This window comes from Nocardia caishijiensis NBRC 108228 (assembly GCF_001612825.1).
In the GTDB taxonomy this organism is placed as follows: domain Bacteria; phylum Actinomycetota; class Actinomycetes; order Mycobacteriales; family Mycobacteriaceae; genus Nocardia; species Nocardia caishijiensis.
This window is the reverse complement of sequence record NZ_BDBE01000041.1, coordinates 112,694-170,364: the sequence shown is the minus strand read 5'-3', so window position 1 is coordinate 170,364 and position 57,671 is coordinate 112,694. Positions and strand designations below refer to the sequence as shown.

The 57,671-nt window shown below is 69.9% G+C and carries 47 protein-coding genes (2 of these 47 running past the window's edge); 20 read left to right on the top strand and 27 right to left on the bottom strand.

Annotated elements, in window-relative coordinates; translation table 11 throughout:
- The 3 genes in view from NC7_RS24255 to NC7_RS24245 are tightly spaced (at most 41 nt apart) and all read left to right on the top strand, a layout consistent with a single transcriptional unit that may run on beyond the window.
- Window positions 1-11,795, top strand: the 3' portion of a protein-coding gene (locus NC7_RS24255; RefSeq protein WP_167352456.1) for a non-ribosomal peptide synthetase. The gene continues 1,849 nt to the left of window position 1, outside the view; 11,795 of the gene's 13,644 nt are visible here — the last part of the coding sequence; its start codon lies beyond the left edge, outside the window; the stop codon is at window positions 11,793-11,795.
- Window positions 11,792-12,778: an ATP-binding cassette domain-containing protein gene (locus NC7_RS24250; protein WP_067986975.1), complete on the top strand. Its 987-nt coding sequence runs from the start codon at window positions 11,792-11,794 to the stop codon at window positions 12,776-12,778. Before NC7_RS24255 ends, NC7_RS24250 begins: the two co-directional genes overlap by 4 nt.
- 41 nt (window positions 12,779-12,819) lie before the next feature.
- Window positions 12,820-13,665: an ABC transporter permease gene (locus NC7_RS24245; protein ID WP_373861270.1), complete on the top strand. Its 846-nt coding sequence runs from the start codon at window positions 12,820-12,822 to the stop codon at window positions 13,663-13,665.
- A gap of 67 nt (window positions 13,666-13,732) precedes the next feature.
- Here the strand turns inward: NC7_RS24245 and NC7_RS24240 are convergent, their stop codons facing one another.
- Entirely contained in the window at window positions 13,733-14,068 is a 336-nt protein-coding gene (locus NC7_RS24240) for an RNA polymerase-binding protein RbpA (protein WP_067492212.1), read from the bottom strand.
- 245 nt (window positions 14,069-14,313) lie between these two features.
- Here NC7_RS24240 and NC7_RS24235 point away from each other — a divergent pair, with 245 nt between their 5' ends.
- Window positions 14,314-14,640: a hypothetical protein gene (locus NC7_RS24235; protein WP_067492213.1), complete on the top strand. Its 327-nt coding sequence runs from the start codon at window positions 14,314-14,316 to the stop codon at window positions 14,638-14,640.
- Between the two features lie 33 nt (window positions 14,641-14,673).
- Here the strand turns inward: NC7_RS24235 and NC7_RS24230 are convergent, their stop codons facing one another.
- A complete protein-coding gene (locus tag NC7_RS24230) occupies window positions 14,674-15,687 on the bottom strand; it encodes a hypothetical protein (protein WP_067986972.1) in 1,014 nt (337 codons plus the stop codon).
- 193 nt (window positions 15,688-15,880) lie between these two features.
- Window positions 15,881-17,419 (bottom strand): malate dehydrogenase (quinone), encoded by a 1,539-nt coding sequence (gene mqo, locus NC7_RS24225; protein ID WP_084458758.1) that lies wholly within the window; start codon window positions 17,417-17,419, stop codon window positions 15,881-15,883.
- Window positions 17,420-17,508: 89 nt separating this feature from the next.
- On the opposite strand from mqo, the gene NC7_RS24220 reads away from it, so the two are divergent.
- A complete protein-coding gene (locus tag NC7_RS24220; protein ID WP_067986971.1) occupies window positions 17,509-18,405 on the top strand; it encodes a LysR family transcriptional regulator in 897 nt (298 codons plus the stop codon).
- A gap of 3 nt (window positions 18,406-18,408) precedes the next feature.
- On the opposite strand, the gene NC7_RS24215 is transcribed toward NC7_RS24220, so the two are convergent.
- Window positions 18,409-19,164 (bottom strand): M23 family metallopeptidase, encoded by a 756-nt coding sequence (locus NC7_RS24215; RefSeq protein ID WP_084458757.1) that lies wholly within the window; start codon window positions 19,162-19,164, stop codon window positions 18,409-18,411.
- 184 nt (window positions 19,165-19,348) lie between these two features.
- Here NC7_RS24215 and NC7_RS24210 point away from each other — a divergent pair, with 184 nt between their 5' ends.
- Complete coding sequence (locus NC7_RS24210) at window positions 19,349-19,699, top strand: ArsR/SmtB family transcription factor (protein WP_067986969.1); 351 nt, start codon at window positions 19,349-19,351, stop codon at window positions 19,697-19,699.
- Here the strand turns inward: NC7_RS24210 and NC7_RS24205 are convergent.
- The gene (locus NC7_RS24205; RefSeq protein WP_067986967.1) at window positions 19,681-20,661 is read right to left on the bottom strand and encodes a glycosyltransferase family 9 protein; all 981 of its coding nucleotides are present in this window, start codon (window positions 20,659-20,661) and stop codon (window positions 19,681-19,683) included. The genes NC7_RS24210 and NC7_RS24205 overlap by 19 nt on opposite strands.
- 166 nt (window positions 20,662-20,827) lie before the next feature.
- Here NC7_RS24205 and NC7_RS24200 point away from each other — a divergent pair, with 166 nt between their 5' ends.
- Together NC7_RS24200 and NC7_RS24195 are read left to right on the top strand one after the other, a co-directional pair.
- Complete coding sequence (locus tag NC7_RS24200) at window positions 20,828-21,412, top strand: HdeD family acid-resistance protein (RefSeq protein ID WP_067986965.1); 585 nt, start codon at window positions 20,828-20,830, stop codon at window positions 21,410-21,412.
- A gap of 69 nt (window positions 21,413-21,481) precedes the next feature.
- On the top strand, window positions 21,482-21,832 hold the full coding sequence (locus tag NC7_RS24195; RefSeq protein ID WP_067986962.1) for a hypothetical protein: 351 nt from the start codon (window positions 21,482-21,484) through the stop codon (window positions 21,830-21,832).
- 3 nt (window positions 21,833-21,835) lie between these two features.
- Here NC7_RS24195 and NC7_RS24190 read toward each other — a convergent pair whose 3' ends face one another.
- The 3 genes from NC7_RS24190 to NC7_RS24180 all read right to left on the bottom strand — a co-directional run bounded on the left by NC7_RS24190 (window position 21,836) and on the right by NC7_RS24180 (window position 24,824).
- The gene (locus NC7_RS24190) at window positions 21,836-22,648 is read right to left on the bottom strand and encodes a HugZ family pyridoxamine 5'-phosphate oxidase (RefSeq protein ID WP_067986960.1); all 813 of its coding nucleotides are present in this window, start codon (window positions 22,646-22,648) and stop codon (window positions 21,836-21,838) included.
- Window positions 22,645-23,901, bottom strand: coding sequence for a lipase family alpha/beta hydrolase (locus NC7_RS24185; protein ID WP_067986958.1), 1,257 nt, complete (start codon window positions 23,899-23,901; stop codon window positions 22,645-22,647). The genes NC7_RS24190 and NC7_RS24185 overlap by 4 nt, the downstream gene beginning before the upstream one ends.
- Before the next feature lie 206 nt (window positions 23,902-24,107).
- The gene (locus NC7_RS24180; protein WP_067986955.1) at window positions 24,108-24,824 is read right to left on the bottom strand and encodes a metal-dependent hydrolase; all 717 of its coding nucleotides are present in this window, start codon (window positions 24,822-24,824) and stop codon (window positions 24,108-24,110) included.
- A gap of 148 nt (window positions 24,825-24,972) precedes the next feature.
- Here NC7_RS24180 and NC7_RS24175 point away from each other — a divergent pair, with 148 nt between their 5' ends.
- Together NC7_RS24175 and NC7_RS24170 are read left to right on the top strand one after the other, a co-directional pair.
- A complete protein-coding gene (locus NC7_RS24175; RefSeq protein ID WP_067986953.1) occupies window positions 24,973-25,473 on the top strand; it encodes a hypothetical protein in 501 nt (166 codons plus the stop codon).
- A gap of 112 nt (window positions 25,474-25,585) precedes the next feature.
- Window positions 25,586-26,626 (top strand): fused (3R)-hydroxyacyl-ACP dehydratase subunits HadA/HadB, encoded by a 1,041-nt coding sequence (locus NC7_RS24170; protein ID WP_067986951.1) that lies wholly within the window; start codon window positions 25,586-25,588, stop codon window positions 26,624-26,626.
- Between the two features lie 19 nt (window positions 26,627-26,645).
- Here the strand turns inward: NC7_RS24170 and NC7_RS24165 are convergent, their stop codons facing one another.
- Together NC7_RS24165 and NC7_RS24160 are read right to left on the bottom strand one after the other, a co-directional pair.
- Window positions 26,646-28,832, bottom strand: a complete 2,187-nt coding sequence (locus NC7_RS24165) for a molybdopterin-dependent oxidoreductase (RefSeq protein WP_067986950.1) — start codon at window positions 28,830-28,832, stop codon at window positions 26,646-26,648.
- A 66-nt stretch (window positions 28,833-28,898) separates the two neighbouring features.
- On the bottom strand, window positions 28,899-29,516 hold the full coding sequence (locus NC7_RS24160; protein WP_067986948.1) for a TetR/AcrR family transcriptional regulator: 618 nt from the start codon (window positions 29,514-29,516) through the stop codon (window positions 28,899-28,901).
- Between the two features lie 112 nt (window positions 29,517-29,628).
- Between NC7_RS24160 and NC7_RS24155 the strand changes: the two genes are divergently transcribed.
- Window positions 29,629-30,477, top strand: coding sequence for an SDR family NAD(P)-dependent oxidoreductase (locus NC7_RS24155; protein WP_067986946.1), 849 nt, complete (start codon window positions 29,629-29,631; stop codon window positions 30,475-30,477).
- A gap of 43 nt (window positions 30,478-30,520) precedes the next feature.
- On the opposite strand, the gene NC7_RS24150 is transcribed toward NC7_RS24155, so the two are convergent.
- The 11 genes from NC7_RS24150 to NC7_RS24100 form a co-directional block, all read right to left on the bottom strand.
- Window positions 30,521-31,120, bottom strand: a complete 600-nt coding sequence (locus tag NC7_RS24150; protein ID WP_067492229.1) for a GTP-binding protein — start codon at window positions 31,118-31,120, stop codon at window positions 30,521-30,523.
- Window positions 31,101-31,475: a DUF742 domain-containing protein gene (locus NC7_RS24145; RefSeq protein WP_067492230.1), complete on the bottom strand. Its 375-nt coding sequence runs from the start codon at window positions 31,473-31,475 to the stop codon at window positions 31,101-31,103. The genes NC7_RS24150 and NC7_RS24145 overlap by 20 nt, the downstream gene beginning before the upstream one ends.
- 11 nt (window positions 31,476-31,486) lie before the next feature.
- Window positions 31,487-31,894, bottom strand: coding sequence for a roadblock/LC7 domain-containing protein (locus NC7_RS24140; RefSeq protein ID WP_067986944.1), 408 nt, complete (start codon window positions 31,892-31,894; stop codon window positions 31,487-31,489).
- Window position 31,895: 1 nt separating this feature from the next.
- The gene (locus NC7_RS24135; protein WP_067987033.1) at window positions 31,896-34,241 is read right to left on the bottom strand and encodes a sensor histidine kinase; all 2,346 of its coding nucleotides are present in this window, start codon (window positions 34,239-34,241) and stop codon (window positions 31,896-31,898) included.
- Window positions 34,242-34,425: 184 nt separating this feature from the next.
- On the bottom strand, window positions 34,426-34,833 hold the full coding sequence (locus tag NC7_RS24130) for a DUF779 domain-containing protein (RefSeq protein WP_067986942.1): 408 nt from the start codon (window positions 34,831-34,833) through the stop codon (window positions 34,426-34,428).
- Entirely contained in the window at window positions 34,833-36,320 is a 1,488-nt protein-coding gene (locus tag NC7_RS24125; protein ID WP_067986940.1) for an aldehyde dehydrogenase family protein, read from the bottom strand. Before NC7_RS24125 ends, NC7_RS24130 begins: the two co-directional genes overlap by 1 nt.
- 88 nt (window positions 36,321-36,408) lie before the next feature.
- The gene (locus NC7_RS24120; protein ID WP_307613820.1) at window positions 36,409-37,656 is read right to left on the bottom strand and encodes a transcriptional regulator; all 1,248 of its coding nucleotides are present in this window, start codon (window positions 37,654-37,656) and stop codon (window positions 36,409-36,411) included.
- A gap of 126 nt (window positions 37,657-37,782) precedes the next feature.
- Complete coding sequence (locus NC7_RS24115) at window positions 37,783-38,100, bottom strand: hypothetical protein (protein ID WP_067986937.1); 318 nt, start codon at window positions 38,098-38,100, stop codon at window positions 37,783-37,785.
- A 124-nt stretch (window positions 38,101-38,224) separates the two neighbouring features.
- Window positions 38,225-39,373: an alkaline phosphatase family protein gene (locus NC7_RS24110; protein WP_084458755.1), complete on the bottom strand. Its 1,149-nt coding sequence runs from the start codon at window positions 39,371-39,373 to the stop codon at window positions 38,225-38,227.
- Window positions 39,370-39,687: a nuclear transport factor 2 family protein gene (locus NC7_RS24105; protein ID WP_067986935.1), complete on the bottom strand. Its 318-nt coding sequence runs from the start codon at window positions 39,685-39,687 to the stop codon at window positions 39,370-39,372. Before NC7_RS24105 ends, NC7_RS24110 begins: the two co-directional genes overlap by 4 nt.
- Window positions 39,688-39,772: 85 nt before the next feature.
- The gene (locus NC7_RS24100) at window positions 39,773-40,387 is read right to left on the bottom strand and encodes a TetR/AcrR family transcriptional regulator (protein WP_067986932.1); all 615 of its coding nucleotides are present in this window, start codon (window positions 40,385-40,387) and stop codon (window positions 39,773-39,775) included.
- 122 nt (window positions 40,388-40,509) lie between these two features.
- Between NC7_RS24100 and NC7_RS24095 the strand changes: the two genes are divergently transcribed.
- Both NC7_RS24095 and NC7_RS24090 read left to right on the top strand, forming a co-directional pair.
- Complete coding sequence (locus NC7_RS24095) at window positions 40,510-41,577, top strand: NAD-dependent epimerase/dehydratase family protein (protein ID WP_067987030.1); 1,068 nt, start codon at window positions 40,510-40,512, stop codon at window positions 41,575-41,577.
- Window positions 41,578-41,594: 17 nt separating this feature from the next.
- Entirely contained in the window at window positions 41,595-41,849 is a 255-nt protein-coding gene (locus NC7_RS24090; RefSeq protein WP_067986929.1) for a hypothetical protein, read from the top strand.
- A gap of 97 nt (window positions 41,850-41,946) precedes the next feature.
- On the opposite strand, the gene NC7_RS24085 is transcribed toward NC7_RS24090, so the two are convergent.
- The 5 genes from NC7_RS24085 to NC7_RS24065 all read right to left on the bottom strand — a co-directional run bounded on the left by NC7_RS24085 (window position 41,947) and on the right by NC7_RS24065 (window position 45,982).
- A complete protein-coding gene (locus NC7_RS24085; protein ID WP_067986926.1) occupies window positions 41,947-43,476 on the bottom strand; it encodes a polyamine aminopropyltransferase in 1,530 nt (509 codons plus the stop codon).
- Window positions 43,476-43,901 carry a DUF350 domain-containing protein gene (locus tag NC7_RS24080; protein ID WP_067986924.1) on the bottom strand — a complete coding sequence of 142 codons (426 nt, stop codon included), beginning with the start codon at window positions 43,899-43,901 and terminating at the stop codon, window positions 43,476-43,478. The genes NC7_RS24085 and NC7_RS24080 overlap by 1 nt, the downstream gene beginning before the upstream one ends.
- A gap of 42 nt (window positions 43,902-43,943) precedes the next feature.
- Entirely contained in the window at window positions 43,944-44,384 is a 441-nt protein-coding gene (locus NC7_RS24075) for a DUF4247 domain-containing protein (RefSeq protein WP_067986922.1), read from the bottom strand.
- 342 nt (window positions 44,385-44,726) lie between these two features.
- On the bottom strand, window positions 44,727-45,308 hold the full coding sequence (locus NC7_RS24070) for a class I SAM-dependent methyltransferase (RefSeq protein WP_067986920.1): 582 nt from the start codon (window positions 45,306-45,308) through the stop codon (window positions 44,727-44,729).
- A 65-nt stretch (window positions 45,309-45,373) separates the two neighbouring features.
- A complete protein-coding gene (locus NC7_RS24065) occupies window positions 45,374-45,982 on the bottom strand; it encodes an HAD family hydrolase (RefSeq protein ID WP_067986918.1) in 609 nt (202 codons plus the stop codon).
- Window positions 45,983-46,597: 615 nt separating this feature from the next.
- Between NC7_RS24065 and rox the strand changes: the two genes are divergently transcribed.
- Entirely contained in the window at window positions 46,598-48,049 is a 1,452-nt protein-coding gene (gene rox / locus NC7_RS24060; protein ID WP_067986917.1) for a rifampin monooxygenase, read from the top strand.
- On the opposite strand, the gene NC7_RS24055 is transcribed toward rox, so the two are convergent.
- Entirely contained in the window at window positions 48,030-49,181 is a 1,152-nt protein-coding gene (locus NC7_RS24055) for an LLM class flavin-dependent oxidoreductase (protein WP_067986915.1), read from the bottom strand. The two genes, rox and NC7_RS24055, sit on opposite strands and share 20 nt — an antisense overlap.
- Window positions 49,182-49,351: 170 nt before the next feature.
- Between NC7_RS24055 and NC7_RS24050 the strand changes: the two genes are divergently transcribed.
- The 6 genes from NC7_RS24050 to NC7_RS24025 form a co-directional block, all read left to right on the top strand.
- Window positions 49,352-50,851 (top strand): flavin-containing monooxygenase, encoded by a 1,500-nt coding sequence (locus NC7_RS24050; RefSeq protein WP_067986913.1) that lies wholly within the window; start codon window positions 49,352-49,354, stop codon window positions 50,849-50,851.
- Window positions 50,852-51,020: 169 nt separating this feature from the next.
- Window positions 51,021-52,292, top strand: a complete 1,272-nt coding sequence (locus tag NC7_RS24045) for a GlnX family signal transduction membrane protein (protein WP_236573676.1) — start codon at window positions 51,021-51,023, stop codon at window positions 52,290-52,292.
- The gene (locus NC7_RS24040; protein WP_157102157.1) at window positions 52,289-53,263 is read left to right on the top strand and encodes a glutamate ABC transporter substrate-binding protein; all 975 of its coding nucleotides are present in this window, start codon (window positions 52,289-52,291) and stop codon (window positions 53,261-53,263) included. The genes NC7_RS24045 and NC7_RS24040 overlap by 4 nt, the downstream gene beginning before the upstream one ends.
- The gene (locus NC7_RS24035; RefSeq protein ID WP_067986911.1) at window positions 53,260-54,429 is read left to right on the top strand and encodes a hypothetical protein; all 1,170 of its coding nucleotides are present in this window, start codon (window positions 53,260-53,262) and stop codon (window positions 54,427-54,429) included. The genes NC7_RS24040 and NC7_RS24035 overlap by 4 nt, the downstream gene beginning before the upstream one ends.
- A complete protein-coding gene (locus NC7_RS24030; RefSeq protein ID WP_236573674.1) occupies window positions 54,426-56,819 on the top strand; it encodes a serine/threonine-protein kinase in 2,394 nt (797 codons plus the stop codon). Before NC7_RS24035 ends, NC7_RS24030 begins: the two co-directional genes overlap by 4 nt.
- Window positions 56,816-57,671: the 5' portion of a PP2C family protein-serine/threonine phosphatase gene (locus NC7_RS24025; protein WP_236573672.1), read on the top strand. It continues 158 nt past the right edge of the window; the window shows 856 of its 1,014 coding nt (coding positions 1-856); it begins with the start codon at window positions 56,816-56,818; its stop codon lies beyond the right edge, outside the window. Before NC7_RS24030 ends, NC7_RS24025 begins: the two co-directional genes overlap by 4 nt.

Here is a 57,671-nt window from a genome sequence, read left to right as displayed (position 1 = left end):
CCGAACACCCCGCCTACGTCATCTTCACCTCGGGGTCGACGGGCAAGCCCAAGGGTGTGGCGGTGACGCACGCCGCCATCGTCAACCGGCTGCGCTGGATGCAAGCCGAGTACCCGCTCGACCACAGCGACGCGGTACTGCAGAAGACCCCGGCCACCTTCGACGTGTCGGTGTGGGAGTTCTTCTGGCCGTTGCAGGTCGGGGCCCGGCTGGTCGTGGCCGCGCCCGGCGGGCATCGCGATCCGGCGTACCTGGCACGGATCATCACCGAGAAGTCCGTCACCACGGCGCATTTCGTGCCGTCGATGCTGTCGCTGTTCGTCACCGATCCGCGTGTGCGCGGCGGCGCGAACCTGCGACGGGTGTTCTGCAGCGGTGAGGCACTGCCCGGCGCCACCGTCGCCGACTTCCATGCCGCCCTGCGCGGGCCGGAGCTGCACAACCTGTACGGGCCCACCGAGGCCGCGGTCGATGTCACCTACTGGCCGTGCCCGGTCGGAGCGACCACGGTCCCGATCGGATCACCGGTGTGGAACACCAAGACCTATGTGCTCGACGCGCAGCTGCGCCCGGTCCCACCCGGTGTGGTCGGTGAGCTCTACCTGGCCGGGACGCAGTTGGCACGCGGCTACCTCGGCAGGCCGGATCTGACCGCCGACCGGTTCGTCGCCAACCCGTTCACCCCCGGCCAGCGCATGTACCGCACGGGCGACCTGGCCCGCTGGCAGCTGGACGGCGGCATCTTGGAATACCTGGGGCGCACCGACTTCCAGGTCAAGATCCGTGGGCTGCGCATCGAGCTCGGCGAGATCGAGTCCGCGCTGCTCGCCCAGGACGGAATCGCCCGCGCGGTGTGCGTGGCACGGACCGGCCGCACCGGTGACGACGAGCTCGTCGCCTATGTGGTCGCCGCGCCGGGCGCCGCCGCACCCGATGTGGCGGCCTCGATGTCGGCGCTGCGCCGCGCGCTGCCCTCCTACATGGTGCCCTCGGCGCTGGTCGTGCTCGACGAGCTGCCGCTGAGCGCCAACGGCAAGGTCGACCGCAAGGCACTGCCCGCCCCCGAGGCCGGTGTGCGGGTGACCACGGGCGCGGACGCACCGCAGACCGAACTGGAATGCGCGCTCGCCGAGATCTTCAGCGAGGTACTCGCGCTGGACGGCACCGGAATCGGTGTGCAGGACAACTTCTTCGACCTCGGCGGCAACTCCCTGATCGCCGCACGCGCCGTCGCCAGGATCAACACCACCCTCGACGCGGGCATCAGCATCCGACACCTGTTCGAAGCCTCGACCATCGCCTCGCTGGCCGACTACATCAGCACTCACCGGTCCGAGACCTCCACGCCCGAGCTGGTTCCCGTGACCCGGCCGGAACGGGTGCCGTTGTCGCTGGCCCAGCAGCGGCTGTGGATCCTCAACCGGTTCGCCGAACACGCCGCCGCCTACAACATGCCGCTGGCACTGCGGCTGACCGGGCAGCTGGACCTTTCCGCGCTGCGGACCGGCCTGCGCGACGTGCTCGACCGCCACGAAAGCCTGCGCACGAGCTTTCCCGACGGCCCCGACGGGCCGTACCAGCTGATCCATCCCGCCGCTGCCGTCGCGCCCGACCTGGTCGCCCGCGACGCCGACGGCCGGATCGATGACCTCGTCGCCGAGGTCGCGGGTCGTGGCTTCGACCTGCGCACGGAAACACCGTTGCGGGTGGAGCTGTATCGGCTGGCGCCGGACGAGCATCTGCTGGTGGTCGTGCTGCACCACATCTGTGGTGACGGCTGGTCGATCGCGCCGCTGGCCAGGGACCTGATGACCGCCGTCGCCGCCCGCGCCGAGGGCGACCTCCCGCGGTGGACACCCCTGCCGGTGCAGTACGCCGACTTCGCGCTGTGGCAACGGGAACTGCTGGGCGAGGAGACCGACCCGGAGGCACCGCTCGGGCGTCAGCTCGGGCACTGGCGCCGGGCCCTCGCCGGTCTGCCCGATCAGCTCGACCTGCCACTCGATCGCCCACGACCCCTGCGCCGCACCACCGGCGGCGACACCGTCGCCTTCACCATCGACGCCGAAACCCGCCGGGCGGCGAGCGAACTCGCCAGTGGGCGCGGGGTGAGCATGTTCATGGTGCTGCACGCGGCGCTGGCCACCGTGCTCGCGCGCGTGTGCGGCAGCGCCGACATCACCGTCGGCACCCCGATCGCGGGGCGCTCCGACCCGGCGCTCGACGACCTGGTCGGCATGTTCGTGAACACGCTCGTGCTGCGCACCGAGGTCGACCTCGGCGCCGGATTCGACAAGGTGCTCGACCTGGTCCGCGAAACCGACCTCGACGCCTTCGCCAACCCCGACGTGCCGTTCGAACGGCTCGTCGAACTGGTGAACCCGGACCGTTCGACCAACCGGCATCCGCTGTTCCAGGTGATGCTGTCCTACGACCGCACCCCTGAGCTGCGCGTCGAACTGCCGGGTGTGGCCGCCGAACTCGTCCCGGTACAGACCGGCATCGCCAAATTCGACCTGCAACTCGAGGTGCGCGACAACCACGGTGACGGGCCGCTGCATGCCGAATTCGGCTACGCCACCGATGTTTTCGATCGCGCGACCGTCGAGGCCATCGCCCGCCGGTTCGCCGTGGTGCTGCGGGCCGCGCTCGCCGCGCCGCAGGAGCCGATCGGTGACCTGCCCCTGCTCGACCGCCGCGAGATCGCCCGGCTCGTGCCCGTGGCGGGCGCACCGGCCGAGCCGTCCGACACCCTCGCCCGGCTGCTCGCCGATACCGCCCAGCGACTGCCCGACGCGGTCGCGGTCCGCTACCTCGGACTCGACACCAGCTACCGGGAACTCGACGAACGATCGAACCGGTTGGCGCGCAGCCTGATCGCGCACGGCGCGGGCCCGGAGTCGGTGGTCGCGGTGGCCTTGCCACGTGGCTTGGAATCGATCATCGCCATCTGGGCGGTCGCCAAGACCGGCGCCGCGTACGTCCCCGTCGACCCGGCGTACCCGACCGAGCGCATCGCGCACATGATCGGCGACTCCGGCGCGGTGCTCGGGCTCACCCTGCCCGAACACCTCGCGGCGCTGCCGACCACGGTCGGCAAGCATCGTCGGGCACCGGAATGGCTGGTGTTCGGGACGGCCGCGTTCGAAGCCGACTGCGCACACCGCTCGGCCGCGCCCGTGCGCGACATCGAACGCACCCATCCGATGCGGCCGAGCCAGCCCGCGTACCTCATCTACACCTCCGGATCCACCGGCCTGCCCAAGGCCGTGGTCGTCACCCACGCGGGCATCGCCTCGCTGGCCAGCGAGCAGACTCAGCTGTTCCGGGTGACCGATGCCGCGCGCACCCTGCACTTCTCCTCGCCCAGCTTCGACGCGTCGGTGCTCGAGCTGCTGCTCGGCTTCGCCGCGGGCGCGACCGTCGTGGTCGCCCCGGCCGACCTGTACGGCGGCGCCGAACTGGCGGGTTTCCTGCGCTCGGAACGGATCACGCACGCGTTCATCACCCCGGCGGCCCTGGCCACCGTGCCCGCCGGTGAGTTCCCCGAGTTGAACACCGTGATCGTCGGCGGCGAGGCCTGCTCCGACGAACTGGTCGACACCTGGGCGGGCCGGTACCGGATGCACAACATGTACGGCCCGTCGGAGGCGACCGTCGCGGTCACCGCCAGTGCCGCCATGGTGCCCGGCGAACCCGTACCACTCGGTGCGCCCGTGCGCGGCATGCGGCTGTTCGTCCTCGACTCCCGGCTGCAGCCGATGCCACCGGGGACGGCGGGCGAGCTGTACGTGTCCGGTCCCGGTGTGGCGCGCGGATACCTGGGCAAACTCGGGCTCACCGCGCAGCGGTTCGTCGCGAATCCGCACGGCCGCGTCGGGGAACGGATGTACCGGACCGGCGATCTCGTGGTAGCCGACGCCACCGGCCGCCTGCGCTTCCTCGGCCGCGCCGACGACCAGATCAAGATCCGTGGTTTCCGGATCGAGTTGCGCGAGATCGACCACGTGCTGCGCGAACACCCGGGTGTGCGTTCGGCGATGACCATCGTGCACGTCGACGAACACGGTCAGCAGCGGCTGGCGTCCTACGTCACCGCCGACGGGCCGATCGAACCGGCCGCCGTCCTCGACACCGCGCGCGGCAGATTGCCCGGGTACATGGTGCCCGCCGCGTTGGCGGTGCTCGACCGGATGCCGGTGACACCGGCGGGCAAACTCGACCGAAAGGCGCTGCCCGCACCGGAATTCGCGGCGGGCGGCGGCTCGCGCGCCCCGCGCACCCATCTCGAGATGCGGGTGGCGGCGGTGTTCACCGAGATCCTCGGCAGGCCGGTGCCCGGCGCGGAGGACAGCTTCTTCGACATCGGCGGCAACTCGCTGCTCGCCACCCGGCTGGCCGCGGCGCTGCACGCCGACTTCGAGGTGGACCTGCCGGTTCGCCAGATCTTCGAGGCACCGACGGTGGCGGGTATCGCCTGCCTGATCGCGGAAGCGCCCCGGACGCAACGGGTGGCGCTGGCCGTACACACCCCGCGCCCGGGACGCATACCACTGTCGCTGCCGCAGCAACGACTGTGGTTCCTCAACCGATTGTCGCCCGAATCGAGCGCCTACAACATCGCTTTCGTCTTGCGAATCGGCGGCGATCCGGACATCGACGCCCTGCGCGGCGCGATCACCGACCTGGTACAGCGGCACGAGGTGCTGCGCACGGTCTTCCCCGAGGACCTCTCCGGCGCGCAGCAGGTGGTTCTCCCGGCCGCCGGGGCGGTTCCGGTGATCGAGCCCGTCGACACCGAGCCCGGGCGGGCCGAGGAGGAACTGGCCGCGTTCGCCAGGCAGGGCTTCGATCTCACGCGCGAGACGCCGCTGCGGGTGTCGTTGTCGCGTACCGGGCCCCACGAGTACCTGCTCGGTGTGGTCGTCCACCACATCGCCGCCGACGGGTGGTCGCTCGGCCCGTTGACGAAGGATCTGGCGGTGTCCTACGTCGCGCGTGCCCGCGGCGACGTCCCGGTGCGTGAACCGCTGCCGGTGCAGTACGCCGACTTCAGCCTGTGGCAGCGGGCGGTACTCGGTGCCGAGGACGACCCGGACAGCATCGCCGCCACCCAGCTCGCGTTCTGGCGCGAGACGCTGGCCGAACTGCCCGACGAACTGCCGCTGCCGTTCGACCGGCCGCGGCCCGCCGAACCGGTCGGCACCGCGGACACCGTGGTGTGCCCGATCTCGGCGCCGTTGCGCGAGGCGATGGCGGAGCTGGCGGCCGACACCGGTGTCAGCCTGTTCATGGTCGTCCGATCGGCGCTCGCGGTGTTGCTGCGCGGGGTCACCGGCGGGCGCGACATCCCGATCGGCACCCCGGTCGCCGGACGTACCGACGTCCAGCTCGACGAACTGGTCGGCATGTTCGTCAACACCCTCGTGTTGCGTTCCGATGTGGATCCGGGGGCAAGCTTCACCGAACTGCTGCACGCCGACCGCGATTCGGAGCTGGCCGCGCTCGCCCATGCCGACCTGCCGTTCGAACGGGTCGTCGACGCGCTCGGCCGCGACAGCCGGGCCAACAACCGTCACCCGCTGTTCCAGGTGGCCTTGAGCATGCAGGACGACAGCGCACCGGAACTGGAACTGCCCGGTCTGCGGTTGCGCGCCGAGGAACTCGACATCGCCCGCGCCAAGTTCGACCTGGAACTGCGGGTGGCCCCCGACGGCGACGGGCAGCGCTTCGAATTCGTCTACTCCACCGAGCTTTTCGACCGGACAACGATCGAGACGCTCGCCACGAGGTTCGCGGCCGTCCTCACCCAGGTGACCGCCGACCCGAGGCTGTTGGTCGGCGATATCGATCAGCTGACCGTCGCCGAGCATCGCTCGCTCGTTCCGGCGCAGGGCCCGGCACTGGTCACCCCGGTCGTGCTGTCCGACATCATCGACCGGGCCGCCGACCGGTATCCGCGCCGACCCGCGCTGCGCTGGTTCGCCGGGGGCAGCGTGGCGGGCGAAGTCGGTGAACTCGACTACGACGAGGTGGCGCGTCGGGCCCACCGGCTCGGCCGAGCCCTCATCGCGCGCGGGATCGGCACCGGTGATCGGGTGGCGGTCGGCCTGACCCGGTCGCTGGACTGCGCGCTGGCCATCTTCGGTGTCGCCGCGAGCGGTGCCGCGTTCGTCCCCGTCGACCCGCGCTATCCGGCCGACCGGGTACGGCACATGCTCACCGACTCCGGTGCGCGGGCCGTACTCACGACCAGCGCCGACGCCCCCGCTCTGCGCGAGGCCGCCGGACCGCTCGACACCCGGTGGCTGCTGGTCGACGATCCCGAACTGCTCGCCGAACTGGCCGCCTACGACGACGCGCCGATCGGCGACGCGGAGCGCATCCGGCCCGTTCGCACCGCCGATCTGGCGTACCAGATCTACACCTCCGGGTCGACCGGTCTGCCCAAGGGCGTCACCGTCACCCACGGTGGTCTGGTGAGCCTGGCGCTCGACCTGCGCGAACGGATGGGCCTCGACCGGTTCGCCAGGACGTTCTTCTTCTCCACCCCGAGCTTCGACGTCTCCGTCCTCGACATGCTGCTCGCCGTGTATTCCGGCGCGGAGATGGTGATCGGGCCCATCGATGTCTACGGTGGCGACGAACTCGGCGCGCTGCTGGAACGCGAACAGGTCACCCACACCTTCCTCACCCCGGCCGTGCTCGCCTCCATCGACGCGAGCCGCTGGCCACTGCCCCGCCTGCGCGGGCTGATGGCCGGTGGTGAAGCGGTGCCGCCGGATCTGGTGGAGAACTGGGCGCCCGGGCGTCGATTCGTCAATGCCTACGGGCCGACGGAGTTCACGGTCATCGCGGCCATGTCCACATTGCGGGTGGGGGTGCCGGTGACCATCGGTACCCCCGTGCGCGGGTCGCGGGCGCTGGTGCTCGACGAGCGGTTGAAGCCGGTCGTCAGCGGCGTGCCCGGTGAGCTCTACATCGGCGGTGCGGGCATCGCCCAGGGCTACCACCAGCGATTCGGTCTCACCGCGTCGCGTTTCGTCGCCGATCCGTGTGGGCCCGCGGGCAGCCGGATGTACCGCACCGGCGACGTGGTGCGCTGGACCGCCTCGGGTGAACTGGACTATCTCGGCCGCAGCGACCACCAGGTGAAGGTGCGCGGGTTCCGCATCGAACTCGGCGAGATCAGCGCCGTGCTCGGCAGTCACCCCGAGGTGCGCTTCGCCCACACCGAGGTGCGCACCATCGCGGGCGACGACCGGATCGTCGCCTGGGTGCAGTTGGGTGACGACGCGGTCCCGGCCGACCTGGCCGACGTGCGCGACCACGCGGTCGCCCATCTGGCCGGACACATGGTTCCGGCCTCGCTGAACCTGATCCACGCCGTGCCGCTCACGCCCGTCGGCAAGCTCGACCGGACAGCGCTGCCCGAGCCCGAGTTCACCGTCGCGGCGGGTCGTGCGCCACGCACGGAGTCCGAATGCCTGGTGGCCCGGGTGTTCGGCGATCTGCTCGGGGTCGGGGAGGTGTCGGCCACCGACAGCTTCTTCGACATCGGCGGCAACTCGCTGCTGGCCACCCAGCTGGTCGCACGACTGGCGGCCGCGAGCAATGTGCGCCTCGAGGTGCGCACCGTGTTCGCCGCCCCAACCGTCGCCGAGCTCGCGGCGCTGGTGGAGACCGGGCCGTCGGGCGAGGAAGGTCGTCCCGACCTGGTGAAGCAGGATCGCCCGGAACGGATCCCGCTCTCGGCGGCCCAGCGCAGGCTGTTGTTCCTCAACCGGTTCAACGCCGGTGCGCAGGACCAGTCGGCGGGTGCCTACAACATCCCGGTCGTACTGCGGTTGCACGGCGCGATCGACCTCGACGCACTCATCGCCGCCCTGCACACGGTGCAACGACGGCACGAGACGCTGCGCACGGTGTTCCCCGAAACCTCGGGCGAACCAGAGCAGTTGGTGCTCGACCCGAGGATCGGGGCGGTCACGCTGTTCCACGCGAGTGCCACACCGCACGAGGTCGACGCCGCCGTCGCGCGCTTCGCCGCACCCGGTTTCGACCTGTCGGTGTCGGTACCGTTGCGGGCCGCGCTCATCACCGTCGACCGCACCGGGCTGCCGGTGCCCGCCCAGGCCAAACTGGCCGTCGCGGGGTCGAAGGAGCACGTGCTCGTCCTGGTGGTGCACCACATCGCGATGGACGGGTGGTCGCTGGAACCGCTCGCCGCCGAGGTGGCGGCCGCCTACCGTGGCATTCGCGCCGGTGAACCGTTCGGCGACCAGATCCCCGAGATCCAGTACGCCGACTACACGCTGTGGCAGCAGCAGCTGCTTGGCACCGAGGACGACGAGGACTCGCTGATCCGCAAGCAGCTCGACCACTGGCGCGACACCCTCGACGGGCTGCCCGAACTGCTCACCGTGCCCGCCGACCGGCCGCGGCCGCCGGTGCCCTCCTACCGGGGCGGCACCGTCGACTGCGCGGTCGACGCCGCCACCCATCGCGCCCTGCGCGGGATCGCCGCCGCCAACAACGTCAGCATGTTCATGGTGCTGCACGCCGCGCTGGCGGTGCTGCTGCACCGGGTGACCGGCACCGACGACATCGTCGTCGGCACCGCGAGCGCGGGGCGTGGTCATCCGGCGCTCGACGGGCTGATCGGCATGTTCGTCAACACCCTCGTGCTGCGCACCGAGGTGTCCGACGACCGCGCCTTCGTCGATCTGCTGCGCACTGTGCGCGACCGTGACCTGGATGCCTTCGCACACGCCGACCTCCCGTTCGAGCGGTTGGTCGAGGTGCTCAATCCTGCCCGCTCGCAGGCACATCACCCGCTGTTCCAGGTGATGCTCTCGGTGCGCAACAACCCGGTGCGCATGCTGGAACTGCCCGGCCTGCGGATCGAGGCGGTCGACGCCGACGCGGGCATCGCCAAGTTCGATCTGCAGTTCACCTTCATTGAGACCCAGACCGGCGATCGAGTCGGCGACGGCATCACCCTGTCGGTGAACTACGCCGCCGACCTGTTCGAGGAGGTCACCGCGCGCCGCCTCGGCGACCGCCTGGTTCGCCTGCTCACCGCTGTCGCCGCCGACCCGAACACCGCCGTCGGGGACCTGGCCCTGCTCGACGCGGTCGAGTGGACGGCGTTGGCGCCGGTCCACGGCGCCCGCCCCGACGCCCCGGTCACCCTGGCCGAGGTGTTCGACGCCGCGGCGGCGCGGGCCCGTGACGGCCTGGCGCTCAGCGCGGGTGACACCGTGGTCACCTACGACGCACTCGACCGGTGGACCAACCGGCTCGCCCGGGTGCTCATCGGCCACGGGATCGGACCGGAAAGCCTTGTCGCACTGGGAATTCCGCGATCGGTCGAATCGGTGGCGACCATGCTCGCGGTCGCCAAGGCGGGTGCGGCGTTCGTTCCGGTCGACCCGAACTACCCGCCGCAGCGGATCAGTCACATGCTCACCGACTCCGGAGCCGCGATCGGGTTGACCCTGCTCGCGCACCGGGATCAGCTGCCCGGTGACTGCCGGTGGCTGGTGCTCGACGACCCGCACACCCGGGCCACCGTGCTCGGCACCGATGACGCGCCGATCGCCGATGCCGAGCGGATCCGGCCGCTGCGGCTGGCCAACCCCGCTTACGTGGTCTACACGTCCGGGTCGACCGGCACGCCGAAGGGTGTGGTCGTCACCCACGGCGGCATCTCGAACTTCGCCGCCGAATGCGCCGACCGCTACGACGTGCGACCGGGCAGCCGGGTGCTGCACTTCGCCACCCCGAGCTTCGACGGGTCGATGCTCGACATCCTGTTCGCGCTCGGCGGCGCGGGCACGCTGGTCATCACCCCCGCGGGCATCGTCGGCGGCGAAGACCTGCGTCAGCTGTTCATCCGCGAGCGGATCACGCACGCCTTCATCACCACCGCGGCGCTCGGCACCGTCGATCCGGCGGGTGTGCATTCGCTCGCGCACATCCTCACCGGCGGTGAGGCGTTGCCGCCGGACCTGCTCGCCCGGTGGGCGCCGGGGCGCAACTTCTACAACGTGTACGGCCCGACCGAGACGACCATCGTCACGCTGATGCCGCAGCCGATGAGCCCGCAGGGCCCGATCACCATCGGTGGCCCCATCCGCGGCGTGTCCGCCACCGTGCTCGACCGGCGGTTGCACCCCGCGCCGATCGGTGTCACGGGTGAACTGCAACTGGCCGGTGCGGCGCTGGCCCGTGGCTACCACAACCGCCCGGGGCTCACCGCGCAACGGTTCGTCGCCAATCCCTACGGCGCGCCCGGCGAGCGCATGTACCGCACGGGCGACTTGGTCCGCTGGCGGGACGGCACGAAGTCGGGGCTCGACGTGGAGTACGTCGGCCGCACCGACCATCAGGTGAAGGTGCGCGGGTTCCGGATCGAACTCGGCGAGATCGACGTGGCGTTCGCCCGCCACCCCGAGGTGGAGCTGGCGCTCACCGTCGGACACACCACGCAGGCCGGAGTCACCGCACTGGTGTCGTACGTGAAGGCTCGCGCGGGGTCGTCGCCGACGGTGGCCGAACTGCTCGAGCACATCGGTGAGCACGTGCCCAATTACATGGTGCCGCAGGCGATCATGTTGCTCGACGAGGTACCGCTCAGCCCGGTCGGCAAGCTCGACCGTGCCCGGCTGCCCGAACCGGTGTTCACCGCCTCCGGCGGATACCGCGCACCGGTGACGCCCGCCGAGGTGGCTTTGTGTGCCGCCTTCGCCGAGGTGCTGGGCGTGGCGCGGGTAGGTGCCGACGACGGGTTCTTCGAACTGGGTGGCAACTCGTTGCTCGCCACCAAGGTCGTCGCCGCACTGCGGGACCAGGGCTACGAGATGCCGGTGCAGTTGATGTTCGGCGACGCGACTCCCGCCGCCATCGCCGCCCGGCTCGACGGCGCGGACCCGGCGGCCGTGATGGCCGCGGCCCTGGAACCGGTGCTGCCGATCCGCCCGTCGACCGGCCCGCACGACACCCCGCTGTTCTGTGTGCACCCGGCCATCGGCCTGGCCTGGTGCTACTCGGGACTGCTCGCACACCTGGCCCCCGACCGTCCCGTGTACGGGCTGCAGGCCCCGCACGTGTCGGGTCAGGACGGCTTCACCTCCATCCCGGAGGCCGCGGGTCACTACGTGGCCAGCATCCGGGCCGTCCAACCGCACGGGCCCTATCACCTGCTCGGTTGGTCGCTCGGTGGGCTCATCGCCCAGGAGATGGCGGTGCAGTTGCAGGAACTCGGCGAGGACGTGGCGCTGCTGGCGATGATGGACAGCTACCAGCTCGGCGACCGCTGGCTCGACACCGCGATGCCGAGCGTCGCCGACATCCTCGGCGAGTTCGGCGCCGACCTCGTCGACGGCGCACCCCTGCCCGCCGACCTCGACCTGCACGAAGCGGCGGATCTGCTGCGGGAGCGGCCGGGGCCGTTCGCGGCGCTGTCGGTGGACAACCTGCAACGTCTCTACACCGGTTACGCCGACGGGACGGTGATGGCCAACGCGTTCCGGCCCCGCACCTTCGATGGCGATCTGCTGTTCTTCACCGCGGTGGCGGACGAGATCAACGCCGCCGATCCCGCCAGGCGGGCCGGTGCCTGGCAACAGTTCGTCACCGGCACCATCCACAACCACGACCTGCCCTGCAGGCACGCGGCGATGACCACACCGGAGGCGCTGGCGGTGATCGGCCCCGTGCTGCACCGCCACCTCGACGGGGTGCCAGGAATCACCGTGTGCGGCGGCGCCGAGAAGGAGATGCGTCCGTGAGTCTGGCGGTAGAAGTGCACGGCCTCGCCAAGAGTTTCGGCAAGGTGCGCGTACTCAGAGAAATCGACCTCGAGATACCGGCGGGCACGGTGCTCGGCCTGCTCGGCCCCAACGGCGCGGGCAAGACCACCACCGTGCGGATCGTCACCACCCTGCTGCAACCCGACGCGGGCACGGTCCGCGTGGCCGGGGTCGATGTGCTGGCCGACCCGGCCGCGGCCCGCACCCGACTCGGGCTGTCCGGGCAATACGCGGCGGTCGACGCGAACCTGACCGGATACGAGAACCTGCGCATGGTGGCCCGCCTCTACGGCATGTCGAAGAAGCAGGCCACCGAACGCGCCGACGAACTGCTCACCGCGCTCGGGCTCGACCACGCGGCGAGCCGCCGCGCGGGCACCTACTCCGGCGGTATGGCCCGGCGTCTCGACCTGGCCGGTTCCCTCGTCGCGCGGCCGCCGGTGGTCGTGCTCGACGAACCCACCACCGGCCTCGACCCGCGCGGGCGCCTGGACATGTGGAAGGTGATCGGCGACCTCGTCGACGACGGCACCACCGTGCTGCTCACCACCCAGTACCTGGAGGAAGCCGACCTGCTCGCCGACCGGATCACCGTGATCGACAAGGGCACCGTCATCGCCCGCGGCTCGGCCGACGAACTCAAGACCTCCATCGGCGGCGACCGGCTCACGGTGACCCTGGCCGCCGGACAGAGTCCTGACCTCGCGGTCTCGGTCCTCGACCAGGTGGGTGTCGGTTCGCCGATCCACGAGCCGGGCAGCGACGAAGTATCGGTGGTGGTCGGCAACGGCTCACGCACCATGGTCGAGGCCCTGCGCAGGCTCGACGACGCGGGAGTGTGTGTACTCGACGCCGTCGTGGTCCGCCCCACCCTCGACGACGTGTTCCTGTCGCTCACCGGAACCCCGGCCGAACCGGCCACCGAACCCGAAACCCAAGTGCCAGAGGAGATCCTGTCGTGAGCGTGGCCCCCGACGTCGCGGCGGACAACGACACCCGCGAGATGCCCATCACCGAGGGCACCCCGCGCCCCGCCGCCCCCGACCAGACTCCGCCGCGCGCCCGGTTCCTGCGCGACAGCGCGATCGTGGCGTACCGCAACCTGCTCACCATCCTGCGGGTACCGACGCTGCTGGTCACCGCGACCATCCAGCCGTTGATGTTCGTGTTCCTGTTCGCCTACATCTTCGGCGCGTCCCTCGGCGGCGACCAGTACCGCGAATTCCTGCTCGCGGGCATCTTCACCCAGACCGTGGCGTTCAACGCCGCGTTCACCACCGTCGGTCTGGCCGGTGACCTGCAGAAGGGCATCATCGACCGGATGCGGACGCTGCCGATGTCGCGGCTGGCGGTGCTGATGGGACGCACCCTGTCCGACCTGGTGGTCAACGTGGCCAGCCTGGGGGTGATGGTGATCTGTGGATACATCGTCGGCTGGCGCATCCACGGCAGTGCGGCCGATGCCGCCCTCGCCTTCGCCATCATCCTGCTGTTTGCCTTCGCCATGTCCTGGGTGGGCGCGCTGACCGGGCTGATCTCACCGACCGTCGAGGTGGCGCAGAGCGCGGGCCTGATCTGGATGTTCCCCCTGTCGTTCATCTCCTCGGCGTTCATCTCCGCCGAAACCCTGCCCGGTCCGCTGCGCACCATCGCCGAATGGAATCCGATCACCGCCGTGTCGGCGGCCGGGCGCAAACTGTTCGACAACGACGCACCCCCGTCGTTCGCCCCGGCCACCGGCTGGGCGGCTGACAACTGCATCCTCTACGCGGTGATCTGCTCACTGGTCATCCTCGCGATCGCGATGCCCGCGGCGCTGCTGCAGTACCGGAAGGTCGCCAGCCACTGAGCTGAGTCGACAACGGCGAAGGCCGCCTTCCCCGTGGGGGAGGCGGCCTTCGCCGTGTCACTGGTCCTCAGCCGCGGCGGCGGGACTTGAGCAGGTCGAGGCGCTCCTTGAGCAGCTCCTCGAGTTCCTCCTTGCTGCGGCGTTCGAGCAGCATGTCCCAGTGGGTGCGCGGCGGCTTCACCTTCTTGGTCTCGACCGAGGTGCCCTCCATGAGCTGCCCCTCCTGGCCGTTGCGGCACAGCCAGGTCGGGGGGATCTCCGCGTCGTCGGCGAACGGGACGTCGAATTCCTCACCGTTGTCGGTGCGGTAGCGGGCGATCCGGCGCGGGGCCAGGTCATGGTCGCGATCGGTCTCGTAGCTCACCGCTCCGAGCCGACTGCCCCGGAGTACGCGATCTGCCATGTGTGCTCCTGTGTTTTTGGCGGCTGGCGCCGCGTGGTTGTCGGCCTGTTCCCCGCACCCTCTGGTCAGTCCAGATCGAGGCGGCCGACAACCGGTACGTGGTACTACCGTTCAACGCGCGGGAAGACTGAACTGTTCCATTGTAGTCGCTGGCGGCCGGGTGGCCGTCGGACCCACTCCGTGAGTGCCCGCTCAGCGAGACCTGAACCGCCGGATCGGCCGTCGGGCCGCTAGGGTTTCGCAGCATGTCGCGCAGTCGCCTGCTGTCCTGCTCGTGGTGCGGGCGGGAGATCGTCGATTCCGAATCGGGTCGGCGTCGCCGCTATTGCCGCCAGTCGTGCCGTCAACGTGCCTATGAACACCGCACCAGCCTCAAAGGAACCGGGATTCCGGAGGACGCCGTGGTGCTGACCGCCCAGGAGGCCGCCGATCTGGCCGACCGGTGGTTCGCGGCGCGGTGCGCGGCCGAGGACGTGGCGACGGCGGTCGCGGAGGGCGCGGATCAGGCCGAGCTGGCCCAGTTGAGTGCGACGCTCGTGCAGTTGACGAAGGAAGCCGAACGGCTGCGCTGAACCCGGTGGGCGCCATCGGGCGCCGCGTGGTGGCTAGGCCGATGTCTCGCGGGAACGCAGGTAGATCGCCGTGACACCGACGGTGACGAACCCGAGCAGCCCGAGCGCCGCCCCGCCGGTGGCCAGGTCGGGACCGGTGAGCGGCTGCCCGCGCAGGGCCTGCCAGAACACCAGCGTGAGCAGCCCGGCATACCCCATGACGGCCACGCCGACCAGGGCGGCGCGGGTGCGCTCGGTGCGCAGCCAGCGATAGCGGGCGGCGAGCGCGGTCAGCGCGACAGCGAGGACCAGCAACACCTGGATACCGTGCAGCCCCACGAAGTGCGGGATCCGCAGGTCACCCCCGGTGGTACTCCAATGGGTGATCGGCATCGCGCCGAGCCCGTCGCGGGCCGCGGCGGCGGGGGAGTCCGGCGCGACGGTGTGCCCCGCCGCCAACCCGACGACGGTGCCGTCCGCCTGGCGGACGAGCTGGGGACCGGTGAAGCCCATCAGATATCCGAGCATCATGCCGACCACCGCCAGCCACAGCCCAGCCTTCAAGGCGATCGCGGTCGGACGATCGGTGAGCTTTTGCCACGAGACGATCACCACCAGGACGAGATTCGCCAGGAACAGGCCGGGTACACCGGAGGCGAAGACCTGCTGACCGAGCTGATTGACCGGGTCGGCGGCGGTGTTGAAATGGCTGAAGGTCCCGCGTGCCGCCTGCACGGCGATGAATCCGACGTCGAGTACCCCGGTGACCGCGAAGACGGTGCCGAGCCACCAGGTGGCCCGTCGACCCCGATGCGGCAGCCGCAGTATCCAGGCCAGCGTCAGGCCGTAGACGGCGAACGCGAAACCGAACTTGGCCGGTTTGAGCCACACCGATTCACCGAGCAGCAGCCGGTCGTCGACGACCATGCCGATCATCGACACCAGGACCAGCGCGGTCATCAGCGCCGAATTGACCAACAGCGGCCCGTGCCAGGGTGCCTGCTCGTTCCTCGGCCTGGTCTGGAGCCCGAAGCGGGAAAGGGTCTGGGTGAGGTCGATCGTCGCCATGTCCCGACGGTAGAAATGCCATGCGCCACAGCACCTCCCGCTGCGGAACGGTCCGGGTACCCCTACCGTCGTACTAGGCCGACCTCACCCCTGGCTCACCCGTCTGACCACCCCTAGATCTCGGTGTGTGAGGTCTCACTCTCGAGTGCGCATCGGCCGCTGTGACGATTCCAGAGCCCGTGCCGCCGGAGCATCAGCTGTTGCCGGACATGTCATCCAGCGGAATCTGTTGGGCGACAAGAGAAAGCACGGTAGCCAACGGAATGCCCGCCGAATTCGCCGCCGGGGCGTCCGGTAGGAGCTCGGTGAGCACCGGAGCCCACTCGTGGCGTCGCGCGGGAAAGCAGCGATCGAGAAGATCGCGCATGATGTCGAGGGCGATGGAGGCGCCGGGGGAGGCGCCGAGCAAACCGGCGATGGTGCCGTCGGCCCCGGTGACGAGTTCGGTACCGAACTGGAGTTCCCCGCCGAAGCGCCCGTCGGGTTTCACCAGCTGCGCGCGTTGACCGGCCTGGATCAGCTCCCAGTCGGCGGCGTCGGCGGTGGGGTAGAACCGCTGCAGCTCGGCGAACTTGTCCCGACGCGAGGCGAACAGCTGACCGAGCAGATAGCGGCCGAGGTGCATATTTCGCACGCACGCCGAGAGGAGCGGCACCACATTGTGTGGGCGCACCGTCGTGAACAAATCGGTCAGGGACCCGCGGCGCAGCAGCCGGGTACTGAACGTGGCGTACGGGCCGAACATCAGTGCGGCCGACCCGTCGACCTCCCGCCGATCCAGATGCGGCACCGACATCGGCGGTGCGCCGAGCGCGGCCTGGCTGTACACCTTCACCGTGTGCTCGGCCACCACTTCGGGCTCGCGAGTCCGCAGGAACTGCGCGCCCATCGGCAGTACCGCGTACCCACGCACCTCGGGTAGCTGGGCCCGCTGCAACAACCGCAGCGCGTAACCGCCCGCGCCGACGAACACGAACCGGGTGCGTACCCGGAACCTCCGCCCGGAATCCAGGTCGCGCCCACGCACGGTCCACAGCCCGTCGGCGCCGCGCCGCAAGCCGGTGATTTCGCGATGCAGCCGCACCGGATTGCCCGCCTCGGTCATCGTCGCCAGCAACGCCCTGGTGAGGGCGCCGAAGTCGATATCGGTGCCGCCGGTGTGCCGGGTCGCCGCCATCGGTTCGTCGTCGGCCCGGCCACGTACCAGAAGCGGCGCCCACGCGCCGATCACCGCGCGATCCTCGGTGTACTCCATCGCGGCGAAGGCGGGCAGCTCGCGCAGGGTGGCCCAGCGACGCCGCAGGTAAGCGATATCGCGGTCGCCGAAGACCACGGTCACGTGCGGTGTCGACGTCTGGAAGGCCTCGAGGGGACTGTGCTCGGCCGACGGGTGGGCTGCGTCCGGGTCGGGGAACGCGCCGCGCGCGGCCAGTGCCGACCAGAACCGCCGGGACAGGGCGAACTGCTCGGCGATCCGCGCGGCCGTACTCGCGTCGTCCGGATCCGGCATGTAGTTGAGCTCGCACAGGCCCGAATGCCCGGTGCCCGCGTTGTTCCACGCACCGGAACTCTCACCCGCCGGTTCGCCGAGCCGCTCGAACAATGCGATCGACCAGTCCGGAGCGAGAGTGCTCAGCAGGGCGCCGAGGGTGGCCGACATGATGCCGCCGCCGATCAGTACCGCGTCGAGAATGTCTTCTCCGCAACCGGATTCGTGTGCCCTGGCATCCATGTCGAACCTCCCGATAGCCGTGTACCGCCATCGTCGGACCATCGATACTGATCCGTCCAACACGGAATCGACGGGCTTATGATCCGAATATGGATGAATACGGCGCACGCGTCGTCGCGCCCCTGCTCGCGGCCTTCGACGCCGCCGCCGAGGAGGGCAACTTCACCCGGGCGGCACACCGTCTCGAGGTGCCGCAGTCCTCGCTGAGCCGTCGGATCAAGACCTTGGAACAGCACCTCGGTGTGTCCCTGTTCCAGCCTTCGGGTCGCGGGGTGACGCTCACACCACAGGGTCGTGACCTGCACGAACGAACGCGAGGACTGCTGCGAGCACTCGACGACGCCGTGCGCCGGGTCCGGGCCGACGCCGACCCGGAGACCGGTCTCGTGCGGTTCGGATTCCCGCTCACCCTCGGGCCGATCAGCGTCCCCGCGCTGCTCGCGCAGTTCCACACCCGCGCGCCGGGCATCCGCCTACACCTGGTGCAGGCGCACGGCGAAGCGCTGGCCGAGCAGGTCCGCGACGGCAGGCTGGACCTGGCGGTGATGATCCCGCCGCCGTCCGACCTGCCGACGGTCGTGCTCGGTCGTCAGCGCGTCGACCTGCACGTGGCCAGGACCCACCCGCTGGCGGCGCGCTCACAGGTGGCGCTCGCGGAGCTCGCGGGCGAGGCGTTCATCGCCAACCCGCCGACCTACCAGCTGCGAGCTCTCCTCGACACCTGGTGTGCCGCAGCGGGTTTCGCTCCGCGAGTGCTGTTCGAGATCACCGAATTCGAGACGCTGCGCGCACTGGTCGCGCTCGGGCTCGGTGTGGCGCTGCTCCCGGTCGCCGAGACACCGCACCCCGATCTGGCCGTGGTGCGCATCGATGGCGAACGCGACCGCGAGATCGGCCTGGTCTCGGGAGACCATGGGCCGACGCTCGCGGTCGCGCGGCTTCGGGATTTCCTGATCGCCCGTCGGGCGGCGATCAGTGCGTGGTGAGGATCAGTCCTGCGGGACGCCGACGTCGATACCGCGCGCGGCGAGCCACGGGTGCGGGTCGATCGGGGCACCGTAGAGCGAGCCGTCCGGCACGTGCACTTCGTAGTGCAGGTGGGGGCCGGTGGACTGGCCACGGTTACCGACGGTGGCGATGACGTCGCCCGCGTTCACGTGCTGACCCGGCTGCACCAGGATCTCGTTGACGTGACCGAACACGCCGATGGTGCCGTCGTCCTGCTGGACGCGGACCCACAGGCCGAAGCCGGAGGCGGGACCAGTCTCGATGACGGTACCGTCGGTGACGGCGAAGACCGGTGCGCCGATCGGATCACCGAAGTCGATGCCGTTGTGCGCGGCACCCCAGCGGGGGCCGTAGTAGGAGGTCAGGCGGCCGTTGACCGGTCGAACGGTCTGCGGACGCGGCGGCGGGGGCGGGGCGATGAAGGGCAGCGGCGCGGGCAGCGGCGGCAGTGCGGCCTGGAGGGCCTCACGGTGCTCTTCCCAGGCCACCGGCGCGGCGGCGGGGGTCTCGGTCTGCACCACGGGCGCGGTGGCGGAGGTGAAGCGGGCCTGCGAGACGCCGAGGGCGTCCGCCGACGACGCCGCGACGGCGGTGGTGGTCGGGGTCTCGGGGCCGCTGAAGGCGGCGGCGGACGTTCCCACGAGTGCGGACAGGGCCACGGCACCCGCGACAACGCCTCCCAGACGACCGGCGAAGGCGTCGGAGATCCGGGCGGATAACGGGTTGGTCACGAACATGTCTCGAAGGTAGCTAATTCGTAACGGACGCGGCGAACTCTGTGGCTGCCATCACGAGCGGCTATAACCCCAGTTGATCTATAACAATTGCGACTCGAATCGGAAAATTCCAGGAAGCGACCGGCCGAAATACCGTGACCACAAGATCATTGCCGACCAGCGGTTCGCCGAGCACACTTGTTCAGTGGACGCTAACGGAGTTCGGGCAATCTCCGCGTTATCCGACGCCACCCGGCGCGCGATCTTCGAGTCGCTACCGCAGGGCCCGCGCTCGGTCGCCGAGCTGGCCGAGGCCACCGGCATCACCAGTTCGGCCGCGTCCCAGCACCTGCGCATCCTGCGCGAGGCGCACCTGGTGAGCATGCGTCGTGACGGCAACCGCCACCTGTACTCCCTCGATCCGCGCGGGCTCAACGACGCCCGCGACTACCTCGAGCAGTTCTGGCCGAGTGCGCTCGCCGCGCATGCCGCCGCGCTCCGCGCCGCCGGTGGACCCACCGCCGCCGTACCGCCCGCTCAGCCCACCCGGCGATAACGCGAGCGACTCGACTCCGCCCAGTCCTGCTTGTCGAGTTGCGCGTCCACCGCGGCGATAACCTCGGGTATCCCGATCCGCAACAGCCCGGGGTCGGGGGTGCGGGCGTCGGGGTCGCCGACCTGCCCGGCCCACAGCACCGCGTGCCTGCCCAGGAGATGCGCGGGCGGGCCACCGCGCCGCGGAGGGGTCGGCCCGAACAGCAACACGGTGCGAGTGCCGAAGGCGGTGGCCAGGTGCGCGACGCCGGTATCACCGCTGATCACGAGCGAGGCCCCGGCCACGGTTGCCGCGAGATCGGTGAGGTTCTGCCTGCCCGCGAGCACCCGGTCGTCGGGCAGCCCCGCCTGCGCGGCGACCTGGACGGCGATGTCACGTTCGAACGGGTCACCGGTGAGCACCACGTCGCGACCGAGGACCATCAGGTGCCGCACCACGGCGGCGAACCGGTCCGGCGGCCAACGGCGCGCGGGCGCCCCGGCGCCGACGTGCACCACCACACAGTCGCGACGGCTGATGGAGGCCACAGGCGGGACCAGGCCGAGGTTGCGCCGATCGGCGGCGATGCCCTCGCTCTCGAGCAACTGACACCACCGATCCGCGACGTGGGCCTCGGGGTCCCAGCGCGGCCCGGTGAGCCGGGGCAGGCCCGGGGTCCGGTGACCGATGATCCGCTTGGCGCCGGTATCGGCCAGCGCCCGCGCGCTCGCGCCGTCCGGGCCGTGCAGATTGACCGCCAGCTCGGGCGCGGGACCGTCCCAGATCAGGGCCGCCGGATCGGCGGTGGCGACGAGTTCGTCGACCGAGGAGATCAGGTCGACGATCTGTTCGAGGCGATGGGGCGCGGCCAGCACGATGCGGCTGCCTGGTTCGGCCCGGCGCAGGGCACGCAGAGCCGGGACCGCGGCGAGCAGATCACCGAGTCCACGAGCTTGCAGCACGAGTACAACCGACACTCCCATCACCTACCCGGGAGCGGAACGCGCCAAACGTTCGCCGGGGCAATGAGGTGTCGCGCGTCACCGCGCGTCGCGACGCGCCCGCTCGGGGGCGGGGTGTGCGCCGCGACACGATCACAGCTTCAGCAACTTTCCAGGTAATGAGAGCTGACGGGCATAACATCTCGTCATGACGACAAATACCGTGTTGGAGAACCCTTTTACCGCGCTTGCCAAGAAAACCTGGCAAACAATTCTGGTCACCGGTCTTCTCGCGGTGGTCCTCGGCATCATCGTGCTCGTGTGGCCCGGTCCGTCATTGCTCGTCGCCGGTGTCCTCTTCGGTATCTATATGGTCGCCAGCGGTATTTTCCAGCTGGTCGCCGCGTTCACGCATCTACCGAGTACGAGCCTGCGGGTGCTCTCGTTCATCAGCGGTGTGCTGTCGCTGATCATCGGTGTGTTCTGCTTCCGCGACGACCTCACCTCGATCGTGCTGCTCGCCTTGTGGATCGGCATCAGCTGGTTGTTCCGCGGCATCACCGTGCTGTTCGTGGCGATCTCGGAACCGAGCATTCCCGGCCGCGGCTGGCAGATCTTCTACGGCGTGCTGAGCGCGATCGCCGGTGTGATCCTGATCGTCTGGCCGATCAGCTCGCTCGCCACGCTGGTTCTCGTCGTCGGCATCTTCCTGATCGTCATCGGCATCATGGAGATCATCACCGCGTTCGGGATGCGCAAGGACGCGCACCTGCTCGACCAGTCCGTCCGGTAACCACATGGGTCCACGATGGCCGGTGCCGCGGGGTACCGGCCATCGTCGTGTGAACTACGCTCGGTAGTCATGGAATTCGTTTACGACCTGGCGGTCGTCACCCATCTGCTCGGGATGGCGGCCGTCGTCGGTGGCTATGTCGCCGCGCGCCCGGTGGTCTCGGAACTGATGGTGTGGGGCGCGCGGGCCCAGCTGATCACCGGCCTGATCCTCGCGGGTCTCGCCTCGGGTCTCGATTCGCTCGGCAAGGAACCCGACACGACGAAACTGGCCGTGAAACTCGTCATCGCGATCGCGGTGGCCGGATTCGCCGAAGTCGGTCGCGCCGATGCCAAGCGCGGCAAGAAGGTCGACTGGATGACCGATGCCGCGGGTGGTCTCGCCATCGTGAACGTGCTGGTCGCCGTGCTCTGGAACTGACGGCTAGGAGAGCTGCTCGGCCATCGACCGCGCCCGCCGCGTCAACTCCACTGTCGCGGCCCGCAACTGACCGATCTCGGTGAGCGGTTCGGCATAGCCGACGCGGGTGCGCGCCACCCCGCGCGGGGTCTCGACCCGTAGTTCGAGACCGTAGCGGTCGGCTCGTTCGCAGGTGGCGGCCGTGGCGTCGGGGAAGCCGCCGAGCTGGGTGGCCATGGCGAGCAGGGCGTCGGCATGATCGGCATTGAGGTGGGCGATGCCAGGCGCCGCCTGCGGCATGATCGGGTCCGGGCGTGCGGCGAGGTACTGCGCGGCGGTCGCGGAATCCATCCGCCCGTAACCACCGACCCAGCGCACCCGTTCGACCCGGAGCACCCACAGCGTGAAGTCGCTGTAATCGATGTAGTACTTCGCGGCGGGTACCGCCGCCAGGTGCGCGGCGCGGGCCGCCTCGGCCTCGGCGCCGCTCGGGCGCTCCACCACACCGGCCAGGGTGATCCGTGTGCCCGCGAGCGGATCGGCGGGCATGTCCGGCGTCACGATCGCGATGCTGGCGCGCGGATCGGTGGCCAGGTTGCGTCCGTGCTCGGCCAGCCGCGACACACTCAGTACGGGAGCGCCGTCGAGCAGTCCGTAGGTGATGAACGACGCCCACGGCGCGCCGTCGGCGGTGAGGCTGGCCAGGGTGCCCGTATTGGACGCGGCCGCAATGGTTCTGGCCTCCTCGGCGGCGGACGGTCGCGCGTCGTTGGCCAGGGGAGCGGTGGGCAGCGGAATGGCCGGTGCGTCGCCGGGATCGCCGTGGTCGAGAGTCATGACCCCAGCGTATCGAGCTGAACCGGATGGTGGGGCGTCCCGGACAACCATCCGTGCAGTGCGGTGTAGACGGCGTCGTGATTGAGCAGGCTGAAATGGTTGGCGCCCGGTACGTGCAGCCCGTTGCCGCTGTCGAAACCGATGCGCCTACCGCGGCCGACTCCGGAACCGCTGCCGCGCAACACCATGCCGTCGCCGATCACCGTCCCGAGCGGATGTCTCGGGCTGTGGGTGATCGACGCGGTGACGAAATAGTGGTCGGCACCGGGCAGCAGCGGTACCTCGCGGACCGCCTCGGCGCGCAGTGCGTCGACGTCGCGATCGCGCCAGTCCTCGTCGACCAGCGAGCCCTGGCGCAGATCGCGGATACCCGCGCTGCGCCTGCGCAGCAGCGTGCTCAGCGGGCGGGTCTCGGGTAGGCGGTCGAGCACCGCGGCGGCGTAGTGCACGAACTGTTCGAGCGGGGCGCCGAGATGCGGTGAACCGAGGCACACCACCTGGCGTACCGATCGTGCCCAGGGCTCGTCGGTCTGGTCGGCCAGATGGCAGGCGCCGCGTGCGACCAGCCCACCCATGGAGTGTCCGATCAGGCAGATCTCGTGGACCGGAAGCGGCCACTGCGCCACCAGCCGGGCGAGCAGGGCGGTGAGCTGTGCGGCGTTCTCGGAGATGTGCAGACCGGTGTTGTAGCGCACGAACACCGGGGTGTAGCCGAGATCGTCGTCGAGGCGTTCGCCGTAGGTCGGCCTGCCGCCCAGGCGCCAAGCGTGCTCGGTCTCGACCAATCCGTGCAGCAGGACGACCAACCGTGTCGTCGGCACCGGGACGTGGGCGGCGAGTTGTTCGGGCGGGACCGGGGTGCCGTCCACACGAATGGTCATGGGGGAGGCCAGAATCGGTGCGTCGTCCTCGAGGGCGTCGCCGATCAGTCCTTGGACGGCGGCGAGGAACCCGGCGCCCCAGACGGTGCGCGAGGGCGCGGGCAGGCCGGGCACCTGCACCGCGCCTGCCACCTCCCCGACCACGTACCCGGTACCGCCGACGACCGCGTACACGCTGTCGGTGATCGCGTCGTGCACGACCTTCACCGGGTCCGCCGCCGCCCCGACACCCGCGCGGACGGCGGTGAACACCCGATCGCTGATGGCGCGGTGGATGGCCGCGATCCCGTCGACCGCGCCGACGAACTCGTCACCGGCCAGGCGGGCGAGCGCCTGGACTTCGGCCTGGGACTGGGGGAGTTGCTCGGTCACACTTTTGAGAGTACAACTGTGCACTGAAACGCGGCGGGTTCGGGCATCCTTCGGGACATCTGACCGGACTGGCCGGTCGGATTCCGTGCCGCAGCACAAGGCATTAGACCAGCGCGATATGCGCATCCAACTATGTTGGTGCCAGCGGCCGGAAAGAAAGAAAGAGCAAGGACGGCGGGGCGAGGGGTTCCGCCGTCCTTGCGCGATCAGCCCTGCTGGGTGATCGCGTACCAGAGCGCGCCCATCGTGCCGAGTACGAACAGCGGCGAGATGATCCAGGTCTCCACCCGGTTGCCGGTGCGATCGATCAGTGGCACCCGGGTGCGCAGCGGGAACGGCCAGAACAGTCGGCAGCCGCGCTCGGTGAGGCAGTCGCCGAGCAGATGTGCCAGGCAGCCGAGACCGACACAGATCGGTAGCCAGGCGGGTCGGTCGACGATCCAGTGGTCCACCGCGAAGGTGCCCGCGCTGGCCAGCACGATCACCGTGCCGTAGGTACGCACGCTCTTGCCGGGCGGGCACAGGTGCAGCGACCGCACCGCCAGTGCGAGCAGGAAGAACACCAGGCTCAAGGTGAACGGTCTGCCGAGCCAGTGCTCCCCGGCCCAGGTGGCGCCAACCGCGCCCGCGACGAACAGCAGCGAATGCGTACCGTGCCGGTGCCCGCCCGACGCCCAGGAGATGAAGCGGCACAGGTGATGCGACACCGGGCCGAGTACGTGCGAGATCGTCCCGCTCGGGTGATCCGCGTCGGGCAGCAGGGCCGCGCCCGCGGTGAGGAAGGTGCCCATGATCAACTCGGCGACGCCGAATCGTGTTGTGTCGCTGTCGAACAGGGGGAATGCGGCGACGGTGAGCGGCAGCGCCGCGGCGGTGCCCGCCCAGGCCAGCGCCCCACTGGTCGCGTGTGAATGTCCTAGCACCCCGCAACGTTAGAGGACGTAAGGACCACCTCGCATTCGCCCGGCGACGAACCGGTCACGCCGACAGGCGATCTGACATTTCCGGCATTTCGCGCAATACTGTCCGCCGACACCGGTATCGAATTCCGGTCCTGAGTACGGGGGAAGAATGCTCCACCGCCGCTTGTTCGCCGTGATCGCCATCGCTACCGCGCTCGCCACGAGCGCCTGCCTGGACGACACGAAGTCCGCACCGACCGGCAAGGGGTCCACCTCGACCTCGAGCACCGTCGCCGCACCCCTGCAGAACCGCCGCGCCGACAACGGCGCCGTCGTCCAGCAGAACGGCCTCAACGGTTCGGGCGAGTTGAAGATCGTCAACGGCAACTCCTCCGACTGCGCGATCGTCGTCACCAGCGGCGACCCGAAGTCACCGCAGGCCACGATCTACGTGCAGGGCAACTCCGAGGCCACGCTGAGCGGCATCGCCGGGTCCTACTTCGTGTACATGAAGTACGGAACCGACTGGGACCAGGCCGCACTCGGCTTCACCCGGGACCAGGAGTTCTCGAAGTTCGACGACGTGTTCGACGCCGACACCGAGTGGGAGATCACCCTGCAGCCCTCGATCGGTGGCAACGCCTCGACGAGCGACGTCCCCTCGTTCTGATCGAGCCCATCGCACAGCGCGCGTGATTGTGAACTGTGCCATGGTGTGCCCGGGGGACGGGCGCTTCGGCTACCCTGCCGGGAGTCCGTTCCCCGAACGAAGGTGATCCATAGTGACTTCCGTGGCCGAAGCGCCCGATATCGCGTCGAAGGTAGGGCACTACTACCGGGTCGACGACGTCTACGCGGTAGGCCGCGAGAAGGTGCGTGAATACGCCCGTGCGGTGCAGGATTTCCACCCCGCGCACTGGGAGGACGAGGCGGCCGCCGCGCTCGGCTACGACGGTCTGGTCGCCCCGCTGACCTTCGTCTCCATTCCGGCGATGGCGGCCAACCGGCACCTGTTCGAATCGGTGGTCGTCGGCTACGACATGTTCGTGCAGACCGAGCAGGTCTTCGAGCAGCACAAGCCGATCGTCGCCGGTGACCGCCTGACCGTCGACGTGGAACTGTCGTCGGTGCGGCGGATCGCGGGCAAGGACCTCATCACCGTCACGAACACCTTCGCCGACGAGTCCGGCGAGACGGTCCACATCATGCACACCACCGTCGTCGGCATCACCGGCGACGACGGGGTCGACCCGGCGATCACCCGGGCCGTGGAGGACGTGATGGTCCACGGGGTGAAGGTGTTCAGCCAGGACAAGGACGCCGTGGCCGTCGACGCGGAGACCCCGCGCCGCCCCGAGGGCGACATCCACCTGTCCGCCGCCGGTGCCGCCCGGGTGCCCGGCACCACGCTCGCCTTCGAGGACCTGAGTGTCGGCGACGAACTGCCGCTGCGCGACGCGCGCCTGTCGCGTGGCGATCTGGTCAACTACGCCGGTGTGTCCGGTGACAGCAACCCGATCCACTGGGACGAGCGGATCGCCCAGCTGGCGGGTCTGCCCGACATCATCGCCCACGGCATGGTGACCATGGGCCTCGGTGCCGGTTTCCTGTCCGCGTGGTCGGGCGATCCGGGCGCGGTGACCCGCTACGGCGTCCGGTTGTCGAACTACACGATCGTGGGACGCGAGGGCGGCCAGGTCGAGTACACGGGTCGGGTGAAGTCTCTCGATCCCGTCACGCGCACGGCGGTGATCGCGGTGGTCGCGAAGTCGGCGGGTCGCAAGATCTTCGGACTCGCCACCGCCGACCTGCGCTTCCGCTGACCGCCGCGCCGCGGTGACCTCACCGCGGCGCCACGGCGGCCTCGGATCCCGTCGCACTGCCCACGTTCTCGACCGGGCCGACCCGAACCCAGGTGTTGTTCACCGCCGACGCGCCCGACAGCGGGTCGGTGCGGGCCGGGTCGTGCAGCAGGTTGACATTGGCGCCCGGCAGCGCGGCGGCCACCTGCCAGCCGACGCCGGGTTCGCGGTGACCGTATCCGTGCGGCACGGCCACCACCCCCGCGCGGATGTCCGTGCTCACCTCCACCGGGACCTCGATGGCGCCGATCGGGGACTCGACCCGGGCCCGGTCGCCGTCGGCCAGGCCACGGGCGCTGGCGTCGGCGGGATGCATCAGCACTGTGCAGCGGTCGCGGCCCTTGACCATCGGCTCGATGTTGTGCAGCCAGGAATTGTTGCTGCGCAGGTGCCGTCGGCCGATCAATTGCAGGTCGTACTCGGCGGTGGGGGATTCCGTGCCGTCGAGGACCGTGCGGACCGCGGCGAGGAAATCCTCGGGCGCCAGGTGCACCGCACGGTCGGGGGTGCCGATCAGTTCGGGCAGCCGCGGGCGCAGCGGCCCGAGGTCGACACCGCTCGGGGTGTCTCGAATCTTGCCGAGCGTCAACCCTTTTCGGCCGCGCCGCAGGACACCGTACGGTCCCGCGGCCACTGCGGCGGCGGTGAGCCGCAGCGGGCTTAGCTGCTCGAAGATCGTGTTGAGCACCCGGCCGGTGAGTCGGCGGGCGGGCAGCGGGGTCACCTCGGTGACGAGGCGGGCCAGGATCTGCCAGTCGTCGAGGCCGTCGGCGGGCGGATCGAACACCTTCGCGTCGTAGCGGGCGTTGTTGCGCACACTGAACATCGGGAAGAGCAGGTTGAGCTCCTCGCGTTCCAGTGCCGAGACCGGCGGCAGGATGAAGTCGGCGTGCCGGGTGGTCTCGGTGACATACATGTCGACGGCGACGAAGAAGTCGAGGGAGGCGAGGGCTTCGTCGAGTCTGCCTCCCTGCGGGGTCGAGAGCACCGGGTTGCCCGCGTAGGTGATCATCGCCCGGATCCGGTCGTCGCCCGGCTCGAGGATGTCGTTCGCCAGTGCGGCGACGGGCAATTCGCTGCGGAAGGAGCGATGGGCGCCGGTGCGGTCGGTCCACGCGCCGTGGCCCATGCGCAGGTATTTGGCGTACCGCGCGCCGTCGACCACCGGAGTGCCGAACATCTGTCCGCCCGGGCGGTCCAGGTTGCCGGTGACGGCGTTGATCGTGTTCACCAGCCAATGGGTGAGGGTGCCGGTGACCTGCTGACACACGCCGATGCGCGCGTAGAGCACCGCTGAGGGCGCGGACGCGTGGTCACGGGCGAGGCTGCGGATGATGTCGGCGGTGACCCCGGCGGGTCCGGCCATCCGCTCCGGGGTGGTGTCGGCGACCAGGGCGCCCAACTCCTCGAGTCCGACGCACTGCGCACGTACCAGGCGTTCGTCGAGCAGTCCCTCGGTGAGCAGGACGTGCAGCATGCCGAGCAGCAGGTATACGTCCCCGCCGGGCCGCACCGCGACGTGTTCGTCGGCCAGGCGGGCGGTTTCGGTGCGGCGCGGGTCGATCACGACCACCGTGCCGCCACGCTTGCGCACGTCCTTGATGCGCTGCTTGGCGCCGGGCATGGTGGTGACCGAGCCGTTCGACACCGCCGGGTTGGCCCCGAGGACCACGAGTCGGTGGGTGCGATCGATGTCGGCGATCGGCATCAGCACATTCGATCCGAACATCCGCCAGGCGGTGAACTCCTGTGGGAACTGGTCGATCGAGGACGCGGTGAAGAAGTTGCGGGTGAGCAGCGCCACCCGCAACAGCCCGCCGTAGAGCACCGATGCGCTGTGCGCGGCCGGGTTTCCCATGTACATGGCGACCGCGCTCGGCCCGTGCGCCGCGCGCACGGCCCGCAGCCTGGTGCCGATCTCACGGAACGCCTCGTCCCAGCTCACCGGCACGAACCCGGCCGAGGTGCGCCGCATCGGGGTGCGCAGCCGGTCGGGGTCGTGGTGCAGGCCGCCCATGGCGGTCGCCTTCGGGCAGATGTAGCCCTTGGACAGGACGTCGTCGGGGTTTCCCTCGATTCTGGTGACGCGATCCCCGCTGACTGTCACCAGGATTCCGCAATGTGCCTCACAGAGAGTGCATTGGCGCGCGATCGTCTTGCTGTCCACAGCTTCCCACCTTCCCCGAACTGCCTTGCTTTCACGCTAGCCGGTTCGGGACTTCCGCAGATCCGACTACGGTCGGATATCCCCGGGCTTTCGGGGACGCAGCCCGCGCAGCGCGGTGGTGACGACCCGGTCGGCGAAGTCGTGGGTGAGCGGGCCGGTGCGCAGCAGCCATCGGTCGAGTACCGGGCCCCAGACGGCGGCGACGGCGACATCGAGGTCGATGTCGTCGGCGATCTCCCCGGCGGTTCGCGCGGATTCGAGGCGGCGGCGTTTGAGGGCGTCGACGGGGGCTTGCAGCCGGTCGCGGTAGGCGACGGCCAGCTCGTCGTCGTCCAGGATGGCACTGGTGAGGCCGCGCAGTGCGAGATCGAAATGCGGATCGGTGAGCTCGTCGACGGTGGCGCGCAGCACGAGGGTGAGGTCGGCGGCGAGGTCGCCGGTGTCGGGCAGCCCGGGATTCTCCCCGCCCGCCTCGCTGAGCAGCAGGAACGAGTCGAGTAGTACCGCGCCCTTGGACGGCCACCAGCGGTAGATCGTCTGCTTTCCGACACCCGCGCGGGCGGCGACGGCCTCGATGGTGAGTTTGGCATAGCCGATCTCGCCCGCGAGCTCGAAAGCGGCGGTGAGGATGGCGCGGCGCGAGGCCTCGTTGCGGCGGGTGACATCGGGCGTGGACCGGCTCATGGGAACCAGGGTAACAAGAGACGAGACGTTGCGTCTTGACATGGCGCCCGGATGTTGGCATGGTGTTACTCGTTAGGCGAGACGCAACGTCTCGTCTGGATAGGAGACCGACATGACCACCGCCGTATCCCCCCGCACCTGGTTCATCACCGGCGCCAGCCGTGGTCTCGGCCGCGCCTTCGCCGAGGCCGCCCTCGCCGCGGGGGACCGAGTGGTCGCCGCCGCCCGCACCCGCTCGGCCCTCGACGAACTCGCCGCCGCCCACCCGGGCCGGGTTCTTCCCCTCACTCTCGATGTCACCGACCGCGCCGCCGTGATCACCGCTGTCGAGCAGGCCGTGGCGCACTTCGGCCACCTCGACATCGTGGTGAACAACGCGGGCACCCTGTCGATGGGCATGATCGAGGAATTCACCGAGGACGAGGCACGCGCCCAGTTCGAGGTGAACTTCTTCGGTGCGCTGTGGGTGAGTCAGGCCGTCCTGCCGCACCTGCGGGCACGGCGTTCGGGCCACATCGTCCAGGTCTCGAGCATCGGTGGCCTGGCCGGTTTCCCGCTGTCGGGAATGTACGCCGCGAGCAAGTTCGCGCTCGAGGGCATGAGCGAGGCGCTCGCGCTCGAGGCGGCCGATTTCGGTGTGCGGGTGAGTATTCTGCAACCCGGCGGTTACTGGACCGAGCTCTACACGGCGATGCACAACACCGAACCGATGGAGGTCTACGCCTCGCTGCGCGCCCAACTGCAAGCCCAATGGGCCGAGGGGTCCGTCGACAGCGAACCGGCGCTGGCGGCCGAGGCACTGCTGAAGCTCGTCGGCTCCGACAACCCGCCGCGGCGCCTGCTGCTCGGGGACATGGTGTACGACTTGGCCTTCGACCTCACCCGCGCCAAGCTCGACACCTGGGCCGGGTGGGAGGAAACGAGCCGGGCCGCCGAACGTGCCGTGTCGGCACCGTCCTGACAGCCCGGGCGACGCTCACCGGCGGCGGGCGTCGCCCGGGGGACTAGGTGGTGACCGGCGTGCGGGTCGCCCGGTCGATCAGGTACTCCACCAGGTGGGTGAGCACCGCCTTGGCCGACGGCCGGTCGCGGGCATCGCACAGGATCACCGGGGTGTTCGGGTCCAGATCGAGTGCGTCGCGGACCTCGTCCACGGTGTAGCGGGGGGCACCGTCGAAGCAGTTCACCGCGATCAGGAACGGCAGCCCCCGCCGTTCGAAGAAGTCGACGGCGGCAAAGGAATTGCTCAGCCTGCGGGTGTCGGCGAGCACGATCGCACCGAGGGCACCGCGGCACAGCTCGTCCCACAGGAACCAGAAGCGGTCCTGGCCGGGCGTGCCGAACAGGTACAGCACCAGATCGCGGTCGATGGTGATGCGGCCGAAGTCGAGCGCGACCGTGGTCGTCGACTTCTGCTCCACCCCCGACAGATCGTCGACACCGGTGCTCACCTCGGTGATCAGCTCCTCGGTGCGCAGCGGCGCGATCTCGCTGATCGAGGAGACCATCGTGGTCTTGCCGACGCCGAAGCCACCGGCGATGAGGATCTTGACCGAGGCGGCGAGGTGCCTGCTCATGGTCGGGTCAAAGTTTTCGGATGCCATCCAGAACCGCTCGCAATACGTTGAGGTCCCCGGCGCCTGCCTCGGCCGCTACCGGAGCCCGGAAGATGAGGTGGCCGTCGCCGATGAGATCACCGACGAGGATCTTGGTCACCGCAAGAGGAAGTTTCAGCACGGCCGACACTTCGGCCACCGACTGCGGACGTTTGCACAACTGTGCGATCGTGCCGTACTCGGGTTCGGGCCTGCGCAGGGTCGGCGCGGGATGCACCGCGACGACCACTGTCAACATGTCCAGGTCGTGCGCCGCACCCATGGTGCGGCCGCGGGTCACCGCGTACGGCCGGACCAGGGGTCCGGCCGCGTCGTCGAACCACGGATCGCCGAGTCGAGTCATGGTGTCGCGTCCTATATTTCGGCCAGTCCGTGACGCGGTTCCGCCGACAGGTAGCTGCCGACCCGCTGCACGGTGAGGTTCATCTCGTAGGCGACCATCCCGAGGTTGGCCGACTCGGTGGCCTGCAACGCCAGGCAGGCGTTGTCACCGGCGGAGGTCACGAACAGGACGGCCCGATCGAGTTCGATCACGGCCTGGCGTACGCCGCCGCCGTCGAACCGGTTGCCCGCGCTGCGCGCGAGCCCGTAGAGCGTGGACGACATCGCCGCGAAATGCTCGGCGTCCTCACGCTTCATCTGCGTGGAGCGCCCGAGCAGCAGCCCGTCGGTGGACAGCACGACCGCGTATCGGACCCCTGCCAGCCGGTCGACGAGATCGTCGAGCAGCCAGTTGAGATCACCTGGTTGGGGAGAGTTCACCTCAGCCTTCCTGTTCGTCCTGGTGAGAGTTCGACAGGGGCTTGCGGCCCTGTCGAGTGCCGATCTCGATCGCGGACATCAGGTCGCGGGCCTGCTCGGCGGAGCGGGGACGCGGCGCGGGCGCGGTCGGTTCGGCGGTGGTCGGTTCCTCGGTGAGTTCGGGTCGCAGATTCGTCTGCCGTTGACGGCGAGGCAGCAGCGGCCTGCCGTCGGGGCCGGTCTCCGGCTGTGGCGCAGCTTCGGCCTCGACCACGCGGGTGTCCACGATCGGCTCGGCGGGCCGAGGTGCGGGCGGTTCGGCGACGAGGGTGGCCACCGGTGCCTGCTCGAGCGCGGCGGCGGGCGCCTGCTCGTGCGGGCGGGGTAGACCGCGGCGCAGCGGACCGGTCGTCGCGGGTGAGCTCGGCATCGCCGCCGCCCCGGCGAGCAGGTTCTGCGGGATGAGCACGATGGCGCGGATCCCGCCGTAGTCGGATTCGCTGAGGCGCACCGAAACACCGTGCGCGGTGGACAGTCTCGCGACCACGAACAGGCCGAGCCGCGAATCCGAGGACAGCGTGCCGACGCCGAAGTCCGGCGGGTCGGCGAGCATGTCGTTGTAGCGGGCCAGATCCTCGGGACTCATCCCCATGCCCTGGTCGGTGATCTCCACGACCACACCCTTGCCGACGATGTTGCCGCCCGCCTCCACGCGCGACTGCGGCGGGGAGAAGGCGGTGGCGTTGTCGACGAGTTCGGCGAGCAGGTGCACGAGGTCGGCGACCACGGTGCCGACGACATCGACCTCGGGCAGCTTGGTGACCCGCACGCGCGCGTAGTCGAGGGTCTCACCGATGGCGCTGCGCACGATGTCCATCAGCGGAATCGGGTTGCGCCACTGGCGACCCGGGCGGCCACCGCCGAGGATGATGAGGTTCTCGGCGTTGCGGCGTTCGCGGGTGGCCAGGTGGTCGAGCCGGAACAGGGTTTCCAGCAGCGCCGGATCCTCTTGGCTGCGTTCGGCTTCGTCGAGGATCTCGAGCTGACGGTGCACCACGATCTGGCTGCGGTGGGCGATGTTGAGGAACACCGCGCGCACCCCTTCACGGGTACGCGCCTCGTCGACGGCGGCGCGCAACGCGGCCGCGGCGGCGTGCTCGAACGCGTCGGCGACCTGGCCGATCTCGTCGCGGCCGAAGTCGAGCTTGGGGGCGATGTCGGCGGGCTCGACGTCACCGCCGTCGCGCAGGGTGCGCATGGTGGCGGGCAGTTGCTCGTCGGCCAGGGCCAGGGTTTCGGTGCGCAACCTGCGCAGGCGCCGGATGATCCGGTTGGCCAGGATCACCGCGATCAGGAACGCCAGCAGACTGACCACGACGACGCCGCCGCCCGCCAGGGCCGCGTTCACCTGGGCGCGCTGGGCGGTCTGCTCGGCCAGCTTCTGGATGTGGCTGTTGTGGGCGCCGTACGCCTCGACCATCGCCCGGTTGACTTCGGCTGCGGCGGTGTGCCATTCGGGGATCGACATGGGCAGGGCGGCGACGGTCTGTGTCCGAGTCGAGGAGGTGCTCGGCTGCTGCGGCGCCGCGAACCGGCTCACGATCGCCGACTCCATCGCGGCGAGCTGGGCGAAATGCGGTGAGGACATCATCGCGGTGATCGGGCCGCGCTCGTCCTCGTCGAGCTCGGTGACGATGGTCGCCAATTCGGTGTGGTAGTAGCCGATCTGGTTGACGAGTTCCTCGATCGGGATGCCCGTCGGGCCGTCGGCGGTCACCAGCGACAGGGAGATCGCGTTGCTGCGCGACATCGCCTCGGCCGCGTGCAGGATGCGGACACCCTCGGCCACGCCGGAGGCGACGACCGCGTCGGGGGCGGCACGTTCGGCCACCTTGGTGCCCTGGGTGAGCACGTCGAGCAGTCGGCTGTAGAAGGTGTACGCGTCGTTCGCGGGCAGCATCCGGGCGTCGGCGCCCTGGCGCACGCCGGTCAGGTGCGTGCCGAGAGTGTTGAATCCGCCCTTGTCGTCGCCGATTTCGGAGTCGTCGACCGCGCGGATGTCGGTGGAGATCTCGATCAGGCCCTGGAAGGCCGCGTCGAGGCGGGTCCTGGCGGGGCCCAGCGCTTCGGCGGCGGTGTCGTCACCGGCCAGATAGGCCAGGGTGAGCTGACGTTCCGACTGCACCGCTTCGATGAGCGCGCGGGTATAGGGGACGGCCGCCTGCATCTCCGACGCCCAGGTCTTGGCCTTGTTGCTCTCTTCGACCAGGTAGCCCGCCGTGCCGACGCCGACCACCACCAGGGTCAGACTGGGGATGAGAGCGATCGCCAGAATCCGGGTGCGAACACCGAGTCTCGCTAAGAACATCGCCATAACGTAACGGAATTGTTGCAGTGTTGCCGCACGGGTCTCGCTGAGCGAGACGCGATTTGGCATTCGGGCGAACTCGAGCTCACCCCGCCGGCTGAGCCGCGATGGCCCAGTCGGCGGGGGCTCGCCGTGGCCCGGCCCACCCGTGACGGGTGGGCCGGGTCAGGTCTTCTCCCCGCGCCTACAGCGTGCGGTCGGCGCCGGTGCGTGGTGGCGGCGCGGCGGCCAGGGCCGCGTTCTCCGCCGGGGTCAGCTGCCGCGCGCGCAGCACGAACCGCAGGCCGTGTGACGCTTCGAGGGACGGCTCGGCGGCGGGCCCACGGGTCACATCGATGGTGAGGTGGGTGTCCTTCCAGCACTCGAATTGTTCCGGGCTGATCCAGAATTCGGTGTGCCAGCTCAATCGGCCGAGCAGGATGTCGCTCTTCTCGATCGGGAACTGTCTGGTGGGTAAGCACAGCGGTGCGGCCTCGGCGGCGCAGTTCTCGCCGGTCTGGCGGAACAGCACCGGGCCGTTGTCCTCGATGACGCGGCGCAGCAGGTCCTGGGCGCGTTCGGTGATGTCAACGCGGTGGATCGTGTTCTGCATCAGAACATCCCTGGTGTCGTCGTCGAATGGCGCACCAGCAGATTCTTGGTCCGCTGATAGCGCCCGAGTAGCAATGCGGTGTACTCACCCGAGGTGGGCGCGGGGTGAGCGTGGTGGCAATTGGCCCACACCCGTCGGGTGCCGACCGCTCCCGCGAACCGGTGCGCGGTGCCGAGATCGCGGGTCCACACGCCCGCACCGAGACGGTGTGCGGTGTCGTCGGCGACCCGTACCGCTTCGTCGAGCGTATCGAAGCGGGTCACCCCGAGCACCGGACCGAAGATCTCCTCCTGGAAGATCCGCATCGAGTTGTCGCCTTCGAAGACGGTCGGCTCGATGTAGTACCCACCCGGTAGGCCGTCGACCTTGCGTGCTTCCCCTCCAGTCAGCACGCGGGCGCCTTCGGCTCTGCCGATGTCGAAGTAGGACAGGATCTTCTCGTATTGATCGTTACCGGCCTGGGCGCCGATCATCGTCTCGGTGTCGAGGGGATGACCGGACACGACGGCCTCGGTGCGGGCGATGCAGCGGGCGAGGAACTCGTCGTAGATCGACGAGTGGATCAGCGCCCGCGACGGGCACGTGCCGACCTCACCCTGGTTGGAAACGAAGGTCACGAATCCCTCGACGGCGCTGTCGAGGAACGCGTCGTCGGCGGCGAGCACATCGGCGGTGAAGACGTCGGCGCACTTGCCACCCAGCCGCACCGACACCGGAACGATGTTCTCGGCGGCGTGGCGCAGGATCAGCCGCGCCGTGCCGGTCTCGCCGGTGAAGGTCAGCTTGTCCAGGTGCGGATCGCGCGCCAGCGCCACGCCCGCCTCCGCCCCGAAACCGTTGACCACGTTGAGCACACCGTCGGGCAGCAGGTCGGCGATCAGCTCGACGACGAGCAGCAGTGAGGCCGGGGTCTGCTCGGCCGGTTTGAGCACCACGCAGTTGCCCGCCGCGAGCGCGGGCGCGAGTTCCCATGCGGCGGTGCGGATCGGGTGGTTCCACGGCAAGATGTGCCCGACGACACCGAGCGGCGCGAACAGGTGGTAGGCCACGGTGTCGCGGTCGACCGTGGAGATCGTGCCCTCCTGTCCGCGCAGCATCCCGGCGAGATACCGGAAGTGGTCGACGGCCGAGGGCAGATCGGTGCGCAGGGTCTCGCGAACCGGTTTGCCGTTGTCCCAGGTCTCGGCCACCGCGAGTGGTTCGATGCTGTTCTCGATGCGGTCGGCGATGGCGAGCAGGATGCCCGCGCGGTCGGCCGGGGAGCAGGCGGCCCACCCCGGGGCGGCGCGACGGGCGGCGGTGACCGCCAGGTCGATGTCGGCGGCGGTGGAACGGGCGACGGCGCAAAAGGTCTCACCGTCGACGGGCGAGGTGTTGTCGAAGTAGCGGCCTTCGACGGGGGCGACCCATTCGCCTCCGATGAAGTTGTCGTATCGGGCGGCATAGCTGACTATGCCGGTATCCGATCCGGGCTTGCCGTAGATCATGCGTCTCGCTCCTCGCGACCTCGTGCGTGGTGGGACACACTATGGTCGGCGAAGGTTGGTGCGAGGTTGGTGCTGCTGTTCGCGCAGGTCAGCCCTGCCGTGCGGTGTACAGGCGGGCGGTGACCACGGCCCGGCGGACGTCGTCGCGTGGCAGCAGCCGCAGGGCGTGCTCGTGCACGGCGACGTCGGCGGGGCAGCGCTGCCCGAAGGCCACCGCGTGCTCGGGGCGGTCGCTGGCCAGCACCGCGTCCCGGAGACCGACGTCGAGGTGGTCGCGCCACTGGTGCACGCCCGGCAGGTCCGAGCCGGGCAGCAGTGGTCCGCGATACAGCCACAGCGCCGAGGTGAGATCGCCGCCCTCGATGGCCGCGAGCAGTTCCACCGCGTCACACGACACCGCGCCGGTGAGCATGTAGCGCCGGTTGGCGATCTCGCCCCTGGTCGCCCGGCGCAGATGGGAGACATCGGCTTTGAGCGTGTTCAACGATACCGCGCGGTCGCCGTAGACGGCGGCGTGCAGCTGCTCGGGTGTGTAGCCGTCGGGTTCGAGAGCGAGCAGAGCCATGATCTCGAGCTGACGCGGCGGCAGCGGGACGGGTCGACCGTCGCGCAGCAGCCTTGCGGCGCCGAGGCATTCGAGCCGAACACCGGGGATGGGGGTGGGTGCCTCGGCCCGCAGCATGGTCTCCACCGCCGTGACGAGGGCGCGCACCGAGGTCATCACCATGGGGTGTGAGCGTTCCCAGGTCGAGGACAGGTCGAGCACGCCGACGGTGCGACCGTCGGGTCCGTGGATGGGCGCGGAGTAACAGACCCACCCGTGCAGGGCGGCCACCAGGTGTTCGGCGGAGAACACGGTGCAGGCCTGGTCGTCGTGCAGGGCCAGCGACAGCCCGTTGGTGCCCATGTGGCTTTCGTCCCACACTCCGCCGGGCGCGAAGTTCACCTGCTCACCCTGGCGGCGCAGCGTGCGATCGCCCGCGGTCCACAGGATGGTCCCCGATTCGTCACTGACGACGGCGAGATAGCCGGAATCCTCGGCGATTCCACGCAATTGGCCCGCCAGCTCGGTGACCGGCCGACGCAGCGGCGACTCGCGCCAGCGGCCGCTGATGTCGTCGAGTCCGGGGGCCACGGTCTGGGCCGGGTCGACGGTGTGCAGCGAACGCTGCCAGGACCGGGCCACCTCCCGGCGCACAGCGCCGGTGTCGCGGGGCAGTCGCAGCGGGCGTGAGGGGGCGGCGAGGCGGTTCCACTGCTTCTCGATCGCGCCGCGATAGTCCGCGAGCCCGTCGGGCCTGGGCGATCCGGGGATCGGATCGTCGGGTGTGCCCACGTTCACTCCCTGCTCGTCGGTGGCTGTTCCTGTTTATCAGGTGTGCCACCGAGACGGGTCCGGATTGTCTGCGGACTACCGGGTCACCGGGGTGTGCCCTGTCGCGTCGGCTTGACGAGCGGTCGGCTATTTGTTCAGGAACAGCCCGGCGATATCGGCGTTCTTGATCGGGGTGTCGATATTGCGCTGGCCCGCGCACAGCAGATCGACCTGCACGATCATCGAGTCGACCACCGTGCCCGCCGGTTCGTTGTCGTTGCCGGTCTTCTCCTTGATCGCCTTGGTGATGGTGATCCGCTTCGTGTCCGGTTCCTGATCGATGTAGTCCCGGCAGGGGGTGTCGCCGCCCTGGTTGAGCAGGCGCTCCACGTCGGAGCAGCCGGTCGCCAGTGCCGCCAGCACCGCGAGTCCGACCGCGACGGCGCCGGTCCGGGTGGCGTGCATGGTTCCTCCTGAAAGGTCGCGCCCGGTACGGCTTGCCCGGGTCCGCTCCAGACTAGATGCCGATCGCGGCGGGCCAGGAGGAGGTGGCGGAGCGTGTCCACGGAGGACTCGTCGAAGGCAGCGGTCAACTGCGGTGGATGCGCAACGGCACGAGCAGTTCTGCGGCCGTGAGCGATCCGTGATGGCCGGGCATCTGTGATTGCAGTGGCTCGGCACCGCTGCGGATCACCCCGCTCGTTCCGGTCGCGACCACCACGAGATCACCGATCCGGGCGGCCACCTCCGGGTGCACGCGCGGGCCGAACCACCCCGCCTCGACGACCTGGGCGCGAGTGCGCACCACGAACTCCTCACCCAGCGTGTCCGCCCAGGTGTCGGCGACCGATTCGGCGGCCCCCGCCTCGGTGTACACGTGGCGGGCGCGCGGTTCACCACCGAGTGCGCGCACACCCTGGGACAGGTGCGGATGGGTGTCGAAGTCGATGCGGTGCACCAGCGGCACCATGCCGTGATCGGCGGTGACGATCAGCGCCGAGCGCGGTGGCAGGTTGTCTGCCAACGTTGCCGCGATCCGGTCCACATTGGCCAGCTCGAACCGCCACGCCCCGGTCTCGGGGCCGCGCGCGTGTCCGGTGGTGTCGAGATCCGAATGATAGGTGTAGACAAGGGTTTTCGGTGACAACCCGAGCGCGGTGCGGACACCGTCGACCAGATCGCCCACCGAGAAGGCCGTCCGGAACGCGCCACCGCGCCAGCCTGCCCGGGTGAGACCCGAACCGTCCTGGTAGCTCGGTGCCACCTGTACCGCCGTGATCCCGGCGGCCGTGGCGCGCTCGAAGGCGGTGCGGTGCGGCTGGATTCGCTCCGGGGGGAACTCGGCGAGCGCGTCGCCCTTCGGCCCGTCACCGGTGAGCTGCCAGCGCAGGCCGTTGAACAGGCGGTCCTGCCCCGGCAGCTGGAAGGTGTAGCCGACGGTGCCGTGTTCGCCCGGCGGCAGACCGGTGCCGAGCGTGGTCAGGCTGGTCGCCGTCGTACTCGGGAACCCGGCATCGAGCGTGGCTGCGGGCAGTCCCGAAAGGAACGGTGCCGCAGCGCTTTCGGCGGCCAGCGCGGTCGCGCCGAGGCCGTCGACGAGCAGCACGCACACGTGGTCGACATCCAGCTCGAGACCGAGGTGGTCGTGCTCGCCGGGCGCGCCGAGGCACGCCAGGATCGAGGGGAGCAGGTCGGCCAGTGACGCGTGGCCGTAACGCGGGAGGAGAAGTTCGTTCACGCCTGTCCGGTCTCGAAGCGGCTGATGAGGCCGTTGCGCACGTCGAACCGCCAGGTGGTGCGCATCGAACCCCAGCGGCTGTTGGTGTATTCGGCGGTGAACTCGAGACCGTCGGCTTCCACCGTGTCGACCTCGAGATGCCCGTTGGCACTGAAGATCTCGGCCTCGGTCCACTGCGTGAGATTGCGTTCCACGCCGTCGTCGGACATGGTGGCCTCTTCGGCGAGTACGCCGTAGAAGCGGTCGGTGTCCTGGGCGTTGAGCGCGTCGACGAACACCTCGACCGCGGGATCGAGTTTCACACTCTCAGCCATGGGGGCCTCCTGCTCGGGTTCGGGCGCACTGGGGTAGAACAGCCTTACCCACTCTAGGGCCGCTCCTACACCCGCACCGCGAAATTCAGGTGCGCGTGGCGACGATCGTCGCGAAGGCGCGCATGATCTCGTCGACGAGGTCGGGTGCGTTGGTTCCCAGCTGTTCACTGCGCTTTTCGAGATGGCCGTCGAGCCACAGCGAGGCCAGGCCGTGTCCGAGACTCCACCAGGCCACGGCCAGCGTGTCGGCCTGGTCCGCCGGAAGCTGTCCGGCGGCCACGCATTCGGTGACGGTGTCGACGAGCACGCCGAAGGCGGTGTCCCCGGCGTGGGCGGCATCGGGATGTTTGTCCGGTTGCGACAGTTCCGGCCGGAACATCAGCCGGAACAGTGCCGGATTCTCGCGCGAGAAGCGGACGTAGGCGGCGCCGAGTGCGGTGAGCGCGGCGCGGGGGCTGCTCGCCTGCGCTTTCGTCGCGATCATGTCCTCGGCCAGGCGCTGGAATCCGTCGACCGACAGCGCCGACAGCAGTGCGGCGCGGTCGGCGAAGTGGTGGTACGGCGCGCCACTGCTCACCCCGGCCTCGCGCGCGACCCGGCGCAGGCTCACCGCCGCGAGTCCCTCGCTCTCGATCAGGCGCAGGCAGGCCGCCATGAGGGTGGCTCGCAGGTCGCCGTGGTGGTAACTGGTGCGCTTCACTCTCCGAGCCTAAGCGACTGGTCGGACGAAATTGCCACTGGACAGCGCATCTATGCGGTGCTTAGATTATCTGAGCACCGCTCAGATGGGTGGGGCTTCTCCGAGTGAAACGGATGAACACCATGACCGCAAGGGTTCTCGTCACCGGCGCCACCGGCTTCGTCGCCGGGCACTGCGTCGCCGAACTGCTCGACCACGGATACGCGGTGCGTGGCACCGTGCGCGATCTGGACGCCACCGCCAAGCGCGCCCACCTGACCGAGCTGGCCCGGCGCACCGGTGCCGATCTCGAATTCGTCGCCGCGACGCTCGACGACGACGCGGGCTGGGCCGAGGCCGTGGTCGGCTGCGACACGGTGCTGCACGTCGCCTCCCCGTTCCCCGACAGCCCGCCCGAGGACGAACAGGACCTCATCCGGCCCGCCGTGCAGGGGACACTGCGGGTGTTGCGCGCGGCAGCGGCGGCCGGGGTGCGCCGGGTCGTGCTCACCTCGTCGGTGGCGGCGATCGCCTACGGCCACGACAACGAGAATGTGCGAACCGAGAACGACTGGTCGGTCGTCGACCGGATTCCGGCGTACCAGAAGAGCAAGACCCTCGCGGAGCGCGCGGCGTGGGACTACGTCGAATCGCTCGGGGACGCCAGCGATCTCGAATTGGTCGTGGTGAACCCCGGCATGATTCTCGGGCCATTGCTCGAGCCCCGGATCAGCACCTCCCACGTGGCGATCCAGCGTCTGCTCGCCCGCGATGTGCCTGGTTCGGTTCGCACGGGCTGGTCTCCGGTCGACGTGCGCGACCTCGCCGTCGCCCACCGGCTGGCCATGGAAGTGCCCGAGGCGGCGGGCAACCGCTACATCTGCGGCGGTGAGCCGCTGTGGATGGCGGAGCTGGCGAATCTGCTCGCCCGCGACTTCGGTGCCAAGGGATTCCGGGTACCGACGCGAGTCCTGCCCAACATTGTGGTCCGCCTGGTCGCGGTCTTCGACAAGACCGTCCGCCTGACCGTCCCCGTCCTGGATCGCGCCGAACGGGTGAGTGCCGAGAAGGCCCGCCGCGAACTCGGCTGGACCATGCGCCCCGTGCGGGAGACGATCCGCGACACCGCCGACAGCCTGATCGCCTTCGGTGTCGTCACCGCACCGGGCGCGCGACGATCAGCGCCCGGCGTCGCCGCCGGAACCCACTGAGCGGGCGGGGGATCACCATGCTCGTCACTGCGCTGTTCCTGACCGTCATCGGTATGTTCCGGCGGTTCAGACGCCGCCCGTCGCGTGACTCGCTTCCTGCGGTGCCCTTGGTCGCCGCACCGAGGTTCGGCACCGCCCGCTCCGTGGCGACCTGGATCCGTGGACGCGCCGAGGTGGCCACCCGCGGAATGCGCGAACACTGGCGCACGCTGTCGGCCTCGGCCGCGACGCTCGCCCTGGTCGTCCTGGGAACCCAATTGGCCTGCGTCTGAATCACAGTCCACGTGCCGGTCGGTCAGTGCCGGACCAGGTTCACCCTGCACCAGGGTCGGCCGTCGGAGCGAATTCGGCTCGGGCGGGGGTGGAGGGTCAGCGCCATTCCTGGCGTTGGAGATCGAGGATCACCGGGTGCATGAGGGTGGAGACCGCGGGGTCCTGCGCGCGGCGGTCCGGGGGGAAGACGGTGGCGGCGGCCAAGGTGGTGTCGTCCAGCGAGCGCAGGGGAGCGGGGGAGCGCAGGGTGGCGGGTGGGCGCTCGCCCACCGCCGCGAGGATGAAGCCCCAGTCGCCGAAACTCGGGACGTCCACGTGGAATGGGGTGGTGCGCAGGCCCGCGGCGCGCAGGGTGGCATCGATGGTCCAGAAGGAGCGGGGTGCGAAGAACGGTGAGCCGGACTGCACCACCACGCGGGCGCCGGGGGTGAGCACGCTCGCGGTCATCGCGTAGAACTCCTGCGAGTACAGCTTGGCGACCGAGGTCTGGTCGGGGTCGGGCAGGTCGACGATCACCGCGTCGAAAAGCCCTGGCGCACCGCGCAACCAGTTGAACGCGTCGGCGTTGACCACCCGCACCCTCGGGTCGTCGAAGGCGTTCCGGTTCAGCTCGGTGAGCCGGTCGTCGGTGCGGGCCAACTCGATCATCGCGGGGTCGAGCTCGACCAGGGTGACCTGCTCCACGTCGGGGTAGCGCAGGATCTCCCGCAGGGCGAGCCCGTCGCCGCCACCGAGAACCAGTACCGATCGGCGCGTCCCGGCGAGGACCGGATGCACCAGCGCCTCGTGATAGCGGTACTCGTCGACCGAGGAGAACTGCAGGCCGCCGTTGAGGAACAGCCGGGTGTCGGTGGTGGCGAACGGCGAGAACGACTCGGTGAGCACGATCTGCTGGTAGGGCGTGCGGGTCTGCCACACGATCGGATGCGCGAACAGCGCCTGCTGCGCGGTGGCCTCGAACCGGTCGGCGTACAGGTAGGCGCCCGACAGGCCGCAGGCGACCACGGCGGTGGTGGCGATCAGTGTGTGCCGGGCGGCGCGGGTCATCCGGTCGCGAAAGAAGAAGAACGCCAATGCCAGACCGGCGATCGCGTTCACCACACCAACCACGAGGCTGCCCCGGATCTGCCCGAACACCGGCAGCAGCAGGAACGGGAACGCGAGTCCACCCAGCAGCGCGCCCACGTAGTCGGCGGCGAACAGGTCGGCCACCGCACTGCTGGCCTCCTGCTTGCGCACCTGCTGCAACAGTTCCATCAGCAGCGGGATCTCGGCACCGACGAGCATCCCGATCACCGCCGCCGCGACGACGAGCGCGGCGGTGTACACATTGAGCCAGGCGTAGCTGGCGTAGAGCGCCGCGACCGACAACCCGCCGATCACCGCCAGTGCCAATTCCACCGCGACGAACGCGGCGGCGGCGTGCGGGCGCAGCGGTTTGGCGATCAACGCGCCCACACCCATCGCGCACACCATCACGCTCAACGTGATCGAGGCCTGCGCGGCGGTGTCACCGATCAGGTAGCTGCCGAGGGTCACCAGCGACAGCTCGTACACCAGACCACAGGCGGCGCAGACGAAGACCGTCGCCAGCAGCGCCGCCCGGGCCAGGCGGTGGGTGGGCATCAGGTGAGGCCCGCGGCCACCACCAGCGCGACGGCGACATGCGCGGACGCGGTCACCCAGACCGCCGGGTGCGGTTCGGGATCGGCGACCACGGTCCGGAAATCACCCGGGGTGAGCGCGTCGAGCAGCACGAACGCCAACGCCATCGCGGCCAGCCCGATCACGCCGTACACCGCGCTCGCCAGCAGCGCCTTGAGGATCTCCCCGTCGGAGGTCCAGATGGCGGTGGCGACGATGATGCCGGTGCCGAACAGGTTCGAGGCCAGCAGGATCGCGGCGTTGCGGTTGCGTTCGATCCAGATCTGGGCGCGCAGGTCGCCCGGGGTGAGTAGGTCGACGAGCCCGAATCCGACGGCCATCAACACGATTCCCACCGCGGAATAGGCGAGCGCGGCGCCCGCGTCCGCCCCCAGTTCGGCGAGCATGAGTGTCCTCCTGTGCTTGTGAGGCGAGATGCCCCGAATGAACTACTTGCCGCCGCTGTCGCTGCCGCCGCCGCGGTAGTCGCCCGCCGCGGAACCGCTGGTCCAGCCGTAGGTGCTGGTGTGCGAGTGGTGGCGGCGGGTGCCGTTGGCCCAGCTGTCGACCAGCACGAGCGAGCCACCCGCGTGCGGCGACACCGCGATGAGGTCCTTGTCGAACCGCAGGTAGTGGTTGTCGCCGGTGTTGCGCCGGTCGCGCGGCTCGGTGGCCTTGGCGATGGCGGCGGCGACCGCGGCGGGCGCGGCCGCCGTGGTGAAGGCGAGACCGTCGTTGGCCTGGTCGAGTTGGCGCGCCCGCTGGTACTTCTCGGCGACGAACTCGCGAGGGTCCTCGGGCCCGGTCACCGCGACGACGGTGACCACCGCGACGATCACCGCGACGACGGCGGCCAGGATGCCGACCACGATCCATCGGGTCCTGGTCACAGCGGCGCTCCGAACCTCGTGCGCCACAGAACTGTCGGCGTTGTGCTGATGAGAATCCCTCCCCGTCGAAAAACTGGCCGGACTGTATCACCGGGTTCGCGCCGCCGACCGTGGCGAGTTGAGCAACTGCGATTCAGATCACAGACGGCGACCAGGCGATGGGCGACACGCTGGATCGGCGCGGAACACAACGGCCAGCCGCCACCTGTGAGCGCTGCCGTTCGTCCCGCTCCGACCGTCGCCATGAATCGTGCACGCTCGTCCGCGCCCGGCCGTTGCGTTCCAAGGTGAAGGGGCAGCGGGTTTGTCCGCGCCTGTGCCCGTCGTGTTCAGGAGTGAAGCTCAGCGGGGCCGTCGCCACAGCAGCGTGTACCGCCACAACAGGCGACGGCGGATCTGCGCACCGGGCAGGAATTCCCGGGCGGCCCGCCGGATTTCGCCGAGCGTTTCCGCCGGGTCCCGGATCGTCGCGTTCGGTCCGCCTGCTTCGCGGCGATGACGACTGTCGGTGGCCCGGACGACCGGTAGCAGCGGGAGGTAGCCGATGTCGGTGAGCGGGTGCATCTTCCAGAGCCCGACCACCGCGAGTGTGCCGCCAGGGGCGACGAGATCGCGCAGCGCCGCCATGCCCTCACGGACGGGGACGTGGTGCAGGGTGGCGACGGCGGTCACCATGTCGAAGGTGTCGTCGAGGTCGCGGAAGTCGGCCTTGTCCAGGTGCACGTGGGGTGTCGACGGTGCGTTCGCGATGACTTCGGGGTCGATGTCGATGCCGAGCACCGCGTCACAGCGGGCGGCGAGTTTGCGGGCGAGCAGGCCGTCGCCGCAACCGATATCGAGGGCGGTGCGGGCGTGCGCGGGCACCTGTTCGAGCAGCCAGGGGTGGTAGTGCGTGTTGTGGTTCCAGTAGGGGTCCGTCGACATGACCCGTCAACGCCCGTGCGGGCCGCAGGGTTCCGAAAGATTCGCCGCACAGGCGTTTTCGCGGATCACCCGGCGGTGTGACCGGCCAGCCAGTCCGCGAATCGGGTGAGATCGTCGAGCACCACGTCGGCACCGGCCGCGCGCAGGCCGTCGGCATCGTAGGGGCCGGTCGTGACGCCGACCGCGAACGCGCCCGCCGCCTTCGCGCCGCGCATGTCACCGGCGTGATCGCCGACGAAGATCGTCGCCGCTTCCTCGCGCAGCACCGCCGCTTTCCCGGTGGACCACAGATCACCAGCCACCCGGTCCACGTCCCACCCCAGATGTTCCACATGCAGACGGGCGTGCGGTTCGTATTTGCCGGTGACGACGAGGGCGCGCCCACCGTCCGCCCGTACCACGTCGAGCGCGTCGCCCGCGCCGGGCAGGGCCGGGATGCTCGCGATGACATCGGGATACAGCTCGCGGTACCGGGTGACCAGATGCGGCACGAGGTCGTCGGGTGCGCCCGCGTCACCGAGCAGGGTCGCCAGCGGTGGGCCGAGGTGCTCGGCGAAACGCGCGCCGATCATCGGCAGGTCGAACTCCTGCGCGAGCGTGTCGATCGCCACGGCCACGCCCGGCCGCGAGTCGATGAGCGTCATGTCCAGGTCGAAGCCCACGGTGATGGTCACGTCGCGAGCGTATCGCCGCCGGGCTGGACGAGCGTTCAGGCATCGGTGCGAAACCGCCGGTAGAGCCCTGATTCACGTGGAACCGCCGCTGCACTCGGTGCCGAAATCGGTTGGGGGAGTGGGTATGCGCGGTGCACGGCGTGCGGGCGAGCAGTGACAGCCGGATAACCTCGCGTACGGCGAACGTCGTGATCGTGCAGGTCGCGGCGAATTCGCCCTCGCCGCACACGCGGAATCCTCGGTTACTCACATCGCGTGCGTCCATGCATCGAGTGCACTGTTCCGGCCGTGATCGGCCCACCATCGCGTGATGGGGCTACTCGATCGATCTCGGTTCAGGGCACATCGCGCGGGCAAGCCGAGGAGGAGTTCCGGCACGGTCCCGAGGCGGGGCGCGTCGCGCGGCCTGTTCGACGATGGATTCGGGCACGGTCATGGGCGGACCGCAAGCCTCGGCGGCGACGGAGAGTGTCCGGGCACAAACAATGGCAAGGAGGCCGAAGCGCTCCCTGCCACTCTCAACATATAGCGCACCCCGGGTCTTGCCACAAGCCCCCGGTCGTCCTGCACAATCGCCTGCCTGAGTGTGTGACCAGCGGAAACAGAGGTGGATCGATGATCGACGTGATCGTGGTCGGTGCGGGCCCGACAGGGATGATGCTGGCCGGGGAGCTCCGGTTGCGGGGTGTTCGGGTGGTGGTGTTGGATCGGGAGTCCGCGCCGACGCCGGTCGTGCGGGCGCTGGGTCTGCACGCCCGCAGCCTCGAGGTCTTGGCGCAACGTGGTCTGGTCGATCGGTTTCTCGCGCTCGGCACGCGACATCCGCTCGGCGGGTACTTCGCCGGGATCGCCAAACCTCAGCCCACCGGGTTGGATACCACCTACCCGTTCGTGCTCGGCCTCGCGCAGACCGTCACCGAGCGTCTGCTCACCGAGCACGCCGTGGCACTGGGCGTCGAGATCCGGCGCGGCACCGAACTGGTCGGTCTCGCGCAGGACGAGCGCACGGTGACCGCCGAGCTGGCCGACGGTTCCACTCTCACCGCGCGCTACCTGGTCGGTTGCGACGGTGGCCGCAGCACGGTGCGTTCGCTGCTCGGCATCGCCTTCCCCGGCGAGCCGAGCCGGGTCGACACCCTGCTCGGCGAGCTGCGACTGACCGCGACGCCGGAAACGATCACCGCCGTGAACACCGAGGTGCGCCGGACCCAGCTGCGATTCGGCGCCGCCCCGCTCGGCGACGGCTTCCATCGCGTGGTCGTACCCGCCGCCGGTGTCGCCGAGGACCGCACCGTCGCGCCGACCTTCGACGAACTGCGCCAGCAGTTGATCGCCACGGCGGGCACCGACCTCGGGGCGCACGCGCCACGCTGGCTCTCGCGGTTCGGCGATGCCACCCGGCTCGCCGAGCGGTACCGCCGCGGCCGCGTCCTGCTCGCGGGCGACGCCGCGCACATCCACCCGCCCCTCGGCGGCCAGGGCCTCAACCTCGGCATCCAAGACGCGATGAACCTCGGTTGGAAGCTGGCCGCCCAGGTCGACGGCTGGGCGCCGCCGGGCCTGCTGGACAGCTATGGAGCCGAGCGTCGTCCGGTCGCCGCCGACGTGCTCGACAACACCCGCGCCCAGATGCTGCTGGTCTCGCTCGACCCCGGCGCCCGGGCCGTCCGTCGCCTGCTGTCGGAGGTGATGGACTTCGAGGGGGTCACCCGGCATCTGATCGAGAAGGTCATCGCCACGGCCGTTCGCTACGACCTCGGCGACGGGCAGGACCTGCTCGGTAGGCGACTACCCGATGTCGCCGTCGCGGACGGCCGCCTCTACGACCATCTGCACGCGGGGCGCGCTCTCCTGCTCGACCCGACCGGTGAACTGTCGGTCGCGGGGTGGGGCGACCGGGTCGACCACCTGATCGACGACACCGTCGACCTACCCGCCGTGTTGGTCCGCCCGGACGGACATGTCGCCTGGGTCGGCGACGGTGAGCACGATCTCGCCACGAGCCTGACCCGATGGTTCGGCGAACCCGACGCCGCGACCCGCCCCCTCAGTGCGCCGCCGCGGTGAACGGGGTGACCACCGGTGGCCCGGCAACCCGGAACGGGTGCTGCCACAACCCTTTCCGTTCCAAAATCGGCAGCACTCCCTCACCGAACCAGTACGCCTCCTCGAGATGGGGGTAGCCCGACAGGATGAAGTGGTCGATCCCGAGCGCGGCGTACTCGAGCAGCCGCTCGGCCACCTCCGCGTGGGAGCCGACCAACGCCGTGCCCGCTCCGCCGCGCACCAGGCCGACACCCGCCCACAGGTTCGGCGCGATCTCGAGGTTGTCGGTGCGTCCGTCGTGCAGGCGGGCCATTCGCCGCTGTCCTTCGGACTCGCTGCGCGCCAGGCTCGCCTGCACGCGTTCGATCTCGCCGGGCGCGATGCCCGAGAGCAACCGGTCGGCCTCGGCCCACGCCTCGGCGGCGGTGTCGCGGGTGATCACGTGCACGCGCAGCCCGAAGTCGACCGAGCGGTCTTCGAGCGCGGCGAGCCCACGGATCCAGTCCAGCTTCTTCGCTACCGCGTCGAGTGGTTCACCCCAGGTCAGGTACGTGTCGGCGTAGCGTGCGGCGACCGGACCGGCCGGGCCGGAGGAGCCGCCGAAGAACACCGGCGGCACCGGGTCGGGCCGGGCGCTGAGCAGGGCGTCGCGCACGCGCAGGTGCTCGCCGGTGAAGCTGATCGGCTCGGTCGAACGCCACAGTTCGCGCACGATGTGCAGGAACTCGCCGGTCCGCGCGTAGCGCTGCTCCTTGTCCAGGAAATCGCCGTAGGCCTGCTGTTCGCGCGGTTCGCCACCGGTGACCACGTTCAACAGCAACCGGCCGCCGGAATGGCGCTGGAACGTCGCGGCCATCTGCGCGGCGAGTGTCGGACTGACCAGTCCCGGGCGCAGGGCGACGAGGAATTTGAGCGTCTCGCTGGTCTGTACCAGCATCGCGGTGGTGAGCCAGGCGTCCTCGCACCACGCGCCGGTCGGAGTCAGCACGCCGGTGAACCCGTTGTCCTCGGCGGCGGCGGTGAGCTGATTGAGATAGCGCAGGGTGGCCGGTCGGTCACCGGACATGAAGCTGCCGTGCCCACCCGCGACCAGCCCCCGCGAATCGCCGTAGGTGGGGAGGAACCAGTGGAACGACAATGCTTGCTTACTCATGGCAACGATGCTGACCGGCGCGTCCGGTGAGGTCACGCATTGTGCTCACCGTGCGCACAATCCCCACCCGCCGCACGGAACTAGACGTAACCATGCGAAACACGTAATCTCGTGGCAGGCTCGGGCGACGGTGCCCGGGCGGCGACGACCCTACGAAACGAGTTTCCTCAATGACGCGGCATGTCGACGTACTGATCATCGGCGCTGGCCTGTCCGGAATCGGGACGGCCTGTCACCTCATTCGCGAGCAGACCGGACGCAGTTACGCGATCCTCGAGCGCCGCGAGAACATCGGTGGCACCTGGGATCTGTTCAAGTACCCCGGCATCCGCTCCGACTCGGACATGCTCACCTTCGGCTTCGGTTTCCGCCCCTGGATCGGCACCAAGGTCCTGGCCGACGGTGCGAGCATCCGTCAGTACGTCGAGGACACCGCCAAGGAATACGGCGTCACCGACCACATCAGCTTCGGCCGCAAGGTCGTGCACCTGGCCTTCGACCGCGCCACCGCGCAGTGGACCGTCACCGCGTCGATCGAGGCCACCGGCGAGACCGAGACCTGGACCGCGAACTTCGTCGTCGGCGCCATGGGCTACTACAACTACGACAAGGGCTACCGGCCCGAGTTCCCCGGCGAGGCCGACTTCCAGGGACAGATCGTGCACCCGCAGCACTGGCCCGAGGACCTCGACTACACCGGCAAGAAGGTCGTGGTCATCGGTTCCGGCGCCACCGCGATCACGCTGATCCCGTCGATGGCCGACAAGGCCGCCCACGTCACCATGCTGCAGCGATCGCCCACCTGGATCCAGGCGCTGCCGTCCGACGACCCGGTCGCGATCGGCTTCAAGAAGACCCGGGTACCGGATTCGATCGCCTACAAGATCGGCCGTGCCCGCAACATCGCGCTGCAGCGCGCCAGCTTCCAGCTCTCGCGCACCAACCCCGAGCTGGCCAAGAAGCTGATGTTGGCCCAGGTGCGCCTGCAACTCGGCAACAAGGTCGACCTGCGCCACTTCACCCCGTCCTACAACCCGTGGGACCAGCGCCTGTGCGTGGTCCCCAACGGTGATCTGTTCAAGGTGCTCAAGAGCGGCAAGGCCGACATCGTCACCGACCGGATCGCGAAGTTCACCGAGAAGGGCATTCTGACCGAATCCGGCCAGGAGCTCGAGGCCGACATCATCGTCACCGCCACCGGTCTCAACGTGCAGATCCTCGGTGGCGCGACCATGAGCATCGACGACGAGCCGGTGAAGATGAACGAGACGGTCGCCTACAAGAGCGTGCTGTACTCCGACATCCCGAACTTCCTCATGATCATCGGGTACACCAACGCCTCCTGGACGCTGAAGGCCGACCTGGCCGCGGCCTACCTGTGCCGCGTCCTCAACATCATGCGCGACCGGGGCTACAGCACCTTCGAGGTGCACGCCGACCCGGAGGACTACGCCGACGAGTCGCTGATGGGTGGTGCCCTCACCTCGGGCTACATCCAGCGTGGCAACGGCGAGATGCCGCGTCAGGGCAAGCGTGGCGCCTGGAAGCTGGTGAACAACTACTACCGCGACCGCACGCTCATGCACAAGGCGCCCATCGAGGACGGTGTGCTGCGCTTCAGCAAGACCCGCGCGGCCGCGCGACCCGACGAGCAGGTCGCCAACGCCTGACCGGTACGCCCAGCCGGGCCCGCCGCACCTTCGACGGTGCGGCGGGCCCTTTGCTTTTCGCAGGTGAATCGGGTTGTGCGAGCGCCTTTCCCGCACCCGGGCGAATTACCGGCCGCTCCCGTAGGATCGCGATCGAAGACACCGCCCGGGGAGAAGTGAGGAGGACGGTGTGGGATCTCGCCTACCGGCGACCATCCGTGACGCGGGGACGTGGTTGCGGCGTTTCGCCGCGACGACACCGGGGGTGATCGGAGTCGTCCTCGTGCTCGTCACCCTGGCCTGCCTCGTCGCGGGATCGACTGCGGGACAACAGCTCTCCGCCAAGAGCGCCCGTGCCGATCAGGTGCTCGACCGCACCGAGCCGCTCGCCTTCGCGGCGCAGAGTCTCTACGTCTCGCTCTCGGCCGCCGACGCCGGTGCCGCCACCGCGTTCCTGTCCGGGGGGATCGAATCGCCCCAGGTGCGTGACACCTACGAGCAGGCGCTCGCCGAGGCCGCCGCCGCCCTGGCCGAGGCCACAGCGGGCGCCACCGACGCCAAGACCCGTGCGATCGTGGCCCGCATCGCCGCGGATCTGCCCACCTACACCGGGCTGGTCGAGACCGCGCGGGCCAACAACCGTCAGGGCTTCCCGGTCGGTTCGGCCTATCTTCGGCAGGCCTCCGACCTCATGCAGAATTCCCTGCTGCCCCATGCCGAACAGCTCAACGAGGCACGCTTCGCCGCCGTGCGCGACGACCAGCGGCGCATCGGCGCCCTGCCGTTCACATCGATCCTGGTGCTGCTGCTGGTGGTGCTCGGCTGCGCGGTGGCCTCGGCGATCCTGCTGCGCCGCACCAACCGCCTGGTCAACCCCGGTGTGGCCCTGGCCGCCTCGGCCGCCGCCCTGGCCCTGTTGTGGACCGTCGGGGCGACGCTCACCGCGGCCCAACTGCTCGACACCGGCGACTCCGGGGCAGGCGCGCGGGTAGAGAACCTGGCCGGTGCGCGCATCCTCGCCCAGCAGGCCCGCACCGACGAGACCCTCGCCCTCATCACCCGAGGCGACATCACCGCCCCCGAGGCCGCCTTCCGCAGCCACACCGCCGACCTGGAACAGCGCTTGGCCGCCGCCGGTGCCGCCGACTCCGATGCCGCACGCGCGCTGACGAATTGGAACGCGGGCCACAACGCCCAGCGCACCGCCTACGAGAAGGCCGACTTCGCCGGTGCGGTCACCCAGGCCATCGGCACCGGACCCGAGAGCTCGGCCACCAGCTTCACCCGCCTGGACAGCGAACTGCGCGACGCTCTCGCCCAGGCGCGCACCGATCTGCGCGACGGTGTCGACGACGCGCGAACGGCCTTGACGCTGAGCCCCTTCGGCACCCTGCTCCTGTTGCTCGCCGCGGCCGGTGCGGTGGTGACGGGCCTGTGGCCACGGTTGAAGGAGTTCCTGTGAGCATCCGACGTTCCCGCTTCGCGCTGGTTCTCGCCGCGGTCGCCGTCCTGGTGGCGGGCTGCGGCGACGCGCCCGCGCCGTCGTCCATCGAGGCCACCGCGGTCGCACCACCCCTGCCGGGTGCCGAGGCGATCACCTCGGCACCGACCGCCGAAGGCAGCGGAGCCTGCGATACCGAGGCCACCTTGGCGCCAGGCGCACAACCCCGACCGGGCGCGATGCCCGCCGGGTCGGCGATGGCCGCGATCGTCGCCAACGGCAGGTTGCGGGTCGGCGTCGACCAGAACACCTACATGTTCGGGTTCCGCAATCCCTCGACCGGGCGGTTGGAGGGCTTCGACATCGATCTGGCCCGCGAGATCGCCCGCGATCTGTTCGGCGACCCCGACCGCATCGAACTGCGCTCGGTGACCGCCGCCGACCGCATCCAGCTGCTGCAGGAGCGCAAGGTCGACATGATCGTGCGCACCTTCTCCGCCACCTGCGAACGTCGTCGTGATGTCGACTTCTCGAGTGTGTACTACCGTGCGGCACAACGGTTCGCGGCGCCGCGCGGCGCCGGGATCGCCTCCGGTGCCGATCTGGCGGGCAAACGCGTCTGCGTCACCAAGGGCACCACGGCCGCGGCGCCGCTGTTCGGCCTGCCGACGCCGCCGACGGTGCTCGGCGTGACCAACTGGACCGACTGCCTGGTCGCGCTGCAGCAGGGCACGGTCGACGCGATCAGCGGCGACGAGCCGATCCTGGCCGGTCTGGTGGCCCAGGACCGCAACCTCGAACTCGTCGGTTCGCCCATCGGCACCGGTGCCTACGCGGTCGGTGTGCCCAAGGGCAGCGACGAACTGGTGCGCTTCGTCAACGGGGTGCTCGAACGGATCGGTGACGACGGCACCTGGGAACGGATCTACGCCCAGCACCTGTCCGCGCTCGGCCCATCGCCCGGCGCGCCCGCGCCCCGGTACGCCGGATGACCTCGCCGATGCTCGGCACCGCCGAGATCGATCGTGAACTGGCCCGGCGTACAGCGGAATCGACGACGGTCGGCAGCACCCTGCTCGAGCTGGACCGCCACCCCGGCATCGCCCTGGTGCGTCGCTACCCGCCGGAGGGGGAGACGGCGCGACGCTGGGCACCGGTCGAGAAGGCGCTCGGCGAGCTCTGGGACGACCTGGCCCGCGTGCGCGCCATCCTCACCGAAGCCGAGACGGTGCGCGGGCGCGGGCGCATCGATGACCGTGCCCGCGCCAGGCTCACCGAGCTGCTGCGGGGGCGACCGCACGAAATCGCCCGGATCCCGGTGCCGTTGGCGCAGCGTGGTCTCACCGGGCCGAGTGAAACCGTGGTGACGGTGGGGATCGCCGACTGCCTCGAACGCATGCACGCGGCGTTCGCGTTCGTCGCACCGTTCGCCGAGGAGGTCGCCGCCGTCGACCGGCAGGTCCTCGATGCGCTGGCACCGCTGCAGCAACGGGTGGAGCGGGCCGACGGCGCGTTGGCCGCCGCCACCGAACCGCTGGCCGCCCTGCTGCGCCGCGCGGGCACCGACCCGCTTGGCTTCGCACCCGGAGAGATCGACTCGGCCCTGGCCTCGCTCACCGAGCTGATCGACACCGAAACCACGCGCAATGCCGAGTTCCTCGCGGTGGCAACGGATCTGCCCGCTGCGGTCGAGGTTTTGCGGGCCCGGCTCGCCGACCTCGCCGACGCCCAGCGCGCCGCCGACGACACCGCGGCCCGCGCCGAGCGCAAGGTCGACACAGGACCGATTCCGCCCGGCGGTGCCTCGGCCTCGGCGCTGCTCGCCGAACTGGCGACGCTGAGCGGCGAACCCATCCGTTCGACGGTCGAACACCTGCTCGCGTTGCGCGCCCGCGCCGAGGACGCGGCCGGGGCGACCGCGCGGCGAACCGAATTGGCGCAGGGACTGCTCGATCGGCGGGCCGAGCTGCGCGGCAGGCTCGCTGCCTACCGTGCCAAGGCGTCGCGACTGGGGGTGGCCGAGGAGCGCGACGTGCTCGCGGCAGACCGCATCGCCTCGGGTCTGCTCACACGCACACCGTGCGATCTGGCCGCTGTCACCCGGGCGGTGGCCGACTATCGTTCGATCATCGGGGAGAAAGCGGGGCGGACAGCATGATCTGTAGTGAACCGGGTTGCGGCGGTGTGATCGAGGACGGTTACTGCGCCGTCTGCGGGACCGCGCCGGTCGCGACGGCCGTGCCGGGCACCGCGACCCCGCCACGACGTTCGGGCCACACCACGGCGATCCGGCGGACGCCGAAGCCGACGGTCGGCACCGTGAGCGTCGCCGCGAAGGTCACCGCCCCCGGCCGCTGCGCCGAAACAGGCTGTGGCGGAACGATCGTCGACGGCTACTGCGACACCTGCGGCACCGCACCCGCCCCGCCGGGCGTTCCCGTGCACAGCCCCTCGGCGGCGACCGTCAGCGCCAATCGCACCTCGAGCCGGTCGGTGCGCACCCGCTCGGGTTCGGCGCGTTCGGCCGCGCGCGGCAGGCTGGGCGCCGGGCTGGTCGAGGTGCCGCCGGTGCCGCGCGTCGACCCGGCATCAGCCGTGCTCACCGACCCACGGGTTCCCGAGTCCGACCGCTACTGCGGCCGGTGCGACAAACCGGTGGGCCGGACCAATGACGGAATACCGGGCCGCACCACCGGTTTCTGCCCGAACTGCGGCACCCGCTACTCGTTCGTGCCACGCCTGCGGCCGGGGGATCTGGTCGGCGGCCAGTACAAAGTCGAAGGCGCCCTGGCCCACGGCGGGCTCGGCTGGATCTACCTGGCCACCGACATCCGCGTCAACGACCGCTGGGTGGTCCTCAAGGGCCTGATCGACACCGGCGACAGCGACGCGCAGGCCGCCGCCCTGGCCGAACGGCGCTTCCTCGCCGAGGTCGACCACCCCAATATCGTCAAGATCCACAACTTCACCGAGCACGCCGACGCCGACGGGGAACCGGTGGGCTACATCGTGATGGCCTATGTGGGCGGCACCTCGCTCAAGCAGATCCTGCGCGATCACCGCGCCGAGCACAACGCCTACCTCCCACCGGCCAGGGCCATCGCCTATGTGTTGGAGATGCTGCCCGCGCTCGGCTATTTGCACGCGCGCGGCTGGGCATACTGCGATTTCAAACCCGACAATGTGATGCAGACCGAGGAACGCCTCGAACTCATCGATCTCGGTGCCGTGATCGCCATGGACGACACCACGTCCCCGATCTACGGCACCCTCGGCTATCAGGCACCCGAGATCGCCGAGACCGGACCGACCGTCGCCACCGAGATCTACACGGCGGGTCGCACCCTCGCCGTGCTCATGATGCGGGTGCCCTCGGTGGACGGCAGACTCGGACCGTTGCCCACCCCCGACACCGAACCGCTACTGGCCCGCCACGATTCGCTGTACCGGTTCCTGCTGCGGGCCACCGACCCCGATCCGCTGGCCCGGTTTGCCTCCATGAGCGAGATGGCCGACCAGCTCACCGGCGTCCTGCGCGAGGTCCTCGCCGCCGAGGACGGTGTACCGCGCCCCGGCATGTCGGCCGCCTTCGGTCCCGCGCGCGCCGTGTTCGGCATCGACAGCGCCACACCGCGACCCGCCGCGGTCGTCGCGGCCCTGCCCGCGCCCCTGGTCGACCCGGGCGACAGCGGCGCCGCGCTGCTGGCCACCACCGACGCCGCCACCCCCGCCGAACTCGAGCAGGCACTCACAGCGGGCCTGCGTGCGGTGGTGACCGGGGCCGGGGAATCGGTGGAGATCCCGTTGCGCCTGGTGCGCGCCGAATTGGAAGCGGGCGAGGCGGAGGCCGCGCTGACGCGGCTCGCGGAGCTGGATCTGGAGTTCGACTGGCGCACTGTGTGGTTCCGCGCCCAAGCGGCCCTGCTCGCCGGTGACCACCGCAGTGCCGCCGCGGATTTCGAGTCCGTCTACGCGGCGCTGCCCGGTGAGCCCGCACCCAAACTCGCCCTGGCCGTCGCGCTCGAACACGGCGAGCGACGCGGCGAGGCGCTGGCACTCTACGACCTGGTCTGGTGCACGGACCACACGTACCTGTCGGCGGCCTTCGGCGCCGCCCGGTTGCGACGCGCCGACACCGACCGCGCCGGTGCGGTGCGGGTGCTCGACCAGGTGGAGCGCACTTCCTCGATGTACACCGAGGCCCGCGTCCGCGCCGTGGAGACGCTGTTGGCCGACCGTGACCCGGCCGACCTGGACGAAGCGGCGCTTCGCGAGGCGGGGGAGCGGGTCGAGCGGTTGCGGCTGGACTCGCGGGCACGGACCGCCCGGGTGCGCATGCGGGTGCTCGAGGCGGCGCTGAACTGGATCCGGTCGGGACAGCGGCCGAGTGCACCAGGCAAGCTGTTGGATGTGGAATTCACCGAAGTGGGAGTGCGGACGGGGTTGGAACGATGCTTGCGGACATTGGCGCGCGAAGCCGACGACATGTGGACCCGCTTCGTGCTGGTGGATCAGGCCAACAGCGTGCGCCCGAGGACCACGCTGTGACGGCCCCGGGGTGCCCGGACTGCGCGGGCGCGGCCAGGGCGGGGCATCGGTACTGCGAGAGCTGCGGTCGTGCGCTCGGGGTGCGCAAAGCCGCGGTGCCCGTGCACGATCCGGTCGCGGTGCCGCAGTGCCCGACGTGTGGGGAACGCCGCTACGAGGGCGGGTACTGCCTCGTGTGCCGGACGCCGAAGCCGGTACCGGACCGTTTCGAGGAAGACCTCGGCTCGGTGTACATCCTCAGCGATCGCGGAATCAGCCACTCGCGCAACGAGGACGCGGTCGCGGCCGCGGTGCGCGACGGAGACGGGGTCCGGGTGATCGTCGTCAGTGACGGCGTGTCGACGTCGCAGGACCCCCAGGCCGCCTCCGGGACCGCCGCCCGCACCGGCGTCGACGCCGTCCTGGCCGCGCTCGCCGACGGTCGCCCGGCCGCCGACGCCGCCATGGCCGGATTGGCCACCGCGACCGCCTCGGTGCGTGGCATGTCACGCACTCCCGAGTACGCGCCCTCGTGCACCTATGTGTCGGCGGTCCTGCGCGACACCGCCGAGGGCACCGAGATCACCGTCGCCAATGTCGGTGACAGCCGGGCGTTCTGGCTCGCCGCCGGTGTGCCGACGGCGTCGCGGCGACTGAGCGTGGACGACTCGTGGGCCCAGGCCCTCGTCGACGCGGGTGCCATGGACGAGGAAGCGGCCATGCGCGATCCACGCGCGCACACCCTGTTGCGCTGGCTCGGCGCCGACGGCGGCGAGGCACCGTGGTCGGCGAACTGCCTGCAGAGCATGCTCGTCACCGAGCCGGGCACGCTGCTGCTGTGCACCGACGGCCTGTGGAACTACCTGCCGGATC

Bases quoted from the DNA above. Each gene is read 5' to 3' on its own strand.
- NC7_RS24215 (WP_084458757.1), bottom strand. From the start codon at position 19,164: ATGTTCGTGACCAACCCGTTATCCGCCCGGATCTCCGACGCCTTCGCC.
- NC7_RS24135 (WP_067987033.1), bottom strand. From the start codon at position 34,241: ATGTTCTTAGCGAGACTCGGTGTTCGCACCCGGATTCTGGCGATCGCT.
- NC7_RS24105 (WP_067986935.1), bottom strand. From the start codon at position 39,687: ATGGCTGAGAGTGTGAAACTCGATCCCGCGGTCGAGGTGTTCGTCGAC.
- NC7_RS24200 (WP_067986965.1), top strand. From the start codon at position 20,828: ATGACGACAAATACCGTGTTGGAGAACCCTTTTACCGCGCTTGCCAAG.
- NC7_RS24125 (WP_067986940.1), bottom strand. From the start codon at position 36,320: ATGATCTACGGCAAGCCCGGATCGGATACCGGCATAGTCAGCTATGCC.
- NC7_RS24220 (WP_067986971.1), top strand. From the start codon at position 17,509: ATGGATGAATACGGCGCACGCGTCGTCGCGCCCCTGCTCGCGGCCTTC.
- NC7_RS24055 (WP_067986915.1), bottom strand. From the start codon at position 49,181: ATGAGTAAGCAAGCATTGTCGTTCCACTGGTTCCTCCCCACCTACGGC.
- NC7_RS24175 (WP_067986953.1), top strand. From the start codon at position 24,973: ATGCTCCACCGCCGCTTGTTCGCCGTGATCGCCATCGCTACCGCGCTC.
- NC7_RS24240 (WP_067492212.1), bottom strand. From the start codon at position 14,068: ATGGCAGATCGCGTACTCCGGGGCAGTCGGCTCGGAGCGGTGAGCTAC.
- NC7_RS24150 (WP_067492229.1), bottom strand. From the start codon at position 31,120: ATGGCATCCGAAAACTTTGACCCGACCATGAGCAGGCACCTCGCCGCC.
- NC7_RS24115 (WP_067986937.1), bottom strand. From the start codon at position 38,100: ATGCACGCCACCCGGACCGGCGCCGTCGCGGTCGGACTCGCGGTGCTG.
- NC7_RS24130 (WP_067986942.1), bottom strand. From the start codon at position 34,833: ATGCAGAACACGATCCACCGCGTTGACATCACCGAACGCGCCCAGGAC.
- NC7_RS24090 (WP_067986929.1), top strand. From the start codon at position 41,595: ATGCTCGTCACTGCGCTGTTCCTGACCGTCATCGGTATGTTCCGGCGG.
- NC7_RS24190 (WP_067986960.1), bottom strand. From the start codon at position 22,648: ATGACTCTCGACCACGGCGATCCCGGCGACGCACCGGCCATTCCGCTG.
- NC7_RS24095 (WP_067987030.1), top strand. From the start codon at position 40,510: ATGACCGCAAGGGTTCTCGTCACCGGCGCCACCGGCTTCGTCGCCGGG.
- NC7_RS24085 (WP_067986926.1), bottom strand. From the start codon at position 43,476: ATGCCCACCCACCGCCTGGCCCGGGCGGCGCTGCTGGCGACGGTCTTC.
- NC7_RS24030 (WP_236573674.1), top strand. From the start codon at position 54,426: ATGATCTGTAGTGAACCGGGTTGCGGCGGTGTGATCGAGGACGGTTAC.
- NC7_RS24195 (WP_067986962.1), top strand. From the start codon at position 21,482: ATGGAATTCGTTTACGACCTGGCGGTCGTCACCCATCTGCTCGGGATG.
- NC7_RS24070 (WP_067986920.1), bottom strand. From the start codon at position 45,308: ATGTCGACGGACCCCTACTGGAACCACAACACGCACTACCACCCCTGG.
- NC7_RS24245 (WP_373861270.1), top strand. From the start codon at position 12,820: ATGCCCATCACCGAGGGCACCCCGCGCCCCGCCGCCCCCGACCAGACT.
- NC7_RS24050 (WP_067986913.1), top strand. From the start codon at position 49,352: ATGACGCGGCATGTCGACGTACTGATCATCGGCGCTGGCCTGTCCGGA.
- NC7_RS24035 (WP_067986911.1), top strand. From the start codon at position 53,260: ATGACCTCGCCGATGCTCGGCACCGCCGAGATCGATCGTGAACTGGCC.
- NC7_RS24145 (WP_067492230.1), bottom strand. From the start codon at position 31,475: ATGACTCGACTCGGCGATCCGTGGTTCGACGACGCGGCCGGACCCCTG.
- rox (WP_067986917.1), top strand. From the start codon at position 46,598: ATGATCGACGTGATCGTGGTCGGTGCGGGCCCGACAGGGATGATGCTG.
- mqo (WP_084458758.1), bottom strand. From the start codon at position 17,419: ATGGATGCCAGGGCACACGAATCCGGTTGCGGAGAAGACATTCTCGAC.
- NC7_RS24160 (WP_067986948.1), bottom strand. From the start codon at position 29,516: ATGAGCCGGTCCACGCCCGATGTCACCCGCCGCAACGAGGCCTCGCGC.
- NC7_RS24230 (WP_067986972.1), bottom strand. From the start codon at position 15,687: ATGGCGACGATCGACCTCACCCAGACCCTTTCCCGCTTCGGGCTCCAG.
- NC7_RS24205 (WP_067986967.1), bottom strand. From the start codon at position 20,661: ATGGGAGTGTCGGTTGTACTCGTGCTGCAAGCTCGTGGACTCGGTGAT.
- NC7_RS24235 (WP_067492213.1), top strand. From the start codon at position 14,314: ATGTCGCGCAGTCGCCTGCTGTCCTGCTCGTGGTGCGGGCGGGAGATC.
- NC7_RS24080 (WP_067986924.1), bottom strand. From the start codon at position 43,901: ATGCTCGCCGAACTGGGGGCGGACGCGGGCGCCGCGCTCGCCTATTCC.
- NC7_RS24155 (WP_067986946.1), top strand. From the start codon at position 29,629: ATGACCACCGCCGTATCCCCCCGCACCTGGTTCATCACCGGCGCCAGC.